A 50,014-nucleotide genomic window follows, 5' to 3' on the forward strand; every position below is an offset into this window, starting at 1 on the left:
GGCGACGACGGGTCGGAGTACGTCGAGTTCGCGATCGACGGCGCGGCCAGGATGTCGTCGATGATCGACGACCTACTCGAATACTCCCGCGGCGGCGGCGAGGTGTCCTTCGAGGCCGTCGACACCGAGGCGGTGTTCGAGGAGGTGATCGAGAACCTCCGGTCGACAATCGCCGAATCCGGAGCGAGGATCACCGCCGGCTCCCTTCCGACCGTCGCGGCCGACAGGACCCTCGTCGTCCAGCTGTTCCAGAACCTCGTGGAGAACGCGATAACACACGCCGACGGTCGGCCGCAGGTACACGTCACCGCGGAGCCCGCTGGCGAGATGGTCCGGTTCGCGGTGGCGGACGAAAACGGAGGGATGACCGAGGCGGAAACGGAGGGGATATTCGAGATCTTCTCCAGCGGCCACGACGAGACGGGGTCCGGTATCGGGCTGGCGACGTGCGAGAAGATTGTCGAGAGCCACGGCGGATCCATCGGCGTCGAGTCGGAGGCGGGGGTCGGCTCCGTGTTCCACTTCACGCTCCCGAAAACCCCTCCTTCCGGCGGCGAGCAGGGTGACGCCGCCGCGGTCCCCGCGGACGCCGTCGGATCGGTCGACCCGTCGACCCACGGCGACGGCGGCGCGCAGCGCTGAGGGGTCCCGACATTAGGGACCGCTTCATAATGTGGGTCGGTCGCGTGAGACCGAACGGTATGACACGGACCCCGGAGCACGCGGACGTCGATTACGGCGACGGTGCGGACGAACTTCCCACCGACTACCCGACGTTCAGCGACAAGGCGGCCAAGGCGTTCGACGTGGCTCACCGAGCGCTCGAGGCGTACGACGACCCGGCGGTCGTCTGGACCGGCGGAGCGGACTCGACGCTGACGCTCCACGTCGTCCGCGCGGTCGCCGACCGACGCGGATACGACCGACCGCCGGCGGTGTTCCTCGACCACTTTCAGCACTTCCCGGACGTCGTTGAGTTCGTGGAGCGATGGGCGGACGAGTGGGGGATCGACCTCCACGTGGCTCGCAACGAGGACGTGGCGGCCAACGCGACCGACCCCGGTGACGAGGTCCGCGTCGCGGACCTGAACGAAGCGAACCGCCGACACGTCCGGGACGTTCTCAAATACGACGGCGAGACGTTCCCGTTCCTCCTCGACGGCTACGTGGGCAACCACCTCCTCAAAACGGTGCCGCTGAACGACGCGATCGAGACCCACGACGTCGACGGCGTCGTCTCCGCCGTCAGGTGGGACGAACGGGGGGCCCGGACCGACGAGACGTTCTTCTCGGCCAGTCGATCGGCCGACGCGCACCCGACGCACGACCGCGTCCATCCGATCCTCCCGTTCACGGAGGCCGACGTGTGGGAGGCGATGTGGACTGAGGTCGTCCCCGCCACGGTCCCCGAATTCCCGGAGGAGGGACGCCTCCCCGAAAGCGCGGCCGATCTCCCGGACGGGGTCGACGTCGAAGACGTGCCGGTCTCCGGCCGCTACTTCGAGGGGTACCGGTCTCTCGGGAGCGCCGTCTCGGCCGAGAAGGAGGACGACTCCCCGGCCTGGGTACAGGAGCGTGCGGGGACGACCGGGCGGACCGGCGGCACGCGGGACGACGAGGACCTCATGGAGCGGCTCAGCGACCTCGGGTACATGTAGGTCGGACGGAATCGGAACGGGGCCGGGTCGACGAGCGAGGGCCGGGTCGACGAGCGAGGGCCGGGTCGACGAGCGACGGCACGCGCGGTTTGCCCTGACCGCACGTCGGAACGCGGTCCGCGACCGTGAACGGTCCGGCTCAACGACCGGATCTATCGGCCGTCTCGACCGTCTCGCGGTAGAGGTCGCAGAACTCTTCGAGCACCGTTTCGGGGGCGAACGTCGCGAGCTGGTCCCCGATCGCGTCGCACCGCGCGGGATACTCGGCGATGAGCCGCTCGACCGCCGCAGCGAGCCGTTCCTCGTCCCCCGGTTCGAACAGGACCCCGGCGTCGCCGACGATCGCCGCCATGCTCCCGGTGTCGGAGCTGACGATCGGCGTCCGGCTGGCGAGCGCCTCCAGCATCACGCGGCCGAACGGTTCGTCGATGACGCCGGGGTACACGAACGCGTCCGCCTTCCGGTACTGAGACGCGAGCTCCTCCCGTTCGAGGAACCCGTGCCAGACGATCCGGTCGCCCGTGCCGAGGGTGTCGGCGATCTCTCGAAGTCGATCCTCGAGGGGGCCGGTGCCGGCCACGTGCAGCTCCGCCTCGACCCCGCGGTCCGAGAGGGCCGGTAACGCCCGAAAGAGGACGTCGACGCCCTTGATCTGTCGTAGCGACCCGGCGTAGAGGAGTCGGACCGGATCCTCCGCGGTCGCTCGGGGCCGAGCGGGCTTCGTCTCCGGCGGCTCGGCGCAGAACCGCTCGTCGTAGAAGTGCGGGATGACGCGGATCCGGTCCCGATCGAACCCGACGCCGACGTAGTCGTCGCGGAGGTGAGGAGAGAGCGCCTGATAGGCCGTGACCTCGTCGCACCGCTCGATCGACTCTTTCACCAGCGGCGCCCGACCGGCCGCGAGGTAGGCGGCCTTCGTCTCCGACTCCGCCCCGTTCCGTCGGTTGATCGCGGTCGCCGGCACGCAGCCGGCGCACTTCAGCGGTCCCGGACCCGAACAGCTCTCCCGGCCGTGGTATCGGAAGCTGGCGGTCGGACACACGGCGAGATAGGAGTTGAGAGTCGCGAGCGTCGGGCAGTCGAGCGTCGCGAGCGTGGGAATGAACGCCGACGAGTAGGAGTGCACGAGGTCGTGACCCTCGAGTTCGGCTCGTTTCGAGCGCAGCGCATCCTGTTTCGTCGCGATCGGGTGCGGCAGCATCGAGAGATCGTCTTGGACGACGTACTCGACGCGGTCCCGCGCCGGGAGGTCCGCCCGCCGCGCCTCCTGCTGTGTGACCACGTAGACGGTCAGATCGTGCCGGTGCGACAGCGTCTCGATCAACAGGGAGGACGTGTTCGCGGCCCCGGTCTTCCCCTGTCCCGGGCACTCGACGGGGACGAACCCGACGTCGAGATTCGGTTCGGTCATGTGCCTACTGGCGTTCTGTTGGGGATATTTATCTGGAGAGTAATCGGGGTCCGTCCTCTCCGTTCAGCTCGGGCGCCGGCGCCGCCTCTCGACGGGTCGGACCGTCAGTCGCGACGAACCGCGGCCGCGACGACTCACGGCCGTACCGAACGACGGCGGCGATGACGCGCCTCAGGCGGTCGGGACGCGTTCGCGGGCGTCGTCTGGGCGGGTCGTCCGTACCGCCTCCCGCCCGCCGACGTAGACGCGTTCGACGGTCGGGGTCGGGTCGGGATCGACGACGAGCACGTCGGCACGGGCGCCCCTCCGAAGTCGGCCGCGGTCGTAGAGCCCGACGGCTTCCGCGGGGTTGACCGTGACTCGGGCGACTCGGGTCGCCAGCGGTTCGCCGGTGTCGACGAACGGGGCCTTCAGCAGCGACTGCGGGTGGTAGTCCGTGCAGAGGGCGTCGACGACGCCGGCGTCGACGGCCTCCCGCGCGTTCAGGTTCCCCCAGAGGCTCCCGCCGCGAACGAGGTTTGGAGCGCCCATCGTCGTCGCGACGCCGTGTTCCGACGTCGCTCGCGCCGCCGCCTCCAGCGTCACCGGGAACTCGCTGATCGACGCGCCCATCGCGGCCATTCTGTCGACCGCCTCGGGCGAGTCGTCGTCGTGGGACGCGAGCGGTACTCCCCGGTCGCGGGCGAGGGCGGCCACCCGGCCGATGAACTCGATGCGTTGCCGGGTCGAGGTGTTTCGGCGTCGGACCGCGAGCGTCGCGGCCGACTCCCGCGTGCAGTCCCGCTGCTCGACGTAGTGGTCGCTGAACTCCTCGTCGTCGAACTGTCCGCCGTCCGGGGAGTGATGCATCACCGACACGAGATCGACGGGGACCGCCTCGAGGAGCGATTCGACGGCTCCGACGCTCTCCTCCGAGAGCTCGCACCGCGCGTGGATCCGGTTGTCGCATAGCGTCTCCTCCGCGCCGGCGATCGCCCGACCCAGGTCGGTCGCGTCGGCGATCGAGCGGTCCTCCGACGGCGTCTCCTCGAACGCGATCGCGTGGAACTTCGTCGTGATCCCGGCAGCGGCGTTCCTGCGGTCGGCGGCGATCACGGCCTCCCGCGCGTCGACGCGCGCGCCGGATCGCGGATACAACTCGTCCTCGACGTCGTCCCCGTGGAGGTCGACGAGCCCGGGCATCACCACGTTCCCATCGGCGTCGACCGTCGTCGCCTCGGGGATCGGTTCCGTCCCGGCGTCGCCCACTTCGGCGACGCGACGGTCCGCGAGGACGACGCGTCCGCCCTCGATGACCCCGTGCGGCGTCACGATCGAACCGTTCCGGATCTCGACGGGATCGGTCATCTCCGCCACCCGTCGGCCGGCGCGAGCGCCCGTTCTGTCCGTCGGCACATGAGCCGAACTCTGGGCCGGCGCTATCTTTATTAATCACTCGTTCAGAGCCGCGGAAGTCGGCGGAACTCGGCTATCGGAGGGCTAAAACGCGACGCAGACGGGTCTTCACGGGTGTTCTCCGAGGCAACTCCCGACTCGTCTCCGACGGCGCCTCCGCCCCGTTGCGAACGGTCTGCACGAGTCGAGACCACCGACCCCGAGGAATCCGAGAATCTGCATCGCCCACACGCGACCCCCCTTCGGAAGCCGATGACCCGTTCGGAAGCCGGTGCCCGGCGGGCGACTCGACCGATTGGGCTTGCGATGCGACCGCACGGATCGGCCGGGCGACGCCCTTTCGACCTCGCCGCCGTCGACGGCGGCGCTGTCCGGGTCGACCGGACTGCGACGAGGGTCGCGTATCGCGACGCCGTTTCGACGACCGTCGGATCGGCGTTACAATAGTATAAAAACTGGTATATTCTATATACTACCACTTTTATTATATTTATTTCCGTTTCGGTCCGGCCGTATCTCGCCTCGGAATCGGAGTCCGGTTCGGTGACGCGCAACGTGGGCCCACGGGACTCCACCGCGAGGCGAGTCGCAGTGGCCACCCGCGGTTCCCCGCGGACCGCTGCAAGCGCGATCCCAACTCTGCAAGCGCGATCCCAACTCTGCGGGCGCGATCCCAACTCTGCAGGCGCGATCCCAACTCTGTGAGCGCCATCGCCGTCGAGAATCCGTACCCTCGGCGGACGCGGCCGAACGAGAGCGATTTCATCGGTCGCGAACCGACGGTTGCGTCAGACCGGTCGCGCGGGTCGTCGATCCGACTGGTGGCTCCGTCGACTGCGACGTGGTACGGACCCGTTCGATCCGCGGGCCGTCGACCGGCTCTCCGAGTCGGGCCGCAAGCGGTCGAATGACCGCACGAACCCAGATTTATAAGAAGTCGATGATATCTGCATGAGCGAAAGTAGTGCGGTACAGCGGCGGGGACACCGAACTTCGACAGCCCGCGCCGCGTCTCCGATCGCACCGCGACGTCCGGCTCGATGGGTCTCCGTCTCCGTCGGAGGAAAACTCCCGGACGCGGGCACTCGGAGGTCCCGCCGCCTCGCCGTCGGCTCCCGACCTGAACGACGTCCGGGCTCGGGGGTAGAAACGCGGTCGACGACACCGAAATCTTCGTCCGGCGCCTACTCGGCGCGCCACTCGCCGCCGATCTCGTTGCGCCGCATCGACGTTGCATCGCCGTCGCGGAAGACGCTCACACGCCCCGTCTCCTCGCTCAGCGTCACCGTCGCCACGACCTCCGGCCGGACCGAGGTCTCGATCGCGCTCATGTGCCGCGACCCCATCCACGGCTCGTAGCTCACGTCGTCGACGAGCCGGGACTCGCCGCTCCGGGTGCCGAGGTCGCGGAAGCGAACCATCTGCTCCTCGACCTCGCCGTCGACGGCGACGACGATCCCCCCGTCCCGTTCGACGCTCACCGTCCTGGCGGCGTCGACGAACGCGTCCTCGTCGAAGACCGACGCGCAGTCCTCCCGGGGCCAGCGGTTGTCCCCCATCGCGTCGGCGTACGCGCCGTAGCCGCGGTCGGCGACGACCGCGAAGTACAGTCCCGGTCCCTTGACGTGCGGCTCCTCCCACCCGTCGAACGCGACGCTGATGTGCTCGGCGCAGTACGTCAGCCGGTCGACGACCTCGCTGACGCGCTCGTGAGCGCCGTACTCGATCGTTAGCCGACTCATTCCCCCTCCTCGCCGGGCCGCGCGCGACTCTCCTGAACGCTCATATCACCGGAAAGGAGGGGGACGTATATAAGCGATACCGAGTCGGGTCGGGGAGTCACTCCCACGGGGTGAACAGCCGCGCGTCGAACCGGTCCGCTCGGAGGAGTCCGACGCCGAACGCGGCGGCGACGGCGGCCGGGAGGGGGTTCCCGTACCAGAGGTTGATCCCGCCCCAGAGGATCACGAAGCTCACCATGTCGTCGAGCATGAACTCGCAGTCGCGCAGGCGGTCGCGGAGCGTCGTCCCCGCGAACGCGCGGTCGAGCGTGACGACCGCGACCGTCGCCGACACCACCCAGCCGGCGTAGTTCGAGAGCGGGACGCCGTAGAAGCTCCCGCCGCCGAAGCTCCAGAAGCCGAGCGCGACCGCGCCGGGGTCGAGCACCACGTCCATCGCGACGACCGCGGCGATCACGGTCGCCAGCCGGAGCCAGCCGTTCGAGGCCCGCGGGCCCAAGAGGAGGAGACAGAGCAGGTACGCGTTGACCACGAGCGGGATGAAAAAGACCGGGAGCGCGACCGGCACGCCGCCGAGCATCGGCCCGAGGTCCACGACGTACTCGAAGGTTCCGTACGGCCACCCCGTGACGACGCCGACCAGTTCGATCGCGTAGGTGTACGCGGTCAGGACGCCGATCCACCCGAGCGCGCGGCGGTCGAGCGCGGGCAACACCCCGACGACGAGCGGCGAGCGCATCACCAACACCCCGAACAGCACGAACCACGGGTGAAAGGCGAACGGCTCCGGCACCCATCCCTCCGCGCTGCCGACCAGGGCGAGCGCGCCGACGAGCGGGAACAGCACGGCGATGGTGAACCGGTTCTCGCGGACGGTCCGGTCGAGCAGGCGCTCCGCCTCGCGGCGCGTGTCGGGAAGCCGCGCTCGGAGCGTGTCGACGCCGGACGCGGCCGACTCGGCCGACCTCGCGGACCCCGCCGATCCGTCCGGGTCGCTCACGCGAGCACCTCCGTGATCGGGTAGACGCGCCACAGCCCGCCCATCGCCAGCAGGGTGCCGACGGCGGTGTTCAGCGCCGGGAACCACCAGTACGCGCGGTCGACCGACACCGACGAGGCGGCGACCCACGCGACGAAGACCGGATACACGCCGAGCAGCGCCCCGAGCCGGAGGTCGACCGAGGCGAACGCGGCCGCGGCGACGGCCCAGCACGCGAAGCAGTAGGCGTACGTCCGTCCCTCGCCGAGCAGCGTCGCCGTCGTCCGGATCCCGGCGGCCCGGTCCGGTTCGATGTCGGGGATCGCGGAGAACGTGTGCATCCCCATCGTCCAGAGCCACGCGCCCGCGAGCGCCGCGAGCGGGGGGTGGACCCCGGCGACGGTCGCGTACGCGGCCGCGCCGGGGAGGATGTACAGGCCGTTCGAGACGGAGTCGAGGAACGGCGTCGTCTTGAACCGCACCGGCGGGGCGCTGTACCCCACCGACAGCAGGAGGAACCCGGCGAGGTACGGCCACGCGACCCGCGGCGCGAGCGCGAAGGTGGCGAGCCCCGCGAGCGCCGACGCGAGCACCGCGACCGCGACGAGGCGGCTCCCACGCCAGCGCGCCTCGCGGTCCTCCTTCTTCGGGTTCAGCTCGTCGATGTCGGCGTCGAACGCGTCGTTGACGCCGTAGAGGAAGACGTTCGCGGGGACGAGGAAGTACGCCGCCAGCGCGACGGTCGTCGGCGTGAACAGCTCGCTCACGTCGCCGATACCGTACGTGACGCCGACCGCGACGGGGCCCGCGAGGTACAGCCAGAAGCGCGGCCGCGACAACACCAGCAGGTACCGGAGGTCCTCGGCGAACGCCCGCCGGCCGGAGTCGGTCGCTGTGTCGGTCACGGCTTTCCTCACGCCGTCTTCGAGACCGTCTCCGCCGTTATCTGTCCGCTGATGAGACACATCGGGACGCCGATGCCGGGCGTCGTCGTCGACCCCGTGAAGTAGAGCCCGTCGACCGCGTCGGACTCGTGGGACGGCCGGAGCAGCGAGGTCTGTCGCAGGGTGTGCGCCAGGCCGAGCGCGCTCCCCTGATAGCTGTTGTACCGGTCGGCGAAGTCGTCGACGCTGAACGTCTCCTCGACGACGATCCGGTCGCGGAGTTCCGTTCCGGTGTTCTCGGCGATATCGTCCAACACGAGGTCGCGGTACTCCTCGCGCAGTTCGGGCGTGTCCTCGAGCCCGGGCGCGACGGGGACCAAGGCGAAGAGGTTGCTGTGCCCCTCGGGCGCCACCGTGTCGTCGGTCTCAGAGGGCACGCAGAGGTAGTAGGCGGGGTCGTCGGGCCACGCCGGGTCGTCGAAGATCTGCTCGAAGTGACCGTCCCACGCCGTCGGCAGCACCAGCGTGTGGTGTTCGAGGTTCGGCACGTCGCCCTCGACGCCGAGGTACAACAGGAACGCGGAGGGGGCGTACGTCCGCGACTCCCAGTACGCCTCGGTGTACTGCCGCTTGCGCGGCGGGAGCAGTTCCTGTTCGGTGTGCGCGTAGTCGGCGTCGGAGACGACCAGGTCCGGGAGGTAGCGCTCGCCGTCGGCGGTGTCGACCGCGAACGCGCCGCGGCGCCCCTCGATCCCCGTCACCTCGGCGTCGGTGACGTACTCCACGCCGAGGTCGTCGCCGAGCTCGACGATCCCGTCGACGACGGCGCCGATCCCGCCCTCGGGGTAGTAGACGCCCATGTTGTAGTCCACGTGGCTCATCAGGTTGTACAGCGCCGGGGTGTTGTACGGCGAGCCGCCGAGGAAGACGAGGGTGTACTGCATCAGCTGCTGGAGCTTCGGGTGGTCGAAGTAGTCCTCCACGTGTCCCTGCATCTTGCCCAAAAGCGAGAGCCCCCACGAGTACCGGAGCACGTCCTTGTCGACGTAGTCGCGGAGGCGCGGCCGGTCCTCGTAGACGAAGTGCTCCATCCCGATGTTGTACGTCCGCTCCGACTCCGCTAAGTACGCCTCGAACGCCTCGCCTGCGCCGGGTTCGTACTCCTCGAACAGCTCCCGGTTCGCCTCGCGGTCCGGGAGCACGTCGACCTTGTCGCCGTCCTTCCAGAACACGCGGTAGTGGGGGTCGAGCCGCTCTAACTCGTAGAACTCGTCGGGCGAGCGGCCGAAGTGGCCGAAGAAGCGCTCGAACACGTCCGGCATCAGGTACCACGAGGGGCCCATGTCGAAGCGGAACCCGTCGGTTTCCAGTCGGCTCGCGCGCCCGCCGAGCTGTTCGTTCTTCTCCAAGAGGGTCACGTCCGCGCCGGCGTCCGCGAGGTAACAGGCTGTCGAGAGACCGCCGAATCCACCGCCGATCACGACGACGGATTCGCCGGCCACGGCGTCGATGTCCGGGGCCACGTCCATGTTAGATCGTAGGGGCGGCGGCGGTATAAATACCGGCCAGACGCGGCGGCGGTCCCCCGCTCCGCCCGTCTCGGCTCCGCCGCCGACGGCCGCCGATCCGACGCGGCGAGTGGGTACGCCTAAGTCGCCGACGCCCCTACCGATTCGCATATGGATCCGACGGTCGCGATCACCGGCGCAACGAGCGGGATCGGGCGGGCGGTTGCCGAGGCGTTCGTCGAGGCGGGGGCGTTCGTCGCCGTCTCCGGCCGCGACGGCGACGCGGTCGATCGGACCGTCGCGGAGCTGAACGGCGACGGGGAGGGCGCCGCCGGCGAGGCGTGGGGCGAGCGCGTCGACGTCCGCGACGAGTTCGACCTCGAGCGCTTCTTCCAGCGGGCCGCCCGCGAGGGGGGACCGATCGACGTCGTGCTCGCGAACGCCGCCGTCTTTCACGGCGGCCCCGGCGAGAGCCCGACGGACGAGGTCTCGTACGCCGACTACGACGACACCATGCGCACCAACGCCCGCGGCGCCTTCGCGACGATCGGCGAGGCGGTCCCGCACCTCGCCGACGACGCGCGGGTGATCGTCCCCTCGGGGTCGGTCGCCCACGAGTCGAAGGCCGGGATGGGCGCGTACGCGGTCTCGAAGGCGGCGGCCGAGGCGGTCGCGCGCGGGTTCGCGGCCGACCTCGACGCGACGGTCGGCGTCGTCGACCCGGGACTCGTCGCCACCGACCTCACCGGCATGGAGCGCGCTCGCGACCCCGAGAGCGTCGCGCCGCTGTTCGTCTGGGCGGCCACCGAGGCGCCCGCCGAGGAGCTGAACGGCGAGCGACTGGGGCTGCGCGAGTGGAAGTCGGCGACGCGATAGGACTCGATCGAGTTCGGATCGGCGGAGAACACCTCCGAAGCCCCAGCCGCTCGCTTATAAATAGTCGCTGACGGATCGGCGAAGAACACCTCCGAAGCGGCAGTCGCTCGCTTATAAATAGTCGCTGACGGATCGGCGGAGAACACCTCCGAAGCGGCAGCCGCGCTCGACTCCCACAGCTTGCTGCGGTCCTCGGTCGCTACGCTCCCTGTGGTCCTTGCGTCGCTGGGGTTCGTCGAGCGCGGCTGCCCCTTTGAGTCCCGCCCCACACAGCGACCGCACCTCACGCCTCCCCAGCCTCGCCGGTCGCCCATCGCTTCGCTCGGGCGACCGCCTCCCTCGCGCGTGCTCCTCGCGCCCGAAGGGCGCTCGGAGGCACGCGCCACCGCGGTTGTTGTTTACAACTGATCGTCGTCTTCGCTTATTGATATTTAAATATCGTCTCGCCGATTCCGCGGCCCGGACACCGAGAATTATCCCTCGGTCGGTCGAAGGGGGGATATGGCACTCGCGGACCCCGACCTCTCGGGCTCGACGGCGTTCATCACCGGAACGACCCGCGGCATCGGCAAGCAACTCGCGCTCGCGCTCGCCGACCGCGGCTGTAACGTCGTCTCGACGGGCAAGACGACCGACGACGACGACTCCGAGCTGGCGGGGTCGATCGAGCGGACGGCCCGCGAGGTGCGCGACCGCGGGGCCGAGGCGCTCGCGCTCGAACTCGACCTCCGGGACGAGGACCGCGTCGAGGCGGCGGTCGGGGCGGCGATCGACCGCTTCGGCGAGGTCGACGTCGTGATCAACAACGCGAGCGCGATCCAGCTCGCGAACGTCGCCGACCTGCCGGCCGATCGGTTCGACCTCCTGACCGACGTGAACGTCCGCGGTACCCACCTCGTCGCGCACGCGTTCGCGGACCACCTCGCGGGGCTCGACGAGGCGTGGTTCCTGTCGAACTCGCCGCCGGTCGTGACCGACCGCTCGCCGGGGAAGGCGCCGTACGCGTGGTCGAAGCTCGGGATGTCGTTCATCACGCTCTCGCTGGCCGAGGAGCTGGCGAGCGACGGCGTCGGCTGTAACACGTTCTGGCCGGTGACGACGATCGACACCCGCGCGACCCGCTACTTCGGGCTCGGGACCGAGGACGACTGGCGCACCCCGGAGATCGTCTCCGACGCGGTGCTCGAGATCCTCGCGCGCGACCCCTCGGAGTGCACCGGCGAGAGCTTCTACGACGAGGCGCTGCTCCGGGAGGCGGGCGTCACCGACTTCTCCGACTACAACCTCACCGAGGGCGACCCGGCGCCGATGTCGGCGCGGCTGTTCGACCCGTCGTTCGAGCGCGAGGCGTGACCTCGCCCCCGGTGCGGCGACGACGCGTCGCCGGCGCCGAAACCGCATGGAGGCCGTCGCGACCCGTCGTCACTCCGTGACCGCCTCCCGGAGCGCGGCGGTCGCCGCTTCCGGGTCCTCGGCGGCGGTGATCGCGGAGACGACCGCGACCCCCGCCGCGCCGGCCGCGGCCACCGCGCCCGCGTTGTCGGCGTCGATCCCGCCGATCCCGATAACCGGGAGGTCGACCGCCCTCGCGATCTCCCGGACCCGCTCGGTCCCGATCCCGTCTCTCGCGTCCGGCACGTCCTTCGTGCGCGTCCCGTACACCGCCCCGACGCCGAGGTAGTCGGCGCCCGCCGCCGCGGCCGCCTCCGCCTGCTCGACCGTCGAGGTCGAGCGCCCGACGATCGCGTCGTCGCCGAGCTGTTCGCGCGCGACCTCGATCGGGAGGTCCGACTGCCCGAGGTGGACGCCGTCGGCGTCGATAGCGGCCGCGATGTCGACCCGATCGTTGACGATCAGCGGGACGCCGGCGTCGGCCGTGAGTTCGCGCAGCCGCGTCCCGACCTCGTACCGCTCCGCGTCGGGCGCGTCCTTCTCGCGGAGCTGCACGGCGTCGACGCCGCCCGCGAGCGCCGCCTCGACGACCGCCTCGGTGTCGCGGCCCGCCGACCGGCTCGACTGCGTCACGAGGTACGTCCGCCACTCAGTGGTATTCATTAGTTGTACCTTCGGGCGGTCGCCGTGAAAAGCTACCGTTCGAGCGACGGTCCCGCGCGGATCGGGACGCCCCCCGCGACCCGCCGCGGTGAACAGACCCAAGCCGCGCCGCCCCGTACCGACGGTGATGCGATCACGACTCCGGGCGGCGGCCGCCCGACTCCGTTCCGCGCTCTCGCGGCTCGGCTCGGCGACGGCGGACGGGCTCGACCGCGCCGGCGTCATCGACCGCGACCGGCTCGGGGAGACCCTCGACCTCGCGTGGCCCCGGGTCGTCACCGGGTTCGCGATCATGTCGAAGAACACGGTCGACCTGGCGGTCGTCGGGATCGCGCTCGGGGCGCCCTCCGTCGCCGGGCTGGCGTTCGCGTTCGCCTACTGGCAGCTCGCGAAGTTCGTCTCGATCGGGCTCGCCGGCGGGACGGTGTCGCTCGTCTCGCAGAACTACGGCGGCGGCGAGGGCGACCGCGCCGCGCTCGTCGTCAAGGCCTCTCTCCTCGTCGCGCTGGCGCTCGCCGCGCCCATCGTCGTCGGCTTCGTCGCGTTCGCGGAGCCCCTGATCGCCCTCGTCGGCGGCGAGGGGACCGCCCTCCGGGCCGGGACGGTGTACCTCGCCGTCACCGCGCCGGCGCTCGCCTTCGAGTTCTTCAACATGATCGCGAGCCGCACGTACGCCGGCGTCGGCGACACGTTCACGCCGATGGTGGTCCGGGCCGGGGGCGCGCTCCTCAACGTCGCGCTCACCGCCTGGCTCGTGCTCGGCGCCGGCCTCGGCGTGTTCGGCGCGGGGCTCGGCACCGCCGTCTCCGTCGCCGCCGTCGGGGTCGCGCTCTCGTGGGGGATGACCGGCCGGTCGTACTTCGGGCGCGGCGCCTCGCCGATCCCGATCGGGCGAGACGGCCCGTGGATCGACGCCGGCCTGGTCCGACAGCTCCTCCGGGTCTCCGCGCCCCTGATCGCTCGCCGCGTGGCCGAGGGCGTCGCCGTGTTCCCCCTGCTGTGGATCGCCTCCTCGTTCGGCGACGCCACCGTCGCGGCCCTCGAGGTCGGGCGGCGCGTCCGGGCGCTCCTCGGGAGCTTCAGCTGGGGCTTCTCCATCGCCGCGAGCACGCTCGTCGGCCAGCGGCTCGGCGCGGGCGAGGAGTCGCTCGCGACCGAGTACGGCCGCGACGTGATCCGGCTGTCGGCGGTCGTCTACGCCCTCGCGTCGGCGGTCGTCCTGCTGGCCGCCGACCCGATCGCCGGCGTGTTCGTCGACGACCCGGCGGCCGTGACCGCGACCGCCGCCTTCGTCGTCGTCGCCGCGATATCGGCGGTCCCGCTCGGCGTCGACGGCTCGGTGACCGGGTCGCTCAGAGGGGCGGGCGACACCCGCTGGCCGTTCCTCGCGTCGATGGTCGGGCTGTACGTCGTCGCGCTCCCGGCCGCGCTGCTCGGGCTGGTGACGCCGCTCGGCGTCGGCGGGCTGTACGCGGCGGTGATCGCCGAGAAGCTGGTGCCGGCCGGGTTGAACCTCGCGCGGTTCCGCTCGGACCGGTGGCAGGCGGTCAGCCGGCAGTACCGGCCGGACGCGGCGGAGGGCGACGCGTCGACAGACTAACCGAAACGGCTCTCGCGGGCCGACCCGTCACTCGTCGTCGGCGACCGACTCGAGGACCTCGACGCTGCCGGTGAGCTGCCGGTGGACGTACGGCATGTCGATGCCGGCCTCGTCGAACGCCTCCTTCACCGCGGTGACGTACTCCGAGCGCACCCGGACGAAGTCGCCGCGGTCCGGGTCCGAGATCCACCAGCGCGACTGGAGTCCCACGGCCGAGTCGCCGAGCTCAACGAGCCGGACCGAGACGCCCGGGTCGTCGAGGATCTCCTCGTGCGCCCGCGCCTTCTCCACGATGATGTCGGTCGCCTGCGCGATGTCGTCGTCGTAGCCGATCCCGAAGACGAACTTCTGGCGCAGTGTCTCGTAGGCGACCGGGTTGGTGACGGCGCCGTTCGCGAGGTCGCCGTTCGGTACCGTGATCCGCTCGTTGTCGAACGTCCGGACCCGCGAGACGCGCAGGTCGATGTCCTCGACGCGGCCGGCGTTCCCGTCCCACTCGATCCAGTCGCCGACCTCGAACGGCTTGTCCTTCAGGATGAATATCCCGGCGACGAAGTTGCCGAGGAGGTCCTGCGCGGCGAAGCCGACCGCGAGCGCGATGGCGCCGCCGAAGACGGCGAACGCCGAGAGGAACGCGCCGTAGCCCGCCATCGTGAATCCGATGGCGATCGCCGCCACCCAGACGACGGCGTTCGCCACGCTCGACCCGAGGCTGAGAACGGCCTCGTCGAACCCTCGCGACCTCAACACCCGTTTGACCGCCGGCACGAGCACGACCTTGCCCAGCAGCAACACGCCCACGAACCCGACGAGGAACAGGGCCACCGAGAAGAGGATCCCCGTCAGGGCCGCGCTCAATCCGAACCCGCCGAACTGTAGTGGTAGCATCACGCACCCATTCGGAGAGGTATTTAAAGAAGCTACTGGCAGCGCAGTTGTTTATCCCGGGTCCGTCGCCCGGTTCGGAGCCGCACGCGACCCGCGAACCGGGGTCCGCTCAGTCGCCGCGGACCGCGAGCGGTCCGTCGCCGCGGGCGACCCCGCGAAGCCGCCGCCCGTGGACGTCGTCCGCGCGGATCCGGTCGATCACCGCGGAGGGGAGCCACCCGTCGCGGCCCGCCGGCGAGCGGGCGGGGTCGACGCCCGCCGGTCGGAGGTCGTCCGGGAGGTACCGCTCGTAGGTCGGGAGCCGCTCGCGGAGGGGCATCCCGCCCGCGTCGGCGACCGCCCGGAGGCCGTCGAGGTCGGGCCACTCGTAGGCCGGGTTGATGTAGTCGTCCGTCACCGGCGAGACGCCGCCGAGGTCGTCTATCCCGCAGTCGACGAGGTCGGCCGCGGGCGAGAGGTTCGGCGGGACCTGTACCGACACCTCCGGGGGGAGCGCCGCCCGGGCCATCGCGACGACGCGGCGCATCGTCCGGAGATCGGGCTTCGCGAAGTCCGACCGCTCGTTCGGGACGACGTTCTGCACGATCACCTCCTGGACGTGGCCGTGGCGCTCGTGGAGCCGGCGTATCGCGAGGAGGCTCTCCGCGCGGTCCCGCCAATCCTCGCCGATGCCGACGAGGATCCCCGTGGTGAACGGGACGCCTCGGCGGCCCGCGGCCCGGATCGTGTTGAGCCGCTGGCCGGGGGTCTTCCGCCGACCGCCGCCGTGCGCGTCGACGTCGGCGGTCGTCTCCAGCATGACGCCCATCGAGGCGTTCACTTCCCGCAGGGCCGCGAACTGCGACTCCGTGAGGTCGCCGGGGTTCGAGTGCGGGAGCAGCCCCTCCTCCAAGGCGATCTCGCAGGCGCGATACAGGTAGTCGTGGACCGAGTCGAACCCCCACTCGTCGAGCGTCTCGTGGATTTCGGTGTACCGGTCGTCCGGGTCGTCGCCGAAGGTGAACAGCGCCTCCGTGCAGCCGGCGTCGGCGCCGACCCGGCAGCGCTCGCGGACCTCCGCCGGCGAGAGCAGGGAGGCCTCGCCCGGCACGTCGTAGTAGGTGCAGTAGGTGCAGGTGTACCGGCAGGCGGTCGTCAGCGGCACGAAGACGTTCCGGGCGAAGGTGAGCCGCTCCGCGGGGTCGACGTCGGCGGGCGTCATCGAGAGCAGCCGCTCCACGCGGTCCGCGTCGATCGAGAGGTCGATCCCGTACTCGCCGGCCGCCGTGAACACGTCCGCTTCTCACGCTCGCGGTTCAAAAAGGATCGCGGTCCCGGATCCCTCGCGCCCGTCGGCTTCGCGCTCGACGCCCCGGTCGCTCGGATGCGGTCCGTCCCGGCTCACTCCCGTTCGACGCCGACCCGCCCCTCCGTCGCGTCGAGCGCGAAGCCGGCGTCGCGGAGCCACCGCGCCGCCCTGCCGCCGCTCCCCTCGTCCGCCTCGGCGTGGATCAGCAGTTCCGCGAGGTCCGCCGGCTCGTCCACGTCGGTCGCGAGCCGGTGGGAGTCGACGACCGCGACGCTCGCGCCGACCTCCGCGGCGATCCGCCGGTGGTCGAGGTAGGAAGCGCCGTGGTAATCCACCCGAAACGCCGGGTGGCTCGCGACGAAGGCGTTCGTCCCGCCGCCGCGACCGGGCGCGATCGCGACGTCGGCCTCGCGACCGGCCGCGAACAGCTCCCGGAGCGCCTCGGGCGTCGCGAGCGCGAGGTCGGCCATGACGACCGCGACGGGGTCAGGGTCGCCGTCGTTCCCTTCGCCCCCGCCGCCACCGTCTCCCGTTCGCTCGTCGAGCGCCGCGTTGACCGCGTCGGTCAGCGGTCGCTCGTCGACGTCGACGGGGCACGCGAGGTCGGCCTCGACCGGCCCGGTGGCGAGCACCCGCGGGTCGCCGCCGGCGGCCCGGACCGCGTCGAGCACGTCGCGGAGCATCGCCCGCGCGAACGCCTTCCGCTCGTCCGGGTCGAGGACGGCGGAGAGCCGCGACTTGGGGCGGTCGGTCGAGAACGGGACGAGGACCTCCATCGGGAGGGTCGCCCTAGAACAGGGATTCCAGCTCGTCGCTGTCGTCGCTGACGAGCTCGTCGAGGTTCTCGTCGCTCTCCTCGCGGATCTCGTCCAAGTTGTCCTGCGCCTCGATGGCGACCTGTTGGAGCTCCTTGATCCGCGGGACGTTCGTGACGCCCGCCAGCAGGATCACCGTCGCGACGAAGCCGGCGCCGCGGTACGGGTAGTCCCCGCCGCGGACCTCCATCGAGCCGGTCTGCTCTTCGAGCCACTTCCGCCCGCGCTCGATGCCCTTCCGGTTGAGGTACTCCGGCGGTCCCGCGAGCACGAGCAGCGCGCGCTCCGCGCCCTCGATCTCGCAGGGCAGCGTGAGCCGCCCCAGCGCCGCCTTGCGAACGAGGCTGGTGATGCGGTTCGTGGTGTGCGCGCTGTCGAGCTCGTCTCCCCCGTCGTCGTTGCGGAGCCGCGAGAGCAGTCCCCCCGAGCTGCGCTCCTCGACCTCCTCCTCCGCGTAGCCGACGGTGGAGACGCCGCCCCCGGATAGCGTGTTGATGATCTCCGAGGAGTCGACGACGCTCTCGGCGACCTCCTGCCCCTGCTGGATCTCGCCGGCGCCGAAGAGGATGCCGAACCGCCGGACGATCTCCTCGTTGATCTCCTCGTAGCCGCCCTGAACGGACTCGCCCGTCTTCCGCCAGGCGTCGTTGTCGAACACCATCAGGTTGTCCACCTCGCGGACGAACGTCTGGAACGAGCGGGCCGCGTTGAGGGTGTAGATCCCGCCCTCGTCGCTACCCGGCAGGACCCCGAGCCCGTAGACGGGCTCGGTGTAGATCCGCTTGAGGTGTTTCGCGAGCACCGGCGCGCCGCCGGAGCCGGTACCGCCGCCGAGCCCGGCGACGACGAGGAACGCGTCGACCTCGTGGACCGGGATCGAGTCGATGGCACCCTGCACCTCGTCGATGTCCTCCTCGGCGATCTCCGCGCCGAGCTCGTTGTCCGCGCCGACCCCGTGGCCCTTCACCCGGGACTGCCCGATGAGTACGCGCTGGTCCTCGGCGACGTGCTCGAGGCCCATCAGATCGGCCTTGGCCGTGTTGACGGCCGCGGCCGCGCGGACGATCTCCGATCCCGTCCGCTTGTCGTACTCCAGGAATTTGTCGACGACTTTCCCCCCCGCCTGTCCGAATCCGATCATTGCAAGTTTCATCGTGTGCTCCCTCGGCCTTTGAAAGAAACAGAACGTGAAGGCATATTTAAGCCTTCGGTTGCCGTTACCATCGCTGATAGCCACCTGAGTGACACGAACGGCGCCGCGACTTCGGTGTCGTCGCCCGGATCGCCGTCACGTCCCCCGATCGACCCCGTCATCGCACGCCGAGGTGCGCGCCGAGCGTGGTCAGTTCGCCGGGGTCGACGCCGAACGCGGCGACGTCGTTGTCCGCGGTCGTGTTGTCGAACTGTAACGACCGGTACTGGTCGGGCCCCATCGGAAAGCCGGGCACGGCGCCCAGCACCGACAGGCCGATTTTGGCGAGCGGCATCGGCAGCGGGACGATGGTGACGCCCTTGCGTTCGGCCTCGTACACGAGGTCGGTCACCTGCCGGAGCGTCAGCGTCTCCGGGCCGCCGATCTCGTAGGTCTCGCCGACGTGTTCCTCCTCCTCCAGCGCGTCCACCAACATCGGAACGAGGTCCTCGACGTGGATCGGCTGGAACCGGGTCTTCCCGCCGCCGGGAAGCGGGTACAGCGGAAGCCCCGGGGCGAACATCCCCTTCAGCCGCTTGGTGAACGAGACGAACTCCCCGCCCTCGCCGAAGACGACCGACGGCCGGAAGATCGTCCAGTCGAGGCCGCTCCGGCGAACGATCTCCTCGGCCTCCCCCTTCGCGCGGATGTACGCCGTGTCGCCGTCGGGGTCGGCCCCGAGCGCGCTGAGCTGGAGGAACCGGTCGACCCCGCCCGCCTCGGCGGCGTTCACGAGGTTCTCCGTGCCGCCGCGGTGGATCCGGTCGTGCATCACGTTGCCGCCCTTCGGCTCGAACAGCGGCGAGAGCGCGACCAGATTCACCACGGCGTCCTGCCCCTCCACCGCCCCGGCGATCGAGTCGTAGTCCGTGACGTCGCCCCTGACGACGTCGACGCCCTCCGGCGTCTCGCTCCCCGAGCGGGAGAGGGCGGTCACGTCGTGGCCCCCCTCGGCGAGCGCGCGACAGAGGTACGACCCGATGAACCCGGTCCCGCCTGCTACCAACACCTTCATGCGCGGAGTAATGCGAGGAGCCCCCGTAAACCTACCGCGATGTCGGGCGGCGCGCGGAGCGGTGTCGCGGTTTCGACCTCGGCGGCCGGCCTCACTCCAATCTCGTTCAGGACCGGGATCAGACCTCGTTCCGTGCTCGCGTCCGCCTCACTCCGAGTCGCTCTCCGGCACGGTCAACACCGGCACCGGGGAGGTCCGGACGGTGCGCTCGGCGACGCTCCCGAGCAGGTAGCGCTCGACGCCGGTCAACCCCCGGGTGCCCATGACCACGAGGTCGACGTCGTGGTCCGCGATATACGACCGGATCCCGCGGGCCGCCGACGAGCCGACCTCGACGCGTTCGACCGTCTCCACGCCCGCCGCCTCGGCGACGGCGACGGCGTCCGCGACCGTCTCCTCGGACGCCGACACGAGCGCGTCGGTGCCCGAGTACGCCTCGGCCCCGATGGTCCCGACGTCGACGACGGAGAGCACGTGGAGCGTCGCCCCGCTTCGCGCCGCCAGCGCCACGGCGCGGTCGAGCGCCTCGGCGGCCCGATCGCTCCCGTCGGTCGGCAGGAGCACGTTCCGGTACGGGTACCGCGGCGCCCCGCCGTCGGGCCGGAGGCTGAGCACCGGGACCGGCGACCGGCGGACGACGCGCTCGGTCGTGCTCCCGAGGAGCAGTTGGTCGAGGCCCTCCCGCCCGCGCGTCGGCATCGCGACGAGGTCGACCTCGTGTTCCGCCGCGTACGCGACGATCGTCTCGCCCACGCCGCCCTGGAGCACCGCCGTGACGGTCTCGACGCCGCGGTCAGCGGCCCGCTCCGCGGCCGCGTCGACGACGTCCTCGCCCTCGCGTTCGAGCACGTCGACCACGTCTCGACCGACTCGCGTGACGCTGTCGTGGGTCGTGTCGGCGACGTTGAGCACGTGGACCGTCGCGTCGTGGTCCGCGGCCAGGTCGAGGACGTGGTCGAACGTCGCGTCCGCCCCGTCGCCGCCGTCGGTCGGGAACAGGATCCGGTCGAACATGCGCGGAGAGTCGCGGCCGACCGATAAAAAACGCCCGCGCCCGTCGACCGCTCACGCGCCGCCGTCGCCGCGCTCCTCAGTCGGTCACGCGCCGCCGTCGCCGCGCCCGTCTTCTCCGTCGGCTTCCGGTTTCCCGCCGCCCGCTCCGTCGCCGCCGTCGATCGACGCTATCCGCACCGTCGAGATCCGGGCACCGTCGACGGCGGTGACCTCGAAGCGGTGGCCGCCGGCCTCGGCGACGTCGCCCGATTCCGGCGTGCGGCCGAGCCGGTCCAACACGAGCCCGCCGAGCGTGTCGTACCCGTTGCCCTCGAGGTCGGTCCCGAGCGCGTCGTTGACGACGGAGAGGGAGACGGAGCCGTCGGCCTCGTACGCGCCGCCCTCCCGCGTGCGGATCGTGTGCTCGCCGCGCTCGGTGTCGAACTCGTCGCGGAGGTCGCCGACGAGCGCCTCCGCGATGTCCTCGACGGTGACGATCCCCTCGAAGGCGCCCCACTCGTCGACGACGGCGGCCATCTGCCGGCGCTCCTCCCGGAACTGGACGAGGAGGTCGCCGATCGCCGTCGTCTCGGGCACGACGACGATCTCCCGCGCGAGGCCGGCGGCCGTCGCCGACTCGTCGCCGTCCTCGCCGGCGCGCAACACGTCCTTCACGTCGACGAAACCCACCACGCGGTCGGCGTCCTCGTCGGTCACGACCGGGTACCGAGTGTGTCCCGCCTCCAGCACCGTCTCGCGGATCTCGGGGAGGGTCAGCTCGGCGGCGAGGGTCACCACGTCCGGCCGCGGCACCATCACCTCCCGGACGACGGTGTCGTCGAGCTGGAAGACGCCCTCGATCATGTCGACCTCGCTGGGGTCGACGCGGCCGGCCTCGCCCGAGCGCGCGAGGACGCGCCGGATCTCGCGTTCGCCCATCGTCTCGTCGGTCTCCGACGCGGGCGGGATCCCGATGGCGCGGGTGAAGGCGTTCGCGGCCCCGTTGAAGACGACGATGCCGGGCGAGAACAGGTAGTAGGAGAGCTTCATCGGCGGGGCGAGCATGAGCGCCATGCGCTCGGCCTGCGCGATGGCGATCGTCTTCGGCGCCAGCTCGCCGAACACCACGTGGAGGAAGGTGATGACGCTGAACCCGATCGCGAACGCGACGAGGTGGACCGCGCTCTCCGGGAGCACGGACCCGAGCACGGGCTCGATGAGCGCGGCCACCGCGGGCTCGCCGATCCACCCGAGCCCGAGCGACGCGAGCGTGATCCCGAGCTGCGTCGCCGCGAGGTAGTCGTCGAGACTCCCCATCACGTCCTGGAGCGCGCCCGACCCGGGCCGACCCTCGGCGGCGAGCTGTTCGACCGAAGTGGACCGGACCCGGACGAACGCGAACTCCGACGCGACGAAGAAGCCGTTCAGCACCACCAACACCAGCGCGCCGAACACGCGACTGACGGAGACCGCGACGGCTACCATCGATGCCTCCCTGTCGGTCGCGGCGCGGGAGCGTGGCTGGTCATGACGGTAGTTCGTCAGCGGGTCACTAAAAAGGGGCACGTCCACGCCCCCGGAATCCGGAGGGCACGTCGCGCTCGCGGAACCCGGACCGTTTATTCCCCGGCGCGTCCGAGCGCGACCATGCTGATCACGCTGGAGGGGCTCGACGGGAGCGGGAAGACGACCGTCTGGGAGGCGCTCCGCGAGCGCTACCCCGACGCGACGTTCACCCGGGAGCCCACCGACAGCTGGTACGGCGAGGCGGTCGACCGGTCGATCGCGGCCGACGACGCCGATCCGCTCGCGGAGCTGTTCCTGCTGACCGCGGACCACGCGAACCACCTCTCCGGGACGATTCGGCCCGCCCTCGCCGACGGCGACCTCGTCGTCTCCGACCGCTACTCCGACTCCCGATTCGCTTATCAGGCCGCGACGCTCGACGCGAGCGACGTCGCGCTCGGCGGTGTCGACCCCCTCGAATACATCCGACGCGTCCACGAGCCCTTCTCGCGGCCGCCCGACGCGACGGTCTACCTCGACCTGGACGCCCGCGCCGCCGCCGAGCGCGCGGGCCGCACGAACAAGTTCGAGCAGGACGGCTACCTCGCCGCGGTCCGCGACAACTACGAGCGGCTGATCGAGGCGGAGCCGGACCGGTTCGTCCGCGTCGACGCGGCGCGGTCGCCCGAGGACGTCACGGCCCGCGTCGCGGAGGTCGTCGCGGACCTGGTCGAGGAGTAGGTCGCCGCCCGCGTGATTTCGTCCGGGTCGTCCCCCTACTGCGTGTCCGGCAGCTCGTACTCCTCCGGCGAGGGCACGTAGAGGTAGTCGATGGCCGCGCCGAGCACGACCGGGAGGAAGACGAGCAGTCCGAACAGGACGGTCGTGCTGCCGAGGTTGACCCCGGCGCCGACGTTGAGCGCGCCCGTGAACACGAGCGTCGAGATCAGTAGGAGCATCGGTGTCAACACGATCGTGTACACCACCGACCCCCACGACGTCGACAGCCGAAGCCGGAAGAAGCGGGTCGTCACCCCGGCGACCAGCGTGTGGAACGCCACGAGGGCGAGGAGGCTGACGAACCCGATCAGCGCGAGCATACCTCCCGTACGGGCTCCCGGCATTTGCCCCTATCGCCCCGGCGCTGCCGGCGGCCGATCCGCGAGCGTCCGCGGCTGATCCGCGAGCGTCCGCGGCCGGTCTGCAGGCGTCCGTGGCCAGTCCGCGGCCGGTCCGCCCTGACTCCCAGTTAAACCGCGCCGTCGTTCCCCTGCTGACGCGCCGCCGACAGGAGTCCCGCGACGGGGTCGACGTACTCGTAGCCGGGGATCACGCCCTGCACGTAGGTCCCCTCGACGAAGTCGATGAGCGCCCCCGCGTCGTCGACGCCGCGTCGCTCGTTGATATCGGTCAGCTCGAACTCGACGGCGATCTCGTCGTCGCCGACCGCGACGGTCGGGTCGAACTCGCGGTCGCCGCGCGTCACGCCGCCGACGTCGACGACTCGGAGCTCGAACGTCTCGGTCCACCCCTCCTCAACCACCTCGGCGACCTCGCTCGCGGTCGCCGCCGAGAAGGTCGGCACCCGGACGGTCACCGCGAACCGCACTCGGCCGTCCTCGGCGGGCTCGGCGCGGACCGTCCCGTCGAACGCGGTCGTTTCGGAGGTCCACACGCCCGCGTCGTCCGCGGGCTCGAAGGAGCCGTGGTCCGCGAACGCGCGTCGGACCCGCCCGGGAAGCTCTGTCTCGCTCATACAGAGAGGGAGGCGCGGCGCGAACAAAAGCGCGTTGCGTCACCGGTAGTGGCACGCGAAGCCGATACTGGTGCGCCTTTGTATTCGGACGGTCAACGCCGCGTATGGCAGCGCAGTTCCTCTCGACCGAGGCGCTCCTCGAAGCGCTCGCGGACGCCTCGTTCGACCGTCCGCCGGCCCTCGTCAGCAACGCCCACGTGACCGGACTCGGCGTCGCTCGCGCGCTCGACGCCCACGACGTGCCCGTGATCGCGCTCGACCGCGCCGGCGACGCCGAGGGGGGCGGCGCGGCCGGTACCGACTCCGGCGAGGCCGGCGCGGTCCGCCACGACGGGCTCGCTCCGCCCTCGGACGCGGTCGACTTCGCGGGCGCGGTCAGCTACCCCCTCGACGACCTCGACGGCTTCCGCGACGACGTGGAGGCGGTCGTCGACGCCGCGGGGACCGAGGCGGTCGCGTTCGGCTGCATGGACGAGTGGGCGCTGGCGTACGCCGAGGCCGACCCCGACGGCGTCCGGCTCCCCTTCGCCGGGATCGACACGCTCGACGACGTGTTGAACAAGTCGTCGCTGTACGCGGCCTGCGAGGCGCTCGGCGTGCCGTACCCCGAGACGTACCGGCTGGCGGAGACCGCGTCGGCGGCGACGCGCGAGCCGGACGCCGGGGTCGACGAGGCCGCCGCCGCGCTCGGCTTCCCGCTGGTGGTGAAACCAGAGCTCAAGCGCGACTTCGAGGAGGCGTTCGGCACCAACGTGATCGAGGTCGCCGACCGCGGGGAGTTCGAGGACGTCGTGGCGGCCGCGAGCGACGAGGGGATCGCCGTGATGGCCCAGAAGCGCGTCGACATCGTGACGGGTCGGGACCACTCGCTCGCCTCCTACGTGCCGCCGTCGGGGACCGGCGACGCGCTCGCGGTCGTCGGCAACGCGGCGGTGCGGTACCCCCAGCAGTTCGGCACGTCCTGTCTGGTCGAGACGGCCGACGAGCCCGCGATCGAGGAGCGCGCCCTCGCGGTGCTCGACGACGCCGGCTACCACGGGATCAGCGAGGCGGAGTTCGTCTACGACGCCGACCGCGAGGAGTTCCTCCTGCTCGACGTCAACACCCGCCCGTGGAAGTGGATCTCGATGCCCGTCGCCGCGGGGGCGAACCTCCCGATGGCCGCCTACGCCGCGGTCACCGACGCCGAGTACGAGTCCGGCGGAACCGAACCGACCCGGTGGGTGTCCCTCCGAGACTACCTCTCGCTTCTCGCGGGCGACGACGCCTTCTGGGACCAGCTCTCGACCGCCGACTGGCGGCGGCTCGTCTCCGGCGCGTTCGAGCGCGAGGGCGACCTGACGACCGGCGTCTACCGGCCCTCCGACCCCGCCCCGGCCGCGAAGCTGTTCGAGACGGCGTTCGTCGACCGCGACTACTACTGCTCCTGTTGAGGCGACGGGCGCGGCGGTCGTCCCGCCGCGGCGAGCGGTGAACTCCCGCTCGGCGGCTCCGCCGAGTACGCGTCCGAGGGGCCCACTCGTTCGGTACGCGTCCGATGGGCCCGCTCGTTCGGTACGCGTCCGAGGGGCCCGCTCGTTCGATTCGATCGAAGCGGCCCTTACCGCTCGCCCCGACGCGGGACTCGGCCTCCCCGACGGAACGAGCGCGCGGGCGACTGCGTAAAGCCTACCAGCACGCCGACCGCTACGTTACACTCCCTCCCTCCGTCTCATGACGAACGCCCTGCAAACCGCCTTCTTCGTCTTCTCGACGGGGATCGTCGCGACGGTCCTCATCGGGCTGCGGTCCCGGAACCTCCAGGCGGTCGTGAACGGGGTCGCATCCGCCGTCGCGGCCGCCCTTCCGACGTTCACCGAGTTCGTATTCGCGCTCACAAGCGGGGCGGACGTCGCGTTCGGCCCCGCGCTCTCCGCGTGGATCGCCGTCGCGGGGTTCCTCCACATGCTGGGGATGCTGGGGTGGTACGACACCGTGCGGTGGTGGGACCACCTCACACACAGCGTCTCCGCCGCGCTCGTCGCGGCAGTCGTCTACGCGAGCCTCCGGGCCCCGTCCGCGCTCGGATCGCAAGTCTCGGGCCCCTACGCGGCCATTTTCACAGTCCTGTTCACGCTCGGCGCCGGCGTCTTCTGGGAGTTCATGGAACTGGCCGCCCGCGACCTCGGCGAGTACATCGACAGACCGCCGGTGCTCGAGTACTACGGGCTCCGCGATACGGTGCTCGACATGACGTTCAACGGGGTCGGCGCCGTCGTCGTGGTCGCGTTCGACGTCCGCGTGTTCGTCTCGGACGTCGAGCAGGTCCCGCGGGCCGCCGAAACGGCCGTCGTCGGAGGGAGCGTCCTCCTGTTCGTCGGCGCGCTCGCTCTCGGATTCGCCCTCGAACGGATCCGAAACGGCGCGACGAACTCCGACTGAGAACGTGGTGCCGCTGAAATCAGCGACACCGACACGAACTTCGCGTCGAAAACGGGTTACGACGTCGACGGCGACATCTGGATGTTGAGGCTCTTCTGGACGAGCTGGGTGAACGCCATCGAGCACAGGAAGTACCAGAGGATCCACATCTGGATCGGGCCGACGATGCCCGTGTCCCACGTGACGGTCCCGGCGAGCGGCACCACGAGCTCCTGCGCGGCGACCTCGGGGTACGCGGAGTCGGAGCCGCGGTAGCCGATCACCCAGAACATCCACAGGAACGCCGGGATGGTGAGGAACATGATCCACACCATCGGGCGGAACTGCTCTTTGAACATCCCGAGCTGGTCGCCCATCGCGTCCATCTGCTCCTCTTGGATGGCGTCGAGCGCCTCGTCGTCGTCGCGCTCTTTCGCCTCCTTACGGCGGTCTTGGATGTCCTTCATCCGCTCTTGGTACTGGCTCATCTTCTCCATGTCCATGAGCCCCGCCCGAAGCAGCGTGGAGTACAGCCCGGTCCCGAGCGCGATCACCATGATGACGACGTAGAAGGGGACGAGGTTCAACAGGGGACCGAGGACGATGTCGATCGCCCCCGCGATCGCGTCCCGGACGGGACCGACGGCGTAGCCGACGAAGGCGCCGATCGTCGCGACGGCGGCGAGCTTGTCCCACTTCGTCCACGACGTCGTCTCCGGGGTCTCGACGTCCCCCCCGTCGTCTCCGTCGTTCTCGTTCATCCCCGCCTCGATCTCGTCGGGGTCTGCGAGCGCGAAGCCGCGTTCGCCGTCGACGAGGATCTCCTTCTCGATGAGGCGGCCCCACTGGCCGCTGGTGATCTCGTCGCGGACGTCGACCCACTGGACCTCGCCGTCGGTGGCGCGGTCGAGGACGATCTCTAAGGCGTCCCGCATCTCGCCGTCCTCGTCGACGAGCGAGCGGACTCTCCGTTCGACCTTACTCATTATCGGTCGGTTAGCGGCCGACGGTTAAGAACCTTGTAGGATCGAGGCGCGGGTCGCCCCGCCGAACGCGCGCTCTTACGCCTCGACGACGTCGCGGATCCGGTCGAAGACCTCGTCCGGCGCCGCCTCCCCGTCGACCTCGACGAGGACGCCCTCGTCGCGGAAGTGGTCGACCACGGGCTCGGTGTTGTCGTAGAACACCTGGAGCCGCTCGCGGGCCGTCTCCTCCGTGTCGTCCTCGCGCTGGACCAGCTCGCCGCCGCACTCGTCGCAGACGCCCGCCTCCTCGGGCGGCTGGAAGTCGACGTGGTAGTTCGCGCCGCAGTCGTCGCACACCCGGCGGCCGGTGAGCCGGTCGACGAGCACCTCCTCGTCGACGGCGAGGTAGATCACGGCGTCGAGGTCGGTGATCTCCGAGAGGTACTCGGCTTGGTCGAGGTTTCGCGGGTAGCCGTCGAGGACGAACCCGTCGGCCTCGTCGAGCGCGGCCCGGACGATCTCGTTGACGACCGGATCGGGAACGAGTTCGCCCGCCTCCATGAACGAGCGCGGCGTCCCGTACTCCGTCTCCATGTCCTTGTTCGCGCGGAGCGCGTCGCCGGTCGTGACGTGCTCGACGCCGTACTCCTCGGCGAGCTTCGCGCTCTGCGTCCCCTTTCCGGCGCCGGGTGCCCCCAACAGAAGGATCCGATGGCTCATACCCGAGCGCTCGCTCGCCGCACGTAAAGGCTTGAAGATCCCGGCGAGCGATGGGACCGGGACGGCGAGACGCTCGGCGGACGCGCCGGCGCGGCTACGCCCCGTCCCCGTCGCCCTCGTCCTCGTCGCCATCGTCCTCGTTCAGCCGGAGCCCCATCTCCAGCTCGAAGCTCTCGGCGTTGGAGGTCTCGAACCCGATCTTCTTGTACAGCGAGACGGCGGCGCGGTTCCACCGCTCGACGGTGAGCCACACCTTCCGGACCCCCTCGGCCTGCCCGTAGCCGAGCAGTCCGCGGATGAGGTGGGTGCCGATCCCGGCGCGCTGGTACTCCTGATGGACGAAGATCGCCAGCTCGTAGGCGTCGCCGTCGGGCACCAGCGTCGCGTGGCCGGCGACCTCGTCGCCGCACCACGCGAGCACGTTGTAGCAGTCGTCGCCGAGGATCGCGTCCAGCCACTCTCGGATGCGCTTCTCCCCGCCGGGGGGGATTCCCTGTGCGCGGTCGGATGGGTCGAAGGCGTCGTACATCGCGACGAGCGACTCGTAGGCGTCCTCGGTGTCTTCGTACGGTCGGATCTCGACGGTCCGGTCCTCCCGGTCGGTGAACTCCGTGGGAGGGGCGGGGAAGCCGTCGGCCACCGTCTCCGGGTAGCGTCGATCGCTCATCTGACCAGCGTGACCGATGTCTTGGCGTTCAACAGTACGAACTCGGCTATCGGTCCGAGCGTGATCTTCCCCATCGGGCTCGTGTGCCCGCCGCCGAGGACGATCGCCTCGAACTCCTCCCGCTCGGCGATCTCGACCAGTCGGCTCCCGGGATCGCCCTCGACCCGTCTCACGTCGGCGTCGATCCCGGCGTCGTCGATCGCCTCCCGAGCGCGCTCCATCACCTCCGCCTGGGCGACCGCCGAGTCATCGTTGTCGACCACCGCCACCGTGAGGTCGTCGTTCGCGACCGCCGCGCGCTCGACGGTCCGGTCGAGCGCGCGGAACGAGTCGTCGCTGCCGCCGATCCCGCAGAGCACCTTCATACGACCCACGTCCACACGACGGTACAAAAATGGATCTCCGTGGGGGCGGTCCGGCGTCGCGGGAGCGCGGCCGCCGCTTCCAGCGACAACCCTTTTGTCCGGGGGTCAGGTTGATACGGACATGAACGACCAGCCCGGTCCCGCGTCGGACGACGCCGACGCCGGGTCGGACCCCGCCCGCGAGCCGTCGACCGACGACGAGGGGGCTCCGGGGCCCCTCGACGAGGCCGCCGCTCCGAGCGACGCCGCCGGCCCCTCGACCGACGGGACGGGCGACGTGACGCCCAGTGAAGGCGACGCTTCCGACGGCGACGCCTTCGATGACGGCGCCTCCGACGGCGATACCGCGGACGACGAGACGCCCGACGTCCCGCCGGAGGTCCGCAAGTACGAGCGGTTCAAGAAGATGGACGGCGCCCGCTACGAGCGGGTCAACGACTTCCTCCGCGACCGGACGTACGTCACGGCCCGGGAGTGGGCGATCGCTCGGCTCTGCGCCGACTTCCGAACCGAGACGGGCGTCGAGATGACGAAGATCGGCGAGAACCTCCCGGAGCTCGTCCCGTTCATGACCGACACGTACACGCCGCAGGCGGTCAACCAGGCGCGCTACTCCTTCGAGGAGAAGGTGACGAAGGCGGGCGCGACGTTCCTCTACGGCGCGATGTCCGGCTTCTTCACCGCCGAGGACTTAGACGAGATGATGTACGAGGTGACGGAGGTCGCGAAGTTCCTCCTGGAGGTCGAGGGGGTCGACCTCGCCGTCGCCGACGAGCTGGAGGCCGAAGACAAGATCAGCGAGGTGATGCGCGAGGTGCGCGCCTCCTCGGCCGGCCTCCGCGGCGAGGAGGTCCGATGTCCCGAGTGCGGGCACGTCCACGAGCCGGCCGAAGAGTAGAAGTGAAACGGATGGAGCGATTCCCGGAGGCGCTCGGCGGCCTTCCCGACCCGGTGCTGATCGTCGACACCGACGGCGTCGTCCGCGCCGGCAACCCCCGCGTCGAGCCCGTGCTCGGCTACGGGCCGGCGGAGCTGGAGGGCACCGACGTCGAGCGGTTGCTCTACGACGCCGGCGGCGGCTCGGCCGGCGCCGAGCTGTACGGCCACGTCGCCGACCCGGAGCCGCGGTCCATGGCCGCGAGCCTCGACCTGACGGCGCGGCGGCGGGACGGCACCGAGATCCCCGTCACGATCAGCCTCGGTCCGTTCGAGAGGGCGGGCGAGGCGTACCTGGTCGTCACGGTCGTCGACGTGCGCGAGGAGCGGGCGCGACAGGCGGAGCTCCGGCGCCGAACGCGGACGCTGGAGTCGCTCCACGAGGCGACGCAGGACCTCCTGAAGACGACCGACCGGGAGGTCGCCGCGGAGGCGGCCGTCGAGTACGTCGAGGAGGTGCTCGGCCACCCGATCGCGGGGATCTGGCTGTACGACGAGAGCCGGGACGCGCTGGAGCCGCACGTGTGGACCGACGCGGCCGACGAGGTCGTCGGCGAGCACCCCGTCTTCTCGGCCGACGGGCGGAGCATCTCCTGGCAGGTGTTCGACTCCGGGAAGCCGGAGTACGTCGCCGACATCCGGACGGACCCGGACCGGTACAACCCCGACTCGCCCATCCGGAGCGAGCTCGTGCTCCCGCTCGGGCGCTACGGGGTCATCAACGTCGGCGCCACCGAGTCCGACGCGTTCGACGATTCCGACCTCGCGATCGCGCGGATCTGGGCCGCGACGGTGACGATGGTGTTCGTCCGGATCGAGCGGGAGCGACAGCTCCGGGCCCGCGAGGCGGAGGTCGCCCGCGAGCGCGATCGGCTCGAGGAGTTCGCCAGCCTCGTCTCACACGACCTCCGCAACCCCCTCAACGTCGCGGCCGGCAACCTCGAACTGATCCGTACTCGACTGGAGGGTGAGCGAGCGGTCCCGCTGGAGCTCGAGACGGTCGCCCGATCGCTCGACCGGATGGGCGCGCTCGTCGATGACATGCTGACGCTCGCCAAACAGGGCACCGCGATCGACGAGACCGAGGCGGTGTCGCTGTCGGCGCTGGCCGAGGAGTCTTGGGCGAACGTCGACACGGCCGACGCCGAGTTGGTCCTCGCCGACGACCTCCCGCTCCGGGCCGACCGGAGCCGGCTCCGGCAGACCGTCGAGAACCTGTTCGCCAACGCGGTCGCTCACGGCGGCGCGGGGGTCCGCGTCGAGGTGGGCGCGCTCGACGCCGCCGGCGAGCCCGGCTTCTACGTCGCCGACGATGGGCCCGGTATCCCCGATGCGGTGCGCGACGAGGCGTTCGACGCGGGCGTGTCGACCGACGAGGACGGGACCGGATTCGGGCTGAAGATCGTCGCGGAGGTCGCCGACGCGCACGGCTGGTCGGTCGACTTCGTCGACGCGACGGGCGGGGGCGCGCGCTTCGAATTCCGGGGGGTCGAGGCGGCGGACGCCGCCGACCTCCCGGCGGACGGCGGCGCCGACGGCGACGCCGGCGACTGACCGCGACGACTGACCGCTCAGATCCCCTCGACCGACGGGAGGTGCCACGCGGAGACGCCGCTCTCGCCGACGATGACGTCGACGTTGGGGCCGCGGTCGGCGCTCGGCAGCCCGACCTCGATCCGGCCCTGTCCGGTGACGCCGTCGTCCTCCATGCTGGCGGTGATGCGGTAGCCGCCGCGGACGTCGGTGACCTCCAGGAGCTCGACCGCGCTCTCCGGATCGAGCTCGACCGTCGTCGAGAGGACCGGGCCGTCGCTCTCGTCGGTGATATCGCCGCCGACGCCGCCTCCACCGTCCGCAGCGCTCCGCCGGACGACCGTCACGACGAACTCGCGCGGGTCGTCGGTGACGTTGCAGAGCCGGACGCCGAGCGGCGGGGACGCGGTCTCGTCCGGCGGACGACCGGACGCGCCGGTTCCGACCCGCCGCCGCTCGACCGGCATCCGGAGCGTCCTGTCCGGGGCGACGAGGTACGGCACCGGTCGACCGTACAGCTCCCCCACGGACCGGGCGCCGTCGTCCTCGTAGTAGGCCGTACCGGCGTGCTGAGCGGTCGCGAAGTGCTCGTCGCCGGCGGCGTGGTCGAACGTCGCCACGGCGTCGACGGTCACCTCGCTCGCCCCGTCCCTCGCGTGGCGGTTGTGTGCGTGGACCTCTTCGTACTCGGCGACGTACGCCGCGACCGACTCGGGCGTCGGGTCCGCGGGCCGCTCCGGGAGGTCGCGCTCGGCGACCCGCCCGTCGCCGAGCGTGACGAGGTCGGTGCACCCGGCGAGCGCGCTCGCCGCCCCGCCCGCTCCGACGAGGAACGCGCGTCTGTCCATACACCTTCTTCCTCTGACACCTCAAAAGGCCCCCGATGACACAAACGCGCGTTTGTGCGTCGCTCGGGGCGTCGCGTTCGGGTCGCGTCCCGTCGTGCCGCGGTGCGCTATTTATAAATCGAGCGCGTGGTGCGTCACCGCGTCGACGCCGGTCGCCCCGTCGGCGTCCGCCCCGACGTCGAGGGTCGCGACGCGGAACTCGTCGTCCGCGCCGTCGACCGGGATGGGCAGGCCGCCGGGGTTCACCCGGACCGTCCCGCCGCGCTCCTCGACGCCGTGCGCGTGGGTGTGGCCGTGGAACACGTAGTCGTAGTCGCCGCAGTCGACGAGGGCGTCGACGACGACGCCGCTCGTCCCGTGAGTGACCGCGACCTCGACGGCGCCCTCGTCGCCGGCGCGTTCGCCGTCCCCGTCGCCGGCGCTCTCGGTGCTCCCGTCCCCGAACGAGAGCGTTCCGGCCTCGCCGTGGTAGGTGCCGAACGCCTCGACGGTCGTCTGCACCGCCCACTCCCCGTCGTTGTTGCCGCGGACGGCGTGGAAGTCGAAGCCCGCGTCGGGGTCGTCGCCGCCGACGTCGAACGGGGTCACGGAGAAGGGCGCGACGAAGTCGCCGCAGTGGACGACGGCGTCGACGCCCTCGCGGTCGAACAGCGCTACGGCCGCCTCGACGGCGGCGAGGTCGTCGTGGGTGTCGGAGACGATGCCGACGCGCATGGCTTCGCGGTCGCGGCGGAGCCGAATAAATCCGATGGGCGTTCGGATTCGACAATCGCTCCCGGGGGCGTATGAGGGATCAATAGTTTTTGGTACGCTCATTCCGGATCGGAGTGCAATGGTAGAGCACACCCGGACGCTCGACTTCAAAATCGCCTACGCGATCGGGCTCGGGACGATGATCGCGGCGGGGATCTTCTCGCTGTCGGGCACGGCCGTCGCCGAGATCGGGAGTAGCGCAGTGATCGCCTTCGTCCTCGCGGCGGTGGTCGCCGGCCTGACCGCGGCGTCGTACTCCGAGTTCGCGTCGATCTACTCCGAGAACGGCGGCGGCTACCTGTTCTCCTCGCGGACCTTCGAACACGACACGCTGATCTACGTCGTCGGCGCGATGCTGTTCTTGGGCTACACCGGCACGACCGCCTTCTACCTCGCGACGATGGACGAGTGGGTCGTTCGATTCATTCTCCCGGAGTCGCTCCACGTCCTCCCTCACGGGACTTCCGGCGTGCTCGCGGCCCTGCTGCTCGGCGCGCTCAACGCCCGGGGGACCGAGGAGAGCGGGACCTTCCAGCTGTTCGTGACGGGCGCGAAGGTGGCCGTCCTCCTCGCGTTCGTCGGCGGCGCCTTCGCGTTCCGAGGCCCGGCCGTCGCCGTCGGCAACTTCTCGGCCGGGTTCACGACCGACCCGGTCGGGATCGTCACGATCGCCGCGCTGGCGTTCATCACCTTCTTCGGGTTCTCCGCGATCGCCGCGAGCGCCGGGGAGATCATCGAGCCCCGCCGCACGGTCCCGCTCGCGATCGGCGCGAGCATCGTCACGGTGACGGTCCTCTACGCGCTCGTCATCGTCTCGATGGTGAACTCGCCGGTCCCGGCCGAGGTCATCGCCGAGGAGGGCGAGACCGCGATGGGCCGCGTCGCCGCCGGCTTCCTCGGCCCCGCGGGTCGCTCGCTCATCGTCGCCGGCGCCATCTTCAGCATGGTGAGCGCCTCGAACGCGAGCATCCTCGCGGCCAGCGGAATCGGGTCGCTGATGGGTCGGCAGGGCCAGGCGCCGCGGCCGTTCTCGCGCATCCACCGGCAGTACGGCACCCCGTTCTGGAGCGTGACCACCGCGACGGGAGTGATCGTCGCGCTCATCGTCGTCTTCATCGGGCTGTTCCCGGCGGAAGGCGGCGCGGTCCCGTTCGATCTCACGGTGTCGTTGCCGGCGCTCGGGCCGCTCACGCTCACCGACTTGGGGCTGACGACGCTCACCGGATTCGCGACGCTGAACCTGCTGCTGCCGCTCTCCGTGGTCAACATCGCGCTCATCTACTCTCGACGCCGGCACCCGGACCTCGACCGCGGATTCCGTGTCCCGGGCGTTCCGCTGATCCCGATCGTCGGGATTCTCGCGAACGTCGCGCTCATCACTAACCTCCCGGTCAAGGGCGTCATCGTCGGCGTCCTGCTCGTCCTCGGGATGCTCGCGGCGTACCTGATCTGGGGCGGCGAGCCGGACATGGACGAGCTGTACGAAGAGGTCGTCCCGTCGACCGAGCCCGGGGGCCGAGCGGAGACCGAGGGAGCGCCCGAGGCAGAGGTCGGCGCCGAAGAACCCACTGACGTGTCTGCGGGCGCCCCCGAGGTGCCGAGCGAGGACTCGTTCCGCATCCTCGTCCCGGTCGCGCGGCCGGAACGGACCGTCCGGTACGTCCGATTGGCGGCGGCGATCGGCGAGTACCAGCCGGGAGAGACGTTCGTCGACGTGATGACGGTCACGCAGATCCCCGAGCAGACGCCGTACGAGGCGGTCGAGGAGATCACCCGCGGTCGGGTGCGGCGCATCCAGGACCTGCTGGCGGCCGAGGACCTCGACGTGCCCTACGCGGTCGAGGGACACACTTGCCGGGACGTCGGGTTCGACATCGTCCAAACGGCGCGGGACGAGGAGTCGGACCTCGTGTTGATGGGGTACCCCGAGGAGCACACCGAGGTCGCCGAACACGTGGAGTACAAGTCCCCGTGCGGGGTGTTGTTCGCGAGCGGCGTGCTGGAGCCGGAGTCCCTCGACGTGGTCAACATCGGGGCCGGCGGCGGCCCGCACCACATGGACCTGCTCTCGCTCATCGACCGGATGGGCGAGCAGGACGCGGAGATCCACGTCATCAACATCACGCCGGAGGGCGGCGAGGGCCGACCGGAGAACGCTGAGGCGACCGTCTCCGGGCTTCCGCACGCCTCGTCGGTCCGGATCCACAACATCACCGCCCAGACGATCGCCGACGGGCTGGTGGACCAAGCGAGCGAGAACGGCGGTATCCTGCTCATCGGGGCCACCCGGACGCGTCGCCTCCGGCGCCGCGTCTTCGGGAGCACCCCCGACAACGTGATCAAACTCGCTCAGGGGAGCGGCGTGCCGGTGTTAGTGTACTCGAGCCCGCGCGGAGTCCAGGGGCCGATCGAGGAGTACGTGTACCCGGTGTACCGGTACCTCAGGGGGATTCAGCGCAGTCCGACGCAGACCGGCGAACCCGAGACGGAGGAGTAGTCCGAGTCGGCGACGCCCGGCTCGTGCGGTCCGGCTCGTGCGGTCCGGGGATGAACCCCGAAGAAACCCTCCCCGGTTTCCAGACTATATAAATAAACCGGCCGCGGACCGCGTTCTCACACCCTGTGGATCCGGTTTTACCCTTAAGTTAACGCTCCGCTCATGTTCGGCCATGACGAGAGAATGGGACGACAGCGGTCGACGCACGGCTTCCAGACGCGGGTTCCTCTCGGCGGCCGCGGCGCTCGGAACGGTCGGGCTCGCGGGCTGTGGCGCCCCGCGGGCCGAGAGCACCGCGGCGGCGGAGAACGCGGCCGGCGGCGGCGAGGCGGCGGCCGAACAGGTCGCGGAGTGGTCCGGGAGCGACGCCACCGCCGTGGAGACGGACCACCCGTACACGACGCCGCGGACGACCATCGACCTCGACGAGCGGGACGGCGCGATCACGGTGTCCACGACGCCGTGTCGTCACCGGTTGCTCGGCGACGAGACGAAGGGCGGCCCGTGGGAACTGCCCGAGGTCTGGGCGTGGCAGACGCCGGACACGGACCCCAGCGTTCCCGGCCCGCTGCTCCGGGTGACCGAGGGGACCGAGATGGAGATCACCTACGACAACACCGAGCACAACCGGCCGCACACGTTCCACGTCCACGGGCTCTCGAAGAACTGGATGGACGACGGGGTCCCGACGACGACCGGCCAGCAGGTCGCCCCGGGCGAGGAGCACACCTACGAGATCACCGCGAACCAACCCGGAACGCACCTGTACCACTGTCACTACCAGACGCAGAACCACCTCGACATGGGGATGTACGGCATCCTCCGCGTCGACCCCGAGGGGTACGAGGCGCCCGACAAGGAGGCGTTCATGACGATCAAAGACTGGGACACGCGCCTCTCCGCCTCGATGGCCGGCGGCGACGTCTCGTTCAGTCATCGCGACCGCAACCCCGACGCGTTCACCGTGAACGGTCGCTCCGCGCCGTACACGTTCCACCCCGAGCAGGGGTCGCCGCTGATCGTCGAGGAGGGGGACCGGGTGCGGATCCACTACGTCAACGCCGGCTACGAGTCGCACGCGATGCACACCCACAACCACGGGTTCACCGTCGTCGAGAAGGACGGCGGCGTCATCCCCGAGGCCGCCCGGCACCGCGAGGACGTGATCCCCATCGCGCCCGCGGAGCGGAAGACGATCGAGTTCACCGCCGGCGCCGACCCCGGCGTGTACGCGCTCCACTGCCACAAGGTGAACCACGCGATGAACGGCGACACCTACCCCGGCGGCATGATCGGCGGGATAGTGTACGAGAGCGTCACGGACACCGAGCAGTTCGCGTCCGTGATGGAGATGGCCGGCTACGAGGCCTGACGGCGTCCAGCTACGAGGCCTGACGGCGTCCAGCTACGAGGCCTGACGACGGCCCCCGTGGAATTCTCTGGCGGCCGCCCGGTCAGGCCGAGTCGACGCCGGAGGCGATCTCGGGCGACTCCGACTCGGCACCGGCTTCGTCTCCCCCGCTGCCTTCGCTCTCAGCCTCCCGACGGTTACGGACGGTCAGCGCCGCGAACAGGGCGAACCCGATGGCACGGAGCGTCAAGTCGAGGAGGAGCGCGTCGACGGAGACGCTCACGCCGACGAGCCCGAGCGTGTCGAACACGGACTCGGAGAGCAGTCCCGGCGCCATCAGCAGCAGCGAACTGAGCGCGAACGCGGCGCGGGCGCCCCGGCCGACGCGCGTGTACAGCGTCCCGATGACGGTCGCGCCGAGCGCGATCACGCCGAGGAACACTCCGACGACGGGGACGAGGATCTCCGGCACCGAGTAGGTCAGTTCGGCGAGGTCTTCGAACCCGATCACGCGGTACCGCTCGCGGAGCGGCAGGTCGGCGGCGTTCGCCTTCTCACGCAGGAGGACGATCCCCGGCGCGAGCACGAACGCGAAGGGCACGATAGCCTTGTTCAGCGACAGCGAGAACGCCTTCACGCCGGTCTCGAACGGGTCGGACTTGGCGACCCCGCTGGCCGCGTACGCCGCCACGGCCACCGGCGGCGTGATGTCGGCGATCACGCCGAAGTAGAGGATGAACAGGTGGGCGGCCAAAAGCGGGATGCCGAACTCCACGAGCGGCGTCGCGAGCATGGAGATGAGGATGATGTACGTGACCGTCGTGGGCATCCCCATCCCGAGGATGATGCTCGAGACGGCCGTCACGAGCAGCATGACCACGATAGATCCGCCCGAGAGCGCCAACAGCAGCGAGGTCAGGTTCGGACCGAGCCCGGAGACGCTGATGACGCCGGGGATGATCCCCGCGGCCGCGACCGCGACCACGACCGGGACCGCGGTGCGCGCGCCCTGCTCCATCGACGTGACCACGAAGGTGCCGAGCTTGAACGGCTGGCTGTCCTCCAGGTCCCGGCCGGTCCGGTCGCCGACCGTCTCGGCGGCGTCCCGGACCGAGGGGTTCAGATCGAGCAGCGACGCGTCGAGGTCGGGCTTGGACAGCAGCGTGAGCACCCCCGCGAGCATCGCGTACCACTCGATCCCCCTGAACAAGGCGCTGACCGCCTCGGCGGGCGGGAGCCCAGCACCGCCGGATCCGGTGACGAGGCCGACGACGTTCACGCCGGCCACCGCGTAGCTCGCCAGTTCGAGGCCGACGATCGCCGCGAAGACGGCGAGGAGGCGGAGCCGCGTCTCCTCGCTGTACGCCGAGACGAGCGCGATCAGCCCGACGAGCGCCACGAGCGTGAACCACGCCGACCGGGAGACCGAGAGCCGCTCGATGATGAGGTAGTAGAGGAGGAGCGCGATCGGGACCAGGTAGAACCAACCGCGTTTGAGGTGGCTCCAGAGGTCCACGGTGTCCTCGCCGGCCACGCCGCCGATCCCCGCCTGGACCGCCTTGAGGTGAACCATCACCCAGACGCCGAAGAAGAAGACGATCGCCGGGATCGTCGCGATGATGATGATGTCGGCGAACGGCGTCGCCGTGTACTGGACCATCAGGAAGGCGGCCGCACCCATCACGGGCGGGAGGATCTGCCCGCCGGAGGACGCGGACGCCTCGACGGCGCCGGAGAACTCGGGCGAGTAGCCCGACCGCTTCATCAGCGGGATCGTGAACGCGCCGGTCGTGACCGTGTTGGCGATCGACGACCCCGAGATCGTTCCCATGAACCCGCTGGCGAGGATGCTCGCCTTGGCCGGGCCGCCTTTGCGACCCCCGGTGAGCGCGTACGCCAGGTCGATGAACCACTGGCCCGCCCCGCTCATCTCGAGGAACGACCCGAACAGGATGAAGATGTAAATGAAGCTCACCGACACCGTCACCGGAATGCCGAACACACCGTTCTCGGTGTTGTACCAGAGGTTCTGAACGATGTCCGGCCAGGTGAGTTCCGGGATCGCGAGCAGCCCGAGGAAGGGCGTGCCCGTGCTGATGAGGTACCCCCAGCGGGCGTAGACGATGAACGTGGCGACGATGATCATCAGCGGGAGGCCGAGCGTCCGGCGGGTGGCCTCCAACACCAGCAGGACGCCGGTCACGCCTAGGATCATCGCGTAAGAGTATTCGCTCACGAAGGGGACGCCGCCGAGCAGCGGTTGGAGGAACGCGTACACCTCGGTGATCGGTCGTCCCGAGTCGACCCCGAAGACGCGCATGTTCTGGATCTCGGCGAACTCCGTCAGGAAGTAGAACGCCGACAGGAACGCCGCGACGATGAACACCAGGTCGACCGGAGCCACCCGGTCGCGGTCGGGGTCGAGGAACGCCCAGCGCACCCCCGCCCGACCCCGTTCGAGCAGCCGCGTGACGGGATTCTCCTCACCGAGGCGCCGGGACGCCGCCGGCGCGATCCGACCGAACGCCTGCGCGACGAACCCGTCACCGGTGCTCACCGGGAACAGCAGGAAGGTGAGCACGAGCGCGAAGGCGACGTGGATCGCGTTCGCCTGCAGGAGCTGGAGCGAGACCTGCCAGGGGGCGAGCGAGATCCCCGCGAACTCGACGGTCGGAAGCCAGACCGTGAAGGTGAAGCTCCGCGCGGCGAGGAACAGCTGAAATACCGAAAACGCGATCCCGATCGCCGCGACCGCCACCGCGGCGGCCCCTCGCAGCGATCGGCGGCGCTCGATCTCCTGGATCAGCTCGTCCGCCTCCTCGCGGGAGATCTCCTCGTCCGTCCCGTCGTCAGGCGGGGCGCCAGTGCCCGGGTCGTCGCCCCCTGGCCCGTTGCCCTCGGGGCCGCCGTCGTTCGGGTCGTCGATACCGCCGTCCGTTCGATGGGTCGTGGTCATTGGATCATCTCGAGAGGCGACCGTCGTTCGATGTGTAATCTCACGTCGTTGCCGTCCGTCACCGCGACGAGGTCGTATCGCCGGTCATCGACGATCAGCGTGTGGTCGGCGATCCGCCCCGGCGAGACGGAGAGCTCGTCGAGCACCGTGATCGGCTCGTCGGGCTCGTAGACGAGCGTCCCGTTCACGTTCGTGACGTTGACGCGCGCGGGCAGCCCCCACCCGTAGGACTCGAACTCCATCCGGGTGTTCACGAGCGTCTCCCCGTCGACGCGGTACTCGTCGTACACCCGGGACTTCTCGACGCTGTGGGTGTACTCGAGGGCGACCGTGCTCCCGTCGCTCACCTCCGCCGTGACGTACCGCTCGCCCGTCTCGATGTCCTCGACGACGAGGACGGCCCCGACCGGAGCGGTCGCCGCGGCGACGGCGATCGCGAGCACGCCGATCGCGAGGATCGCGGCACCGACGTTCGGCTGAGAAAGGCGGCCCATGTCTTCGAGTGATTCCGGTGGTGTCGAGTTCGGACAGCTCGTGAAGCAGTTTCAAACAGGGCACGACCGGCCGTCGGCGGCGCGGTCCCCCGCGATCGACCGGGGCGCGTCCCGCAGTGGAACCGATACGACTCGCCCGCGGCTCCCTCCGAGCGGACGGCCCGCGTCGGGGCCGTCGTCGGAGCGCCTACGCGTCGAAGTAGGCCGCGGCTCCCTCGTGCAGCTCGATGGACATCCCGTCCTGCGCGCTGTCGACGGTGATGAAGTCGGTCTTGATCGTAAGCTCGCCGAGGTTGTCGAAGATGGCCGCGGTGACCGTCTCGACCGTGTCGGCCGGCACTCCGGCGTTCGTGGCGATCATCGCCTGCACGGCGACGGTCTCGACGTCCTCCTCGACGCCGGTGTAGGTGCCGCCGGGGATGGTGTCGTTCGCGAACCAGGAGGCGTCCTCCTTGACGGCCTCGCGGTTGTCGCCGCTGATCGGGACGATCTCGATGTCGTTCGTGTTCGCGAGGTCCTCGATCGCGCCGACCGGCCAGCCGCCGACGACGAAGGCGGCGTCGATGTCGCCGTTGGCGAGCTGTTCGGACGCCTGCGAGAAGCCGGCGTTCTGCTCGTTGTAGTCGGTGATGCCGACGGATTCGAGGATCTGTAGCGCGTTGACCTGCGTCCCCGACCCGAGGTCGCCGGTGTTGATCGTCGCGCCGCTGAGGTCCCCCACGGAGGAGATGTCGTTCTCCGCCAGCGTGACGAGCGTGATCGTCTCCGGGTACAGCGTCGCGACGCCCCGGAGGTTCTCGATCGCGTTGTCCTGGAAGGCGTCGATGCCCGTCCCGTTCTTCGCGAAGGAGGCGATGTCGTTCTGGATCAGCGCGAAGTCGGCCGACCCGTCGGCGAGGCTGCCGACGTTCTCGACGCTCGCGCCCGTCGACTGGACGTTCAGCGAGAAGTCGGTGTTCGCCTCGACGATGGTCTTGACCTCGTTCGAGAGCGGGAAGTAGGTCCCGCCGGTCCCGCCCGCGTGCCAGCTCAGGCGGCTTCCGCCGTCGCCGCCGTCGCCGCCGTCGGACCCGTCAGAGCCGTCAGAGCCGTCGCTCCCGTCGGACCCGTCAGAGCCGTCGCCACCGTCGGACCCGTCGCCGCCGTCTCCCGAACAGCCCGCGATGCCGACGAGACCGGCGGCAGCGGCTCCTTTAAGAATTTTACGTCGATCGATGCTCTCTGTGTTGTAATCGTCCGGCATAGTTTTACGATCTGATCACTTCCGTATGTATCTGTCGGACGAATCTCAGTGGAGCATCCGCGGTTTAAATACGGCGATTCAGGCACGTACCGGACGTTTCTGCCGCTAAAAGCCGCGTTCCCGTTTCGACGCCCGGCGGATCCGGGGCGCGCCGTGAGAACCGGTGCGCCGGCTCGGTCGTCTAGGCCTGCTCCGCGCCGTAGACGACGTTGACGCTGACGCGGACGCTCACGTCGCCGGTCTCGACCCCGGTCGCGGCGTCGCCGCCGTCGCCGCCCCCGGCCATCGCGGATTCGGCGACCCGGTACGGCGTCACTCCGGCGTCCGCGGTCGAGACGCGGTACGCGCCGGTGACCTCGAGCCCGCTGGAGTTCGCGAGCACGGCCGCGTCGCCGTCGGCGTTCGCCATCGCGTTCTCGATCGCCTGCGCGCGCACCTCGCGCTCGCGCTCCTCGCTCAGCCCGAACTCGATGCGCTCCACCTCGTCGGCGCCCCCGTCGATCGCGACGTCGATGACTTCCCCGACCGCGTCCACGTCGTCGATCGTCAGCGCGTAGCTGTGGACGCCCTGATACGTCGTCCGGTCCGGATTGTCCCGCGTCTCGTAGGACTCGCGCACGTCGTAGCGCTCGGTCCGGATGTCGTCCTCGGTGAGCCCCCAGTCGGTCAGCGCCGCCCGGAGCGACTCGTCCGCGGCGGAGAGCTCGTCGCGGACCGCCGCCGAGTCGTCGCCCGTCGCGGTCACCGCCACGCGGATCGTGGCGCGGTCCGGCTCGGCCGTGGCCACGCCGTCCGCCGTCACTTCGATGCTCCTGTCGAGCGCCGGTTCCTCTCCCGGGGCCGCGTTCGCGGCGGTCCCCGCGTCTCCCGTCGAGCCGGGGAGTCCCGCGCAGCCCGCCAGCGCGACGAGCAGCACGAGCCCGGCCGCGGTCATCAGTCTTCGGTCCATGTGCGAGCCGTCGCCGGGAACCAACAATAAGTCGCCGGTGAGACAAAGAGCCGTTTGCGCTATCGGGCGCGTCGCCCCGCGCCGCGATCGATCACGCCGCGTCGTCCGTCGCGTCTCTGCGGCCGTCCGCTTTCTCCCCGTCCGCCTCCTCGTCGTCCGAGTCGTCGTGGTCGGTGACGACCGAGGGCTCCGGCGGGGCCCCGTCGCTCCCGTCGCCGCCCGCCTCCTCGTCGTCCGGACCGACGTGGTCGGTGATCACCGTCGACTCGCTCGGCTCGTCGTCGGGGCGCTGCTCTGTGGCCCCCTCGTCGGCGGCGTCTCCACCGTCGTCAGAGCCGACGGCCGCGAGCGGTGCGGGGCCGGAATCGTCCGGGCCGGAGAGCTCGGCGCCCCGCGACGCGCCGTCGTCGCGCTCGACGCCGCCGTCGGGCGGCCCGGTGACCCGCCGTCCCGATCCGAACAGCCGATCGCGGATCGAGCGGCTGCTGGGGCGCTCGGCGAGCAGCACCGAGCAGTCGACGTCGTGGATCACGTCCAGGTGCAGCGAGTCCGAGACGAGCCTGGAGAGGAGCCCCTTCTCCGTCGCGCCGATGATGACGAGGGTGGTGTTCTCTGCCTCGCGCGCGATGGCGCCCTCGACGTCGCCGCCGTCGTCGACGATCTTGTTCGCGTTCGCGAGGTCGTTTTCCGCCGCCCAGTTGGTGAGGAACCCCTCGCCAGCGGCGCGGTCCTCCGGGCCGTCGACGACGTGTAGCAGCGACACCTCGGCGCCGGCGGTCCGCGAGAGCACGCTCGCGACCTCCGCGCCGAGCCCGGAGTCCGGCCCCCCGGAGGTGGGGAGGAGGACCCGCGAGGTGTCGAGGTCGCTCTCGCTCAGAATGAGGAAGTCGCAGGGGAGCTGGTTGGTGAGCTCGTCGATCGGGCGCTCCGCTCGGGCGGCGCTCCACAGCTGGTCCTCGCCCCAGCCCATCAGCACGGCCTCCGGGCGGGTCCGGCGGGCCATGTTGAACACCTCCTCGAACGACCGATGGGAGACGACGGTCGACGTCGAGACGTCGACGTCGTACCCCTCGGCGGTGTCGCGGAGCCCGGCCATTCCCTCCTCCGAGACGTCGGCGATCCGGCCCGCGCCGGCCGACAGCGACATCCGCTCCGGCGCCTGGACGACGTGGACGATGTGGACGAGCCCGTCCTCGTGGTCGCTGGCGAGTCGGCTCGCGAGTTCGACTATCGGTTCGTCGGTGCGCGGGTTCGTGATCGGCACCATGATCCGGTACCCCTCGTTGGCGAACAGCGTCGCCTCCGTGGCGTCTAAGATCGGCACGTACGAGCGGCCGGCGGCCCGGCCGAGCACCCACTCGGGCACCGTGAGCCTGCGGGACATCCCCTCGAAGCGCGCCTCCTCGAGCCGCTCCTCGCTGGTCTGGAAGTAGTTCACGATGGTGACGAGCACGACCCCGCCGACGGTGTTGCCCAGCAGCACCGGCGCGACGAACCCGCCGAGGCTGCCGACGAGGGAGATCCCGCCGGTGTACAGCCCGAGGTTCTGGGCGAACAGCAGGTACAACACCTCGGTGAAGGAGACGACGACGTGGTAGAGATTCCCGAGCGGGATCGCGAGGAACGCGAGGTAGACGACGAGCAGGCGGGTGACGGAGTTCGTGGAGGCGAACCCGACCCAGACGACGCCGGCGACGATCAGCCCCGCCATCGCGGCCTTGAAAAAGAGGGGCCAGAAGCCGACGTCGAGCCCGCCGGTCGAGATGTAGATGGCGGAGTCGACGACGGCCTCGTCGGAGAAGACGCCGCCGTACGAGAGCACGAGCGCGCCGAACGCGCCCCCCGTGAAGTTCCCGGCGAGGACGATCCCCCAGTGGCGCAACAGCGTCGGCAGGCTGGCGAGCCGTTCCAAGGTCAGCGCCACCGGCGGGAGCGTGTTCTCGGTGTACAGCTGGTACCCCCCGATGATGATGTAGATGAATCCGAGCGGGTACAGGAGGACGCTCAAGATCGGGTGGGTGTCGGTGGCGGCGGTCAGCGAGACGTACAGCATGAAGGTGATCGTGATCGCCAGCCCCGCGGCGACGCCGCTGAAGAAGAGCTCGCGCCCGCCGGAGGTCACCTCCTCGTCCGCGGCCGCGACGATCCGCTGGAACACCTCGTCCGACGAGAAGCGGTCCCGGACCGCCTCGCCGACCGCCGGCGCGCCGCTGCGGGAGCGCTCGACGACCTCGCGCATCGAATCGTCGTCGGGCCGTTTCGAATCGGTCACTGTCCCTACCGTCTGCGGCGCTGTTAAAAAGTACTTCCTCTTCCGCCAGTGGCCGTCAGAACCGTCGAACGTCACGTTTCGCCACTGATATCCCCGCATTTCCGCACGAACGCGCGACGGGCACGCCCGAACGTCCGGAACGCGCGCCGCGCGCCGCGGCGTCAGGCGCGCTCGATCGTCACGAGCCGCACCTCCACCCGGACGTCCTCGCCGATCGTCGCCTCGATCCGGCGGTCGAGCGCCTCGGCGATCCCCCCGACGCCGACGCCCGGCGGCGCCCCGACCGTGACCACCACGCGCTCGGTGTCGAGCGGCGGGACGCTCCCGCCCCGCTCGACCTCGAGTTCGATCAGCTCCATCCCGGTGTCCATCGCGGCCAACTCGTCGCTCGCGGCGGTTCGGATGTCCGACTCGGTCGTGGAGGCGACGTACGAATCGTAGGTGACGCCGCCGAGGAACACCGACAGCACCGCGATGGCGGCGACGAGGATCGCGGCGCGCTTCACGAAGGCGGCGCGCGCGTCGTCCTCGCGGAACCACCGCTGCGGCCGATACCCCTCGTACCACAGCATCACCAGCGCGGAGAGGTTGATCGAGAGGACGTTCACCGCGACGATCACGCCCGCGCCGACCACGAGCCGGGGGATCCGAAACGCGATCCCGATGCCGACGGCGGCCGCCGGCGGGATGAGCGCCACCGCGATCATCACGCCGACCAGCGTCGCGGAGACGCCCGTCATCAGCGAGACGATCCCGGCGATCCCGGCGCCGATCGCCACGACGAGCACCAGGACGTTCGGGGCGAGCCGCTCCGACACCTCGGCGAGTTCGAGCGGGTTGAGCCCGGGCGGCACTAAGGCGAAGGTCCGCAGGACGAACGCGAACAGCGTCGCGGCCGCGACCGCGACGACGACCCCGAGCACCTGCATCCGCACGCCGCGCCTGAACATGTCCTCGTCGTCGACGACGGTGCCGATCGCGGCCGACATCGCGGGACCGATCAGGGGAGCGATAACCATCGACCCCACGACCGTCGCCGGCGAGTCGAGCAGGAGGCCGGCTGTCGCGATCACCGCCGAGATGACGGTCATCAACACGTACGTGCCGACACCGGACGCGAGGTCGTCCGCCTTCGCCTGTAGCTCCTCCCGGGAGATCCGGTCGCCCCCGCGCTCGGATTCCCGCTCGTACTCCTCCTCGAGCGCCTCGAACCGCCGGGAGATGACCGTCTCGGCTGCGACGATGACCGTGTAGGTGCTCTCGTCTATCCCCGCCTTGCGGAGGCGTTCGAGGACGGGCTCGACCGCGGCGGTCGGGAGCGGGAACGTCGCGACCGCCGTGTACTCGCGCCCGCTCGTCTCGTCGGTGACGACGTAGTCCACGCCCTCGTCGTCGAGCGCCCGGACCACGGCCGCGCGCTTCCCCGCCGGGATCATGACCTGAACGAGTCGCACGGTGGGGGGGTCACGCCGCCGGTCCTTATAACGGGCGGTGGGGGATGTCGGCCCGTCCCTCGCCGGTCTCGCGAGAAACGGAACTTTAATGCGCGAATCCCTCGCACCTTCGGACAAGAATGCTCTCGCCGCTGGCTATCGACACGTTCCTGCTCGATTACCATCTCGGGCACGTCATACTGCTCGGGTTCATCGTCTCGCTGCTCGGAGCCGCGCCGCTGAAGTCCCAGCGCGTGATCGCCTCCGTCTTCGGCGGCTTCGGGCTGATCTTCCTCGTCGCGCCGTACACGACGATGCCCAAGACGTACATCCTGATCGGTATCCCGCTGATCCTCATCGGCACGCTGCTGTGGACGATGGCCGACAGCTGACCGGCGCGCGACTCGTTTCAGGCGTCTCCGCTCTCCTCGCTCGTTCCCCGCCCAGCGGCGCGGTCGGAGGCGGTCGCCGATCCCGTCCGTCGTTGTTCGATCCCGCTCCTTTTTGCACCCCGGGCGACACTCCTCGCCATGGTCACGGTACGGGCACCCGCCACGAGCGCGAACCTCGGTAGCGGGTTCGACGTGTTCGGCGCGGCCCTCACCCGGCCGGCGGACGTCGTCACCGTCGAGAAGGCGGCGGAGACGACGATCGAGGTCACCGGGGTCGGCGCGCAGTACATCCCGGAGGACCCCGAGAAGAACACCGTCGGCGCGGTCGTCGAGGCCCTCGACGCGCCGGCGCGCATCCACATCGACAAGGGGGTCCGCCCGGCCTCCGGGCTCGGTTCCTCGGCCGCCAGCGCGGCCGGCGCCGCGGTCGCGCTCAACCGGCTGTACGACCGGGGGCTCTCCCGCTCGGAGCTGGTCCCGATCGCCGCGGAGGGGGAGGCGGTCGTCTCGGGCGTCGCCCACTCCGACAACGTCGCCCCCTCGATCCTCGGCGGGTTCACGGTGACGACGAGCGAGGCGACCCACGCGGTCGACGCCGCGGTCCCCCTCGTCGTCTGTCTCCCGGACGTTGCGGTCTCCACTCGGGACGCGCGTCGGGTCGTCCCCGAGAGCGCGCCGATGGAGGACCTCGTCGAGACGGTCGGCAACGCGGCGACGCTCGCGATCGGGATGTGCCGCTCCGACCCCGACCTCGTCGGCGCCGGCATGTCCGACCCGGTCGTCACCCCGGAGCGCGCCCGCCTGATAACGGGCTACGACGAGGTGCGCGCCGCCGCCTTCGACGCCGGGGCGACGGGCGTCACCGTCAGCGGCGCCGGGCCCGCGATCATCGCCGTCTGCCGCGAGGACCGCCGGCGAGGAGTCGCCGCCGCGATGCTCGACGCCTTCTCCGGCGCCGGGATAGACGCCCGCGCCTACCAGACCCGGATCGGAAAAGGGTCGACGGTGTTGGAGGGGTAGGCGATCCGGCGGTGACCGGACGCCGGGTCGTCGACGGCGAGCCGCCGGCTCGTCGGCCACGAGCCGCGCTCAACAGTTGTTCTCGATCTCCGCGGTGTCCCAGACCCTGTCGACGAACGCTTCTCGGCCGAGCTCTCCGCGATCGAACGCCGCCGCGGCCTCGGCGCAGACGTGCCACGTCCCGGTCGTGCACTCGTGGAGCGAGGTGGCCCACAGCGACACGCCGTCCGGCGGGTTCGACGCGAACGCCGCGGACAACGCCGAGATCTCTCCTCGAAACCGGTCCTCCCCGGCGTGGGGGGCGCCGCGATACCTGAGCTCCCAGACGTCTCCGCCTTCATCGAACCCGACCCGCTCGGTGCCGTCGTCGTCCGTGAACCGGGTCAGCCCGTCGGTCTCCGCCTCGACGGCGGCCAAGAGCTCTCGGGCACCGGGGCTCTCGGGGGTCTCGTTCGCCGCGAGGAACCGCTCCTCGTCGTCGCCGGCGGTCGCCGGGTCCTGCGCACAGCCCGTCCCGGGGGTCTCGGCGCCGTCGCCGGCGGTTCCCCCGTCCTCATCGGGGGCTCCCCGGGTACACCCCGCGAGCGTCGCCGCGAGACACCCCGCGACTCCGGAGAGGCAGCCTCGTCGGTTCATACGCTTGCTATTTCGCTTCCGGTGAGTAATAGTTCCGGTCGCTAAAACGTCCGTTTTGGCTTCAGTGACGGCGATTCACACATATCCGGCGCTCCCGTCGTCCGCGGAACCCGCACCGAAATCGAAGTTCGCTACTTAAACGCCGCGGCCCTGCAGCTTCTCCTCCTCGGGCATGTCCTCGTTGGACTGGCCCTTCATGCCCTTGCCGGTGCCGCTCGCGATCCGGGCGAGCTCCTCGGGGTCGTCCCAGTTGTTGACGGCCTCGACGACGGCGGTGCCCATCGCCGCGGGGTCCTCCGCGCCGAAGATGCCGGAGCCGACGAAGATGCCGTCACAGCCGTGGTACATCATCAGCGCCGCGTCGGCCGGGGTCGCGATCCCGCCGGCGGCGAAGTTGACGACCGGGAGCCGACCGGCCTCTGCGGTCTCGTGGACCAGGTCTCGGGGAGCGCCGTGCTCGCGGGCCCACTTCTCGCGCTCCTCGTAGTTGAGGCCGGTGAGCGTCCGGATCTGGTTTTTGATGGTGCGCTGGTGTTGAACGGCCTGGTTGACGTCGCCGGTGCCGGCCTCGCCCTTCGTGCGGATCATCGCCGCGCCCTCGCGGATGCGACGGAGCGCCTCGGGGAGGTTGCGGGCCCCGCAGACGAACGGCGACGCGAAGTCGCGCTTGTCGGTGTGGTACTCGTCGTCGGCGGGCGTCAGCACCTCCGACTCGTCGATCATGTCGACGCCGAGCGCCTCCAGGATCTCGGACTCCTTCCGGTGGCCGATGCGCGACTTCCCCATCACCGGGATCGAGACCTCGTCGATGACCTCGGGGACCCGCTCGGGGTCGGGCATCCGGGCGACGCCGCCGCGCTTACGGATGTCCGCCGGGACGTGCTCCAGCACCATCACGGCGACCGCGCCGGCGTCCTCCGCGATGCGGGCCTGTTCGCGGTTGACGACGTCCATGATAACGCCGCCCTTCTGCATCAGCGCGAAGCCGCGCTTGACCAGTTCGGTCCCCCGCTTCAGCTCCTCCAGATCGGTGGCCTCTGCCATACTGGATCCGTGGGTCGCCGGGCACTTAACGGGTCGCTTTCGCCGGGATACCGATTCGCTCGGCGGCCGGGATTCGACCCCGAAACCCCGCCGTTCGTCGCCACCGCAACGCCGAAGTCATCGGCCGTCGCAGATCCGGCCATGACGACCGGAGCCATCGTCGCCGGCGGTCGCTCGACCCGCTTCGGCGACCGCGACAAGTCAGTCGCCGCGCTCGCCGGAACCCCCATGATCCGACGGGTGGCGGACCGGCTCGCGGGGCGGGGGGACCCGGTCCCGCCGGGCGCGGCCCGCGCCGCGGGCGGCGACCCCGTCGTCGACGACCTCGTGATCAACTGCCGGCCGGACCAGCGCGAGGCGATCGCGGCCGCCGTGGAGGGGGTCGCGCTCCCGGTGACGTGGGCGCTCGACGACGAGCCCGACCTCGGGCCGACGGCCGGGATCCGCAACGCCTGCCGGGCCGCCCCCTCGGCGTACGTCGCCGTCGTCGCCTGCGACATGCCGTTCGTCGACCCGGGGTTCCTCGCGTCTCTCCGCGAGGACGCGGCGGGGCGCGAGGCGGCGGTCCCGCGGCTCGACGACCGATGGCTTCAGACGACGCAGGCGGTCTACCATGCCGACGCGATGGCCGACGCCTGCGACCGCGCGCTCGCCCGCGGCGACCGGAAGGTACTGGCGGCGCTGGACGAGCTGGACCGCGTCGTCGTCGGCGACGAGGCGATCCGCTCGCGGACGACGGAACGGACGTTCACGAACGTTAACACGCGAGAGGAGCTGTCGGCGGCGGCGGACGCGGTCGCGGAGGCGATCGAGACGGCGGCCGACGGCGACACCGACGGTCGGGAGAGTGACGGCAACACCGACGCCGCTCAGTTCTTCAGGACCTCGTACGCCTCGTTCAGCTTCTTGAACGCCTCCTCGTCGCCGTCTTCCCCGTCGGGGTGGAGCCGCTTCGCCCGCTCGCGGTAGGTCGACCGGA

45 protein-coding genes and 1 pseudogene are annotated in these 50,014 nt (G+C 70.5%); 15 read left to right on the top strand and 31 right to left on the bottom strand.

All coding sequences use genetic code 11. The features are described 5' to 3' along the window. Positions 1 to 642: ATP-binding protein (locus tag DJ73_RS05460; RefSeq protein WP_141212908.1), on the top strand; the 642-nt coding region annotated here is incomplete at its 5' end. Between the two features lie 59 nt (positions 643 to 701). Continuing rightward, positions 702 to 1,658 carry a phosphoadenosine phosphosulfate reductase family protein gene (locus DJ73_RS05465; RefSeq protein ID WP_094525781.1) on the top strand — a complete coding sequence of 319 codons (957 nt, stop codon included), beginning with the start codon at positions 702 to 704 and terminating at the stop codon, positions 1,656 to 1,658. 139 nt (positions 1,659 to 1,797) lie between these two features. On the opposite strand, the gene DJ73_RS05470 is transcribed toward DJ73_RS05465, so the two are convergent. The 6 genes from DJ73_RS05470 to DJ73_RS05495 all read right to left on the bottom strand — a co-directional run bounded on the left by DJ73_RS05470 (position 1,798) and on the right by DJ73_RS05495 (position 9,598). After that, a complete protein-coding gene (locus DJ73_RS05470; protein ID WP_094557472.1) occupies positions 1,798 to 3,069 on the bottom strand; it encodes a glycosyltransferase family 4 protein in 1,272 nt (423 codons plus the stop codon). A 171-nt stretch (positions 3,070 to 3,240) separates the two neighbouring features. After that, a complete protein-coding gene (locus tag DJ73_RS05475) occupies positions 3,241 to 4,416 on the bottom strand; it encodes an alpha-D-ribose 1-methylphosphonate 5-triphosphate diphosphatase (protein WP_094557489.1) in 1,176 nt (391 codons plus the stop codon). Between the two features lie 1,232 nt (positions 4,417 to 5,648). After that, a complete protein-coding gene (locus DJ73_RS05480) occupies positions 5,649 to 6,206 on the bottom strand; it encodes a diadenylate cyclase (protein WP_094524683.1) in 558 nt (185 codons plus the stop codon). A gap of 97 nt (positions 6,207 to 6,303) precedes the next feature. Further along, positions 6,304 to 7,206, bottom strand: a complete 903-nt coding sequence (gene cruF / locus DJ73_RS05485) for a bisanhydrobacterioruberin hydratase (protein ID WP_094557473.1) — start codon at positions 7,204 to 7,206, stop codon at positions 6,304 to 6,306. After that, the gene (locus DJ73_RS05490; RefSeq protein WP_394338280.1) at positions 7,203 to 8,090 is read right to left on the bottom strand and encodes a prenyltransferase; all 888 of its coding nucleotides are present in this window, start codon (positions 8,088 to 8,090) and stop codon (positions 7,203 to 7,205) included. The genes cruF and DJ73_RS05490 overlap by 4 nt, the downstream gene beginning before the upstream one ends. 8 nt (positions 8,091 to 8,098) lie before the next feature. Continuing rightward, positions 8,099 to 9,598, bottom strand: coding sequence for an NAD(P)/FAD-dependent oxidoreductase (locus DJ73_RS05495; protein ID WP_094524686.1), 1,500 nt, complete (start codon positions 9,596 to 9,598; stop codon positions 8,099 to 8,101). A gap of 150 nt (positions 9,599 to 9,748) precedes the next feature. Between DJ73_RS05495 and DJ73_RS05500 the strand changes: the two genes are divergently transcribed. Together DJ73_RS05500 and DJ73_RS05505 are read left to right on the top strand one after the other, a co-directional pair. Beyond that, on the top strand, positions 9,749 to 10,453 hold the full coding sequence (locus tag DJ73_RS05500; protein ID WP_094524687.1) for an SDR family oxidoreductase: 705 nt from the start codon (positions 9,749 to 9,751) through the stop codon (positions 10,451 to 10,453). Between the two features lie 501 nt (positions 10,454 to 10,954). Continuing rightward, positions 10,955 to 11,806: an SDR family oxidoreductase gene (locus DJ73_RS05505; RefSeq protein WP_094527405.1), complete on the top strand. Its 852-nt coding sequence runs from the start codon at positions 10,955 to 10,957 to the stop codon at positions 11,804 to 11,806. Between the two features lie 69 nt (positions 11,807 to 11,875). On the opposite strand, the gene thiE is transcribed toward DJ73_RS05505, so the two are convergent. After that, the gene (gene thiE / locus DJ73_RS05510; protein WP_094524689.1) at positions 11,876 to 12,508 is read right to left on the bottom strand and encodes a thiamine phosphate synthase; all 633 of its coding nucleotides are present in this window, start codon (positions 12,506 to 12,508) and stop codon (positions 11,876 to 11,878) included. A gap of 127 nt (positions 12,509 to 12,635) precedes the next feature. Between thiE and DJ73_RS05515 the strand changes: the two genes are divergently transcribed. Beyond that, entirely contained in the window at positions 12,636 to 14,108 is a 1,473-nt protein-coding gene (locus DJ73_RS05515) for an MATE family efflux transporter (protein WP_094557474.1), read from the top strand. Positions 14,109 to 14,135: 27 nt separating this feature from the next. On the opposite strand, the gene DJ73_RS05520 is transcribed toward DJ73_RS05515, so the two are convergent. The 7 genes from DJ73_RS05520 to DJ73_RS05550 form a co-directional block, all read right to left on the bottom strand. Next, the gene (locus tag DJ73_RS05520) at positions 14,136 to 14,996 is read right to left on the bottom strand and encodes a mechanosensitive ion channel family protein (RefSeq protein ID WP_094557475.1); all 861 of its coding nucleotides are present in this window, start codon (positions 14,994 to 14,996) and stop codon (positions 14,136 to 14,138) included. Between the two features lie 109 nt (positions 14,997 to 15,105). Next, complete coding sequence (gene cofG, locus DJ73_RS05525) at positions 15,106 to 16,269, bottom strand: 7,8-didemethyl-8-hydroxy-5-deazariboflavin synthase subunit CofG (RefSeq protein WP_094557476.1); 1,164 nt, start codon at positions 16,267 to 16,269, stop codon at positions 15,106 to 15,108. A gap of 107 nt (positions 16,270 to 16,376) precedes the next feature. Next, positions 16,377 to 17,060, bottom strand: coding sequence for a 2-phospho-L-lactate guanylyltransferase (gene cofC / locus DJ73_RS05530; protein WP_094557477.1), 684 nt, complete (start codon positions 17,058 to 17,060; stop codon positions 16,377 to 16,379). Positions 17,061 to 17,073: 13 nt separating this feature from the next. Further along, entirely contained in the window at positions 17,074 to 18,252 is a 1,179-nt protein-coding gene (locus tag DJ73_RS05535; protein WP_170938216.1) for a tubulin/FtsZ family protein, read from the bottom strand. 157 nt (positions 18,253 to 18,409) lie between these two features. Further along, positions 18,410 to 19,306 (bottom strand): complex I NDUFA9 subunit family protein, encoded by an 897-nt coding sequence (locus DJ73_RS05540; RefSeq protein WP_094524695.1) that lies wholly within the window; start codon positions 19,304 to 19,306, stop codon positions 18,410 to 18,412. Between the two features lie 147 nt (positions 19,307 to 19,453). Further along, positions 19,454 to 20,320 (bottom strand): universal stress protein, encoded by an 867-nt coding sequence (locus DJ73_RS05545; protein ID WP_094557478.1) that lies wholly within the window; start codon positions 20,318 to 20,320, stop codon positions 19,454 to 19,456. An 84-nt stretch (positions 20,321 to 20,404) separates the two neighbouring features. Then, on the bottom strand, positions 20,405 to 21,784 hold the full coding sequence (locus DJ73_RS05550; RefSeq protein WP_094557479.1) for a hemolysin family protein: 1,380 nt from the start codon (positions 21,782 to 21,784) through the stop codon (positions 20,405 to 20,407). Between the two features lie 162 nt (positions 21,785 to 21,946). Between DJ73_RS05550 and tmk the strand changes: the two genes are divergently transcribed. Beyond that, a complete protein-coding gene (gene tmk / locus DJ73_RS05555; RefSeq protein ID WP_094524698.1) occupies positions 21,947 to 22,546 on the top strand; it encodes a dTMP kinase in 600 nt (199 codons plus the stop codon). A 35-nt stretch (positions 22,547 to 22,581) separates the two neighbouring features. Here the strand turns inward: tmk and DJ73_RS05560 are convergent, their stop codons facing one another. Both DJ73_RS05560 and DJ73_RS05565 read right to left on the bottom strand, forming a co-directional pair. Beyond that, positions 22,582 to 22,905, bottom strand: a complete 324-nt coding sequence (locus tag DJ73_RS05560) for a hypothetical protein (protein ID WP_094524699.1) — start codon at positions 22,903 to 22,905, stop codon at positions 22,582 to 22,584. 149 nt (positions 22,906 to 23,054) lie between these two features. Beyond that, on the bottom strand, positions 23,055 to 23,561 hold the full coding sequence (locus DJ73_RS05565; RefSeq protein WP_094524700.1) for a DUF5813 family protein: 507 nt from the start codon (positions 23,559 to 23,561) through the stop codon (positions 23,055 to 23,057). A 104-nt stretch (positions 23,562 to 23,665) separates the two neighbouring features. On the opposite strand from DJ73_RS05565, the gene DJ73_RS05570 reads away from it, so the two are divergent. Beyond that, positions 23,666 to 24,994 (top strand): carboxylate--amine ligase, encoded by a 1,329-nt coding sequence (locus tag DJ73_RS05570; protein ID WP_094557480.1) that lies wholly within the window; start codon positions 23,666 to 23,668, stop codon positions 24,992 to 24,994. A gap of 280 nt (positions 24,995 to 25,274) precedes the next feature. After that, positions 25,275 to 25,982, top strand: a complete 708-nt coding sequence (locus tag DJ73_RS05575) for a hypothetical protein (protein WP_094524702.1) — start codon at positions 25,275 to 25,277, stop codon at positions 25,980 to 25,982. 56 nt (positions 25,983 to 26,038) lie between these two features. Here the strand turns inward: DJ73_RS05575 and DJ73_RS05580 are convergent, their stop codons facing one another. The 4 genes from DJ73_RS05580 to DJ73_RS05595 all read right to left on the bottom strand — a co-directional run bounded on the left by DJ73_RS05580 (position 26,039) and on the right by DJ73_RS05595 (position 28,678). Next, complete coding sequence (locus tag DJ73_RS05580; RefSeq protein ID WP_094557481.1) at positions 26,039 to 26,947, bottom strand: DUF106 domain-containing protein; 909 nt, start codon at positions 26,945 to 26,947, stop codon at positions 26,039 to 26,041. A 75-nt stretch (positions 26,948 to 27,022) separates the two neighbouring features. Next, entirely contained in the window at positions 27,023 to 27,646 is a 624-nt protein-coding gene (locus DJ73_RS05585; RefSeq protein WP_094527412.1) for an adenylate kinase, read from the bottom strand. 94 nt (positions 27,647 to 27,740) lie between these two features. After that, positions 27,741 to 28,313, bottom strand: coding sequence for a GNAT family N-acetyltransferase (locus DJ73_RS05590; RefSeq protein WP_094524177.1), 573 nt, complete (start codon positions 28,311 to 28,313; stop codon positions 27,741 to 27,743). Further along, positions 28,310 to 28,678, bottom strand: a complete 369-nt coding sequence (locus DJ73_RS05595) for a universal stress protein (RefSeq protein WP_094524176.1) — start codon at positions 28,676 to 28,678, stop codon at positions 28,310 to 28,312. Before DJ73_RS05595 ends, DJ73_RS05590 begins: the two co-directional genes overlap by 4 nt. 121 nt (positions 28,679 to 28,799) lie before the next feature. On the opposite strand from DJ73_RS05595, the gene DJ73_RS05600 reads away from it, so the two are divergent. Continuing rightward, positions 28,800 to 29,576 (top strand): DUF5806 family protein, encoded by a 777-nt coding sequence (locus DJ73_RS05600; protein ID WP_094524175.1) that lies wholly within the window; start codon positions 28,800 to 28,802, stop codon positions 29,574 to 29,576. 11 nt (positions 29,577 to 29,587) lie between these two features. Then, the gene (locus DJ73_RS05605; RefSeq protein WP_094557482.1) at positions 29,588 to 31,168 is read left to right on the top strand and encodes a GAF domain-containing protein; all 1,581 of its coding nucleotides are present in this window, start codon (positions 29,588 to 29,590) and stop codon (positions 31,166 to 31,168) included. A 17-nt stretch (positions 31,169 to 31,185) separates the two neighbouring features. On the opposite strand, the gene DJ73_RS05610 is transcribed toward DJ73_RS05605, so the two are convergent. After that, positions 31,186 to 31,995, bottom strand: coding sequence for a hypothetical protein (locus DJ73_RS05610; protein ID WP_094557483.1), 810 nt, complete (start codon positions 31,993 to 31,995; stop codon positions 31,186 to 31,188). A gap of 111 nt (positions 31,996 to 32,106) precedes the next feature. Further along, positions 32,107 to 32,709, bottom strand: coding sequence for a YfcE family phosphodiesterase (locus tag DJ73_RS05615; RefSeq protein WP_094527417.1), 603 nt, complete (start codon positions 32,707 to 32,709; stop codon positions 32,107 to 32,109). A 118-nt stretch (positions 32,710 to 32,827) separates the two neighbouring features. On the opposite strand from DJ73_RS05615, the gene DJ73_RS05620 reads away from it, so the two are divergent. Together DJ73_RS05620 and DJ73_RS05625 are read left to right on the top strand one after the other, a co-directional pair. Further along, a complete protein-coding gene (locus tag DJ73_RS05620) occupies positions 32,828 to 35,245 on the top strand; it encodes an amino acid permease (RefSeq protein ID WP_094524172.1) in 2,418 nt (805 codons plus the stop codon). Between the two features lie 172 nt (positions 35,246 to 35,417). Next, positions 35,418 to 36,617 carry a multicopper oxidase domain-containing protein gene (locus DJ73_RS05625; RefSeq protein ID WP_094557484.1) on the top strand — a complete coding sequence of 400 codons (1,200 nt, stop codon included), beginning with the start codon at positions 35,418 to 35,420 and terminating at the stop codon, positions 36,615 to 36,617. 82 nt (positions 36,618 to 36,699) lie between these two features. On the opposite strand, the gene DJ73_RS05630 is transcribed toward DJ73_RS05625, so the two are convergent. From DJ73_RS05630 to DJ73_RS05655, 6 genes are all read right to left on the bottom strand, one after another. Further along, positions 36,700 to 39,552: a TRAP transporter permease gene (locus DJ73_RS05630; RefSeq protein WP_094557485.1), complete on the bottom strand. Its 2,853-nt coding sequence runs from the start codon at positions 39,550 to 39,552 to the stop codon at positions 36,700 to 36,702. Beyond that, positions 39,549 to 40,046, bottom strand: a complete 498-nt coding sequence (locus DJ73_RS05635) for a DUF1850 domain-containing protein (protein ID WP_094524169.1) — start codon at positions 40,044 to 40,046, stop codon at positions 39,549 to 39,551. The genes DJ73_RS05630 and DJ73_RS05635 overlap by 4 nt, the downstream gene beginning before the upstream one ends. A gap of 187 nt (positions 40,047 to 40,233) precedes the next feature. Then, complete coding sequence (locus DJ73_RS05640; protein ID WP_094557486.1) at positions 40,234 to 41,289, bottom strand: TAXI family TRAP transporter solute-binding subunit; 1,056 nt, start codon at positions 41,287 to 41,289, stop codon at positions 40,234 to 40,236. Between the two features lie 181 nt (positions 41,290 to 41,470). Next, on the bottom strand, positions 41,471 to 42,238 hold the full coding sequence (locus tag DJ73_RS05645; protein WP_094524167.1) for an SIMPL domain-containing protein: 768 nt from the start codon (positions 42,236 to 42,238) through the stop codon (positions 41,471 to 41,473). 91 nt (positions 42,239 to 42,329) lie between these two features. After that, the gene (locus DJ73_RS05650; protein ID WP_176451081.1) at positions 42,330 to 44,477 is read right to left on the bottom strand and encodes a formate/nitrite transporter family protein; all 2,148 of its coding nucleotides are present in this window, start codon (positions 44,475 to 44,477) and stop codon (positions 42,330 to 42,332) included. A gap of 194 nt (positions 44,478 to 44,671) precedes the next feature. Next, positions 44,672 to 45,946, bottom strand: a complete 1,275-nt coding sequence (locus DJ73_RS05655; RefSeq protein ID WP_094557490.1) for a TIGR00341 family protein — start codon at positions 45,944 to 45,946, stop codon at positions 44,672 to 44,674. Between the two features lie 137 nt (positions 45,947 to 46,083). On the opposite strand from DJ73_RS05655, the gene DJ73_RS05660 reads away from it, so the two are divergent. Further along, complete coding sequence (locus DJ73_RS05660; protein ID WP_094524165.1) at positions 46,084 to 46,335, top strand: hypothetical protein; 252 nt, start codon at positions 46,084 to 46,086, stop codon at positions 46,333 to 46,335. Positions 46,336 to 46,473: 138 nt separating this feature from the next. Further along, positions 46,474 to 47,355, top strand: a complete 882-nt coding sequence (locus DJ73_RS05665; RefSeq protein WP_094524164.1) for a homoserine kinase — start codon at positions 46,474 to 46,476, stop codon at positions 47,353 to 47,355. A gap of 69 nt (positions 47,356 to 47,424) precedes the next feature. Here DJ73_RS05665 and DJ73_RS05670 read toward each other — a convergent pair whose 3' ends face one another. Further along, on the bottom strand, positions 47,425 to 47,991 hold the full coding sequence (locus DJ73_RS05670) for a hypothetical protein (RefSeq protein WP_094524163.1): 567 nt from the start codon (positions 47,989 to 47,991) through the stop codon (positions 47,425 to 47,427). 135 nt (positions 47,992 to 48,126) lie between these two features. Continuing rightward, positions 48,127 to 49,035 (bottom strand): pyridoxal 5'-phosphate synthase lyase subunit PdxS, encoded by a 909-nt coding sequence (pdxS, locus tag DJ73_RS05675; RefSeq protein ID WP_094524162.1) that lies wholly within the window; start codon positions 49,033 to 49,035, stop codon positions 48,127 to 48,129. Between the two features lie 141 nt (positions 49,036 to 49,176). Between pdxS and DJ73_RS05680 the strand changes: the two are divergent. Then, a pseudogene (locus tag DJ73_RS05680) lies at positions 49,177 to 49,845 on the top strand (molybdenum cofactor guanylyltransferase); the annotation flags it as partial. A gap of 59 nt (positions 49,846 to 49,904) precedes the next feature. On the opposite strand, the gene DJ73_RS20860 reads toward DJ73_RS05680, so the two are convergent. Next, positions 49,905 to 50,014, bottom strand: a 110-nt coding sequence (locus DJ73_RS20860; RefSeq protein WP_254921597.1) for a J domain-containing protein, incomplete at its 5' end; no start/stop codon positions are given.

This window comes from Halorubrum sp. Ea1, assembly GCF_002252965.1.
GTDB lineage: Archaea > Halobacteriota > Halobacteria > Halobacteriales > Haloferacaceae > Halorubrum.

What these genes read in the sequence shown, in the direction of transcription:
- DJ73_RS05550 (WP_094557479.1), bottom strand. Translation starts at nt 21,784, where the DNA reads ATGGTAGCCGTCGCGGTCTCCGTCAGTCGCGTGTTCGGCGCGCTGGTG.
- DJ73_RS05615 (WP_094527417.1), bottom strand. Translation starts at nt 32,709, where the DNA reads ATGCGCGTCGGCATCGTCTCCGACACCCACGACGACCTCGCCGCCGTC.
- DJ73_RS05475 (WP_094557489.1), bottom strand. Translation starts at nt 4,416, where the DNA reads ATGACCGATCCCGTCGAGATCCGGAACGGTTCGATCGTGACGCCGCAC.
- DJ73_RS05605 (WP_094557482.1), top strand. Translation starts at nt 29,588, where the DNA reads ATGGAGCGATTCCCGGAGGCGCTCGGCGGCCTTCCCGACCCGGTGCTG.
- DJ73_RS05650 (WP_176451081.1), bottom strand. Translation starts at nt 44,477, where the DNA reads ATGCGCGAGGTCGTCGAGCGCTCCCGCAGCGGCGCGCCGGCGGTCGGC.
- DJ73_RS05545 (WP_094557478.1), bottom strand. Translation starts at nt 20,320, where the DNA reads ATGTTCGACCGGATCCTGTTCCCGACCGACGGCGGCGACGGGGCGGAC.
- DJ73_RS05665 (WP_094524164.1), top strand. Translation starts at nt 46,474, where the DNA reads ATGGTCACGGTACGGGCACCCGCCACGAGCGCGAACCTCGGTAGCGGG.
- DJ73_RS05610 (WP_094557483.1), bottom strand. Translation starts at nt 31,995, where the DNA reads ATGGACAGACGCGCGTTCCTCGTCGGAGCGGGCGGGGCGGCGAGCGCG.
- tmk (WP_094524698.1), top strand. Translation starts at nt 21,947, where the DNA reads ATGCTGATCACGCTGGAGGGGCTCGACGGGAGCGGGAAGACGACCGTC.
- DJ73_RS05645 (WP_094524167.1), bottom strand. Translation starts at nt 42,238, where the DNA reads ATGGACCGAAGACTGATGACCGCGGCCGGGCTCGTGCTGCTCGTCGCG.
- DJ73_RS05465 (WP_094525781.1), top strand. Translation starts at nt 702, where the DNA reads ATGACACGGACCCCGGAGCACGCGGACGTCGATTACGGCGACGGTGCG.
- DJ73_RS05625 (WP_094557484.1), top strand. Translation starts at nt 35,418, where the DNA reads ATGACGAGAGAATGGGACGACAGCGGTCGACGCACGGCTTCCAGACGC.
- DJ73_RS05655 (WP_094557490.1), bottom strand. Translation starts at nt 45,946, where the DNA reads ATGATCCCGGCGGGGAAGCGCGCGGCCGTGGTCCGGGCGCTCGACGAC.
- DJ73_RS05640 (WP_094557486.1), bottom strand. Translation starts at nt 41,289, where the DNA reads ATGCCGGACGATTACAACACAGAGAGCATCGATCGACGTAAAATTCTT.
- DJ73_RS05590 (WP_094524177.1), bottom strand. Translation starts at nt 28,313, where the DNA reads ATGAGCGATCGACGCTACCCGGAGACGGTGGCCGACGGCTTCCCCGCC.
- DJ73_RS05600 (WP_094524175.1), top strand. Translation starts at nt 28,800, where the DNA reads ATGAACGACCAGCCCGGTCCCGCGTCGGACGACGCCGACGCCGGGTCG.
- DJ73_RS05505 (WP_094527405.1), top strand. Translation starts at nt 10,955, where the DNA reads ATGGCACTCGCGGACCCCGACCTCTCGGGCTCGACGGCGTTCATCACC.
- DJ73_RS05560 (WP_094524699.1), bottom strand. Translation starts at nt 22,905, where the DNA reads ATGCTCGCGCTGATCGGGTTCGTCAGCCTCCTCGCCCTCGTGGCGTTC.
- DJ73_RS05515 (WP_094557474.1), top strand. Translation starts at nt 12,636, where the DNA reads ATGCGATCACGACTCCGGGCGGCGGCCGCCCGACTCCGTTCCGCGCTC.
- cofC (WP_094557477.1), bottom strand. Translation starts at nt 17,060, where the DNA reads ATGGAGGTCCTCGTCCCGTTCTCGACCGACCGCCCCAAGTCGCGGCTC.
- pdxS (WP_094524162.1), bottom strand. Translation starts at nt 49,035, where the DNA reads ATGGCAGAGGCCACCGATCTGGAGGAGCTGAAGCGGGGGACCGAACTG.
- DJ73_RS05500 (WP_094524687.1), top strand. Translation starts at nt 9,749, where the DNA reads ATGGATCCGACGGTCGCGATCACCGGCGCAACGAGCGGGATCGGGCGG.
- DJ73_RS05585 (WP_094527412.1), bottom strand. Translation starts at nt 27,646, where the DNA reads ATGAGCCATCGGATCCTTCTGTTGGGGGCACCCGGCGCCGGAAAGGGG.
- DJ73_RS05635 (WP_094524169.1), bottom strand. Translation starts at nt 40,046, where the DNA reads ATGGGCCGCCTTTCTCAGCCGAACGTCGGTGCCGCGATCCTCGCGATC.
- DJ73_RS05520 (WP_094557475.1), bottom strand. Translation starts at nt 14,996, where the DNA reads ATGCTACCACTACAGTTCGGCGGGTTCGGATTGAGCGCGGCCCTGACG.
- DJ73_RS05480 (WP_094524683.1), bottom strand. Translation starts at nt 6,206, where the DNA reads ATGAGTCGGCTAACGATCGAGTACGGCGCTCACGAGCGCGTCAGCGAG.
- DJ73_RS05630 (WP_094557485.1), bottom strand. Translation starts at nt 39,552, where the DNA reads ATGACCACGACCCATCGAACGGACGGCGGTATCGACGACCCGAACGAC.
- thiE (WP_094524689.1), bottom strand. Translation starts at nt 12,508, where the DNA reads ATGAATACCACTGAGTGGCGGACGTACCTCGTGACGCAGTCGAGCCGG.
- DJ73_RS05595 (WP_094524176.1), bottom strand. Translation starts at nt 28,678, where the DNA reads ATGAAGGTGCTCTGCGGGATCGGCGGCAGCGACGACTCGTTCCGCGCG.
- DJ73_RS05495 (WP_094524686.1), bottom strand. Translation starts at nt 9,598, where the DNA reads ATGGACGTGGCCCCGGACATCGACGCCGTGGCCGGCGAATCCGTCGTC.
- DJ73_RS05620 (WP_094524172.1), top strand. Translation starts at nt 32,828, where the DNA reads ATGGTAGAGCACACCCGGACGCTCGACTTCAAAATCGCCTACGCGATC.
- DJ73_RS05570 (WP_094557480.1), top strand. Translation starts at nt 23,666, where the DNA reads ATGGCAGCGCAGTTCCTCTCGACCGAGGCGCTCCTCGAAGCGCTCGCG.
- DJ73_RS05535 (WP_170938216.1), bottom strand. Translation starts at nt 18,252, where the DNA reads ATGAAACTTGCAATGATCGGATTCGGACAGGCGGGGGGGAAAGTCGTC.
- DJ73_RS05575 (WP_094524702.1), top strand. Translation starts at nt 25,275, where the DNA reads ATGACGAACGCCCTGCAAACCGCCTTCTTCGTCTTCTCGACGGGGATC.
- DJ73_RS05565 (WP_094524700.1), bottom strand. Translation starts at nt 23,561, where the DNA reads ATGAGCGAGACAGAGCTTCCCGGGCGGGTCCGACGCGCGTTCGCGGAC.
- DJ73_RS05580 (WP_094557481.1), bottom strand. Translation starts at nt 26,947, where the DNA reads ATGAGTAAGGTCGAACGGAGAGTCCGCTCGCTCGTCGACGAGGACGGC.
- DJ73_RS05470 (WP_094557472.1), bottom strand. Translation starts at nt 3,069, where the DNA reads ATGACCGAACCGAATCTCGACGTCGGGTTCGTCCCCGTCGAGTGCCCG.
- DJ73_RS05670 (WP_094524163.1), bottom strand. Translation starts at nt 47,991, where the DNA reads ATGAACCGACGAGGCTGCCTCTCCGGAGTCGCGGGGTGTCTCGCGGCG.
- DJ73_RS05540 (WP_094524695.1), bottom strand. Translation starts at nt 19,306, where the DNA reads ATGAAGGTGTTGGTAGCAGGCGGGACCGGGTTCATCGGGTCGTACCTC.
- DJ73_RS05660 (WP_094524165.1), top strand. Translation starts at nt 46,084, where the DNA reads ATGCTCTCGCCGCTGGCTATCGACACGTTCCTGCTCGATTACCATCTC.